At 44.9% G+C, this 57,671-nt stretch carries 54 protein-coding genes (1 of these 54 running past the window's edge); 18 read left to right on the forward strand and 36 right to left on the reverse strand.

The window, feature by feature from the left end:
• The 4 genes in view from P402_RS0112775 to P402_RS0112790 are tightly spaced (at most 15 nt apart) and all read left to right on the forward strand, a layout consistent with a single transcriptional unit that may run on beyond the window.
• Positions 1–186, forward strand: the 3' end of a protein-coding gene (locus tag P402_RS0112775) for a carotenoid biosynthesis protein (protein ID WP_152538836.1). Its footprint begins 573 nt before the window's first position; only the last 186 of its 759 coding nucleotides appear in the window; the start codon falls outside the window, past its left edge; the stop codon is at positions 184–186.
• Positions 155–853, forward strand: a complete 699-nt coding sequence (locus P402_RS0112780) for a lysophospholipid acyltransferase family protein (RefSeq protein WP_026829053.1) — start codon at positions 155–157, stop codon at positions 851–853. The genes P402_RS0112775 and P402_RS0112780 overlap by 32 nt, the downstream gene beginning before the upstream one ends.
• Complete coding sequence (locus P402_RS0112785; RefSeq protein ID WP_026829054.1) at positions 850–1,926, forward strand: glycosyltransferase; 1,077 nt, start codon at positions 850–852, stop codon at positions 1,924–1,926. The genes P402_RS0112780 and P402_RS0112785 overlap by 4 nt, the downstream gene beginning before the upstream one ends.
• A gap of 15 nt (positions 1,927–1,941) precedes the next feature.
• Positions 1,942–3,414: a phytoene desaturase family protein gene (locus tag P402_RS0112790; protein ID WP_026829055.1), complete on the forward strand. Its 1,473-nt coding sequence runs from the start codon at positions 1,942–1,944 to the stop codon at positions 3,412–3,414.
• Between the two features lie 429 nt (positions 3,415–3,843).
• Here P402_RS0112790 and P402_RS0112795 read toward each other — a convergent pair whose 3' ends face one another.
• The 9 genes from P402_RS0112795 to addB all read right to left on the reverse strand — a co-directional run bounded on the left by P402_RS0112795 (position 3,844) and on the right by addB (position 19,345).
• Positions 3,844–4,671, reverse strand: coding sequence for a phytoene/squalene synthase family protein (locus tag P402_RS0112795; protein WP_051525162.1), 828 nt, complete (start codon positions 4,669–4,671; stop codon positions 3,844–3,846).
• Complete coding sequence (locus P402_RS0112800) at positions 4,637–6,109, reverse strand: phytoene desaturase family protein (protein ID WP_026829057.1); 1,473 nt, start codon at positions 6,107–6,109, stop codon at positions 4,637–4,639. The genes P402_RS0112795 and P402_RS0112800 overlap by 35 nt, the downstream gene beginning before the upstream one ends.
• Positions 6,106–7,596, reverse strand: a complete 1,491-nt coding sequence (locus tag P402_RS0112805) for a phytoene desaturase family protein (RefSeq protein ID WP_026829058.1) — start codon at positions 7,594–7,596, stop codon at positions 6,106–6,108. Before P402_RS0112805 ends, P402_RS0112800 begins: the two co-directional genes overlap by 4 nt.
• A 105-nt stretch (positions 7,597–7,701) precedes the next feature.
• Positions 7,702–8,700, reverse strand: coding sequence for a class I SAM-dependent methyltransferase (locus P402_RS0112810; RefSeq protein ID WP_026829059.1), 999 nt, complete (start codon positions 8,698–8,700; stop codon positions 7,702–7,704).
• Between the two features lie 151 nt (positions 8,701–8,851).
• Positions 8,852–9,232, reverse strand: coding sequence for a DUF1516 family protein (locus P402_RS0112815; protein WP_026829060.1), 381 nt, complete (start codon positions 9,230–9,232; stop codon positions 8,852–8,854).
• A 62-nt stretch (positions 9,233–9,294) separates the two neighbouring features.
• Positions 9,295–11,859 carry a HAMP domain-containing sensor histidine kinase gene (locus tag P402_RS0112820; protein ID WP_026829061.1) on the reverse strand — a complete coding sequence of 855 codons (2,565 nt, stop codon included), beginning with the start codon at positions 11,857–11,859 and terminating at the stop codon, positions 9,295–9,297.
• The gene (locus tag P402_RS0112825) at positions 11,840–12,217 is read right to left on the reverse strand and encodes a response regulator (protein ID WP_012369636.1); all 378 of its coding nucleotides are present in this window, start codon (positions 12,215–12,217) and stop codon (positions 11,840–11,842) included. The genes P402_RS0112820 and P402_RS0112825 overlap by 20 nt, the downstream gene beginning before the upstream one ends.
• A gap of 148 nt (positions 12,218–12,365) precedes the next feature.
• Positions 12,366–15,917 carry a helicase-exonuclease AddAB subunit AddA gene (gene addA / locus P402_RS0112830; protein ID WP_026829062.1) on the reverse strand — a complete coding sequence of 1,184 codons (3,552 nt, stop codon included), beginning with the start codon at positions 15,915–15,917 and terminating at the stop codon, positions 12,366–12,368.
• Positions 15,914–19,345 (reverse strand): helicase-exonuclease AddAB subunit AddB, encoded by a 3,432-nt coding sequence (addB, locus tag P402_RS0112835; RefSeq protein WP_026829063.1) that lies wholly within the window; start codon positions 19,343–19,345, stop codon positions 15,914–15,916. Before addB ends, addA begins: the two co-directional genes overlap by 4 nt.
• Positions 19,346–19,684: 339 nt before the next feature.
• Here addB and P402_RS0112840 point away from each other — a divergent pair, with 339 nt between their 5' ends.
• Together P402_RS0112840 and P402_RS0112845 are read left to right on the forward strand one after the other, a co-directional pair.
• A complete protein-coding gene (locus P402_RS0112840) occupies positions 19,685–20,065 on the forward strand; it encodes a truncated hemoglobin (RefSeq protein WP_026829064.1) in 381 nt (126 codons plus the stop codon).
• A gap of 59 nt (positions 20,066–20,124) precedes the next feature.
• Entirely contained in the window at positions 20,125–20,466 is a 342-nt protein-coding gene (locus P402_RS0112845) for a hypothetical protein (protein WP_014969716.1), read from the forward strand.
• Between the two features lie 97 nt (positions 20,467–20,563).
• On the opposite strand, the gene P402_RS0112850 is transcribed toward P402_RS0112845, so the two are convergent.
• From P402_RS0112850 to P402_RS0112915, 14 genes are all read right to left on the reverse strand, one after another.
• Complete coding sequence (locus P402_RS0112850; protein WP_026829065.1) at positions 20,564–20,974, reverse strand: hypothetical protein; 411 nt, start codon at positions 20,972–20,974, stop codon at positions 20,564–20,566.
• A gap of 103 nt (positions 20,975–21,077) precedes the next feature.
• Positions 21,078–21,563: a competence protein ComK gene (locus P402_RS0112855; protein ID WP_026829066.1), complete on the reverse strand. Its 486-nt coding sequence runs from the start codon at positions 21,561–21,563 to the stop codon at positions 21,078–21,080.
• A gap of 119 nt (positions 21,564–21,682) precedes the next feature.
• Positions 21,683–23,056 carry a HAMP domain-containing sensor histidine kinase gene (locus P402_RS0112860; protein ID WP_026829067.1) on the reverse strand — a complete coding sequence of 458 codons (1,374 nt, stop codon included), beginning with the start codon at positions 23,054–23,056 and terminating at the stop codon, positions 21,683–21,685.
• Positions 23,053–23,718 carry a response regulator transcription factor gene (locus tag P402_RS0112865; RefSeq protein ID WP_034769999.1) on the reverse strand — a complete coding sequence of 222 codons (666 nt, stop codon included), beginning with the start codon at positions 23,716–23,718 and terminating at the stop codon, positions 23,053–23,055. Before P402_RS0112865 ends, P402_RS0112860 begins: the two co-directional genes overlap by 4 nt.
• A gap of 126 nt (positions 23,719–23,844) precedes the next feature.
• Positions 23,845–24,000, reverse strand: coding sequence for a hypothetical protein (locus P402_RS17080; RefSeq protein WP_188005206.1), 156 nt, complete (start codon positions 23,998–24,000; stop codon positions 23,845–23,847).
• Between the two features lie 97 nt (positions 24,001–24,097).
• A complete protein-coding gene (gene mgsA / locus P402_RS0112875; RefSeq protein WP_026829069.1) occupies positions 24,098–24,532 on the reverse strand; it encodes a methylglyoxal synthase in 435 nt (144 codons plus the stop codon).
• Between the two features lie 75 nt (positions 24,533–24,607).
• The gene (locus P402_RS0112880; RefSeq protein ID WP_026829070.1) at positions 24,608–26,152 is read right to left on the reverse strand and encodes a fatty acid--CoA ligase family protein; all 1,545 of its coding nucleotides are present in this window, start codon (positions 26,150–26,152) and stop codon (positions 24,608–24,610) included.
• 125 nt (positions 26,153–26,277) lie between these two features.
• Positions 26,278–27,165, reverse strand: a complete 888-nt coding sequence (locus P402_RS0112885) for an SDR family oxidoreductase (RefSeq protein WP_034770001.1) — start codon at positions 27,163–27,165, stop codon at positions 26,278–26,280.
• A 51-nt stretch (positions 27,166–27,216) separates the two neighbouring features.
• A complete protein-coding gene (locus P402_RS0112890; RefSeq protein WP_026829072.1) occupies positions 27,217–28,206 on the reverse strand; it encodes a lipoate--protein ligase in 990 nt (329 codons plus the stop codon).
• Between the two features lie 30 nt (positions 28,207–28,236).
• Positions 28,237–28,920 carry a DsbA family oxidoreductase gene (locus P402_RS0112895; protein ID WP_026829073.1) on the reverse strand — a complete coding sequence of 228 codons (684 nt, stop codon included), beginning with the start codon at positions 28,918–28,920 and terminating at the stop codon, positions 28,237–28,239.
• Positions 28,921–29,057: 137 nt separating this feature from the next.
• Positions 29,058–30,713, reverse strand: a complete 1,656-nt coding sequence (locus P402_RS0112900) for a glycerol-3-phosphate dehydrogenase/oxidase (protein WP_026829074.1) — start codon at positions 30,711–30,713, stop codon at positions 29,058–29,060.
• A 133-nt stretch (positions 30,714–30,846) separates the two neighbouring features.
• Positions 30,847–32,337, reverse strand: coding sequence for a glycerol kinase GlpK (gene glpK / locus P402_RS0112905; RefSeq protein ID WP_026829075.1), 1,491 nt, complete (start codon positions 32,335–32,337; stop codon positions 30,847–30,849).
• 34 nt (positions 32,338–32,371) lie between these two features.
• A complete protein-coding gene (locus tag P402_RS0112910; protein ID WP_012369619.1) occupies positions 32,372–33,196 on the reverse strand; it encodes an MIP/aquaporin family protein in 825 nt (274 codons plus the stop codon).
• Between the two features lie 189 nt (positions 33,197–33,385).
• Entirely contained in the window at positions 33,386–33,949 is a 564-nt protein-coding gene (locus tag P402_RS0112915; RefSeq protein ID WP_026829076.1) for a glycerol-3-phosphate responsive antiterminator, read from the reverse strand.
• Positions 33,950–34,123: 174 nt separating this feature from the next.
• On the opposite strand from P402_RS0112915, the gene P402_RS0112920 reads away from it, so the two are divergent.
• A complete protein-coding gene (locus P402_RS0112920; protein WP_012369617.1) occupies positions 34,124–34,750 on the forward strand; it encodes a YczE/YyaS/YitT family protein in 627 nt (208 codons plus the stop codon).
• Between the two features lie 63 nt (positions 34,751–34,813).
• Here P402_RS0112920 and P402_RS0112925 read toward each other — a convergent pair whose 3' ends face one another.
• Positions 34,814–35,557: an ABC transporter permease gene (locus P402_RS0112925; protein ID WP_026829077.1), complete on the reverse strand. Its 744-nt coding sequence runs from the start codon at positions 35,555–35,557 to the stop codon at positions 34,814–34,816.
• Positions 35,535–36,452, reverse strand: coding sequence for an ABC transporter ATP-binding protein (locus tag P402_RS0112930; protein ID WP_026829078.1), 918 nt, complete (start codon positions 36,450–36,452; stop codon positions 35,535–35,537). The genes P402_RS0112925 and P402_RS0112930 overlap by 23 nt, the downstream gene beginning before the upstream one ends.
• Positions 36,453–36,600: 148 nt before the next feature.
• Between P402_RS0112930 and P402_RS0112935 the strand changes: the two genes are divergently transcribed.
• The 3 genes from P402_RS0112935 to P402_RS16545 all read left to right on the forward strand — a co-directional run bounded on the left by P402_RS0112935 (position 36,601) and on the right by P402_RS16545 (position 40,282).
• Positions 36,601–37,086, forward strand: coding sequence for a GNAT family N-acetyltransferase (locus tag P402_RS0112935; RefSeq protein WP_026829079.1), 486 nt, complete (start codon positions 36,601–36,603; stop codon positions 37,084–37,086).
• A 46-nt stretch (positions 37,087–37,132) separates the two neighbouring features.
• A complete protein-coding gene (locus tag P402_RS0112940; RefSeq protein WP_026829080.1) occupies positions 37,133–38,731 on the forward strand; it encodes a sensor domain-containing diguanylate cyclase in 1,599 nt (532 codons plus the stop codon).
• A gap of 90 nt (positions 38,732–38,821) precedes the next feature.
• Positions 38,822–40,282 (forward strand): glycoside hydrolase family 32 protein, encoded by a 1,461-nt coding sequence (locus tag P402_RS16545; protein WP_034770004.1) that lies wholly within the window; start codon positions 38,822–38,824, stop codon positions 40,280–40,282.
• A 67-nt stretch (positions 40,283–40,349) separates the two neighbouring features.
• Here the strand turns inward: P402_RS16545 and P402_RS0112950 are convergent, their stop codons facing one another.
• Positions 40,350–40,823: a GNAT family N-acetyltransferase gene (locus P402_RS0112950; protein WP_235188880.1), complete on the reverse strand. Its 474-nt coding sequence runs from the start codon at positions 40,821–40,823 to the stop codon at positions 40,350–40,352.
• Between the two features lie 234 nt (positions 40,824–41,057).
• Between P402_RS0112950 and P402_RS0112955 the strand changes: the two genes are divergently transcribed.
• Positions 41,058–43,244 (forward strand): ATP-dependent helicase, encoded by a 2,187-nt coding sequence (locus tag P402_RS0112955; RefSeq protein ID WP_235188881.1) that lies wholly within the window; start codon positions 41,058–41,060, stop codon positions 43,242–43,244.
• A gap of 55 nt (positions 43,245–43,299) precedes the next feature.
• On the opposite strand, the gene mscL is transcribed toward P402_RS0112955, so the two are convergent.
• The 7 genes from mscL to P402_RS0112990 form a co-directional block, all read right to left on the reverse strand.
• Positions 43,300–43,689, reverse strand: coding sequence for a large-conductance mechanosensitive channel protein MscL (gene mscL, locus P402_RS0112960; protein WP_026829083.1), 390 nt, complete (start codon positions 43,687–43,689; stop codon positions 43,300–43,302).
• Between the two features lie 20 nt (positions 43,690–43,709).
• A complete protein-coding gene (locus P402_RS0112965) occupies positions 43,710–44,603 on the reverse strand; it encodes a Cof-type HAD-IIB family hydrolase (RefSeq protein ID WP_440287196.1) in 894 nt (297 codons plus the stop codon).
• Between the two features lie 91 nt (positions 44,604–44,694).
• A complete protein-coding gene (cls, locus tag P402_RS0112970; RefSeq protein ID WP_235188882.1) occupies positions 44,695–46,155 on the reverse strand; it encodes a cardiolipin synthase in 1,461 nt (486 codons plus the stop codon).
• A gap of 129 nt (positions 46,156–46,284) precedes the next feature.
• Positions 46,285–47,709, reverse strand: coding sequence for a protoporphyrinogen oxidase (hemG, locus tag P402_RS0112975; protein WP_026829086.1), 1,425 nt, complete (start codon positions 47,707–47,709; stop codon positions 46,285–46,287).
• Entirely contained in the window at positions 47,699–48,631 is a 933-nt protein-coding gene (gene hemH, locus P402_RS0112980) for a ferrochelatase (RefSeq protein WP_026829087.1), read from the reverse strand. Before hemH ends, hemG begins: the two co-directional genes overlap by 11 nt.
• Positions 48,628–49,674, reverse strand: a complete 1,047-nt coding sequence (gene hemE / locus P402_RS0112985) for a uroporphyrinogen decarboxylase (RefSeq protein WP_026829088.1) — start codon at positions 49,672–49,674, stop codon at positions 48,628–48,630. The genes hemH and hemE overlap by 4 nt, the downstream gene beginning before the upstream one ends.
• Positions 49,675–49,817: 143 nt before the next feature.
• Positions 49,818–50,120, reverse strand: a complete 303-nt coding sequence (locus tag P402_RS0112990; RefSeq protein WP_012369603.1) for a MerR family transcriptional regulator — start codon at positions 50,118–50,120, stop codon at positions 49,818–49,820.
• Between the two features lie 117 nt (positions 50,121–50,237).
• Here P402_RS0112990 and P402_RS0112995 point away from each other — a divergent pair, with 117 nt between their 5' ends.
• Positions 50,238–51,536: an ammonium transporter gene (locus tag P402_RS0112995; protein WP_026829089.1), complete on the forward strand. Its 1,299-nt coding sequence runs from the start codon at positions 50,238–50,240 to the stop codon at positions 51,534–51,536.
• A 64-nt stretch (positions 51,537–51,600) separates the two neighbouring features.
• Here P402_RS0112995 and P402_RS0113000 read toward each other — a convergent pair whose 3' ends face one another.
• Together P402_RS0113000 and P402_RS0113005 are read right to left on the reverse strand one after the other, a co-directional pair.
• Positions 51,601–52,740 (reverse strand): ABC transporter permease, encoded by a 1,140-nt coding sequence (locus P402_RS0113000; protein WP_026829090.1) that lies wholly within the window; start codon positions 52,738–52,740, stop codon positions 51,601–51,603.
• Positions 52,737–53,477 (reverse strand): ABC transporter ATP-binding protein, encoded by a 741-nt coding sequence (locus tag P402_RS0113005; RefSeq protein WP_026829091.1) that lies wholly within the window; start codon positions 53,475–53,477, stop codon positions 52,737–52,739. The genes P402_RS0113000 and P402_RS0113005 overlap by 4 nt, the downstream gene beginning before the upstream one ends.
• Positions 53,478–53,808: 331 nt before the next feature.
• On the opposite strand from P402_RS0113005, the gene P402_RS0113010 reads away from it, so the two are divergent.
• Genes P402_RS0113010 through P402_RS0113020 form a run of 3 tightly spaced genes read left to right on the forward strand, consistent with a single transcriptional unit; the run spans position 53,809 to position 54,649 of the window.
• Complete coding sequence (locus P402_RS0113010) at positions 53,809–54,060, forward strand: GlsB/YeaQ/YmgE family stress response membrane protein (RefSeq protein WP_026829092.1); 252 nt, start codon at positions 53,809–53,811, stop codon at positions 54,058–54,060.
• A gap of 52 nt (positions 54,061–54,112) precedes the next feature.
• Positions 54,113–54,364 (forward strand): GlsB/YeaQ/YmgE family stress response membrane protein, encoded by a 252-nt coding sequence (locus tag P402_RS0113015; RefSeq protein WP_026829093.1) that lies wholly within the window; start codon positions 54,113–54,115, stop codon positions 54,362–54,364.
• A gap of 33 nt (positions 54,365–54,397) precedes the next feature.
• Positions 54,398–54,649, forward strand: a complete 252-nt coding sequence (locus tag P402_RS0113020; protein ID WP_012369597.1) for a GlsB/YeaQ/YmgE family stress response membrane protein — start codon at positions 54,398–54,400, stop codon at positions 54,647–54,649.
• A 71-nt stretch (positions 54,650–54,720) separates the two neighbouring features.
• Here the strand turns inward: P402_RS0113020 and P402_RS0113025 are convergent, their stop codons facing one another.
• Positions 54,721–55,791, reverse strand: coding sequence for a TcaA second domain-containing protein (locus P402_RS0113025; RefSeq protein WP_026829094.1), 1,071 nt, complete (start codon positions 55,789–55,791; stop codon positions 54,721–54,723).
• A 130-nt stretch (positions 55,792–55,921) separates the two neighbouring features.
• On the opposite strand from P402_RS0113025, the gene P402_RS0113030 reads away from it, so the two are divergent.
• The 3 genes from P402_RS0113030 (at position 55,922) to P402_RS0113040 (ending at position 57,465) form a co-directional block, all read left to right on the forward strand.
• A complete protein-coding gene (locus tag P402_RS0113030) occupies positions 55,922–56,347 on the forward strand; it encodes an HIT family protein (RefSeq protein WP_026829095.1) in 426 nt (141 codons plus the stop codon).
• A 122-nt stretch (positions 56,348–56,469) separates the two neighbouring features.
• Positions 56,470–56,811: a hypothetical protein gene (locus P402_RS0113035; RefSeq protein WP_026829096.1), complete on the forward strand. Its 342-nt coding sequence runs from the start codon at positions 56,470–56,472 to the stop codon at positions 56,809–56,811.
• A gap of 84 nt (positions 56,812–56,895) precedes the next feature.
• Positions 56,896–57,465, forward strand: a complete 570-nt coding sequence (locus P402_RS0113040; protein ID WP_012369593.1) for an HTH-type transcriptional regulator Hpr — start codon at positions 56,896–56,898, stop codon at positions 57,463–57,465.
• Positions 57,466–57,671 lie beyond the last annotated feature (206 nt).

Here is a 57,671-nt window from a genome sequence, read left to right on the forward strand (position 1 = left end):
ACAATCACAGCCCTTGAACGAAACAATCAGTATCTGTTTTTAATGCTCCATGCGTTGTTTGGTCTGACAGCAGGTGTCGCGGGTCTTTACGGCGTCACGTCGATCAGCCTTCTCGCAGGTCTTACCTATTGGCTCACACAAGGAGGCGTTCCTCTTGCAAAAAGCAAACAAAAACAAATGGGCTGAACGAACCTTTCATTTATACTTGAAAGAACGTTTAATTCGAAAACAATTCCACCGGATTCTATACCGGGCCGATGATTTACCGACCCCCGGATTGATGCTCGCAACACACGGATCGTGGTGGGACGGCATGATTTTGTTTCATTTGGATCAAACGATCTTGCATCACGATCCTTACGTCATGATTGACAGGCAGGGACTGGAGCGGTTTCCTTTTTTCACACGCCTCGGCGGCTTTTCCATCGACCGGAGTTCGTTTGCGGAAATCAAACAAAGCCTACAGTATGCAAAAGATCAATTGGCGAATGGAAGCAGTGTCTGGATGTTCCCTCAAGGGGAAGAACGGCATCAAGAAGAACGTCCGCTTCAGCTCAGCAGCGGAGCGACACATCTGGCAAAAGCAGCCCGCTCCATTTCCTTGTTTTCGTTTTATTACTCATTTGGTCATGAACAACAGCCGGATGTCTACATCCGGACCCGGACGATTCAATTACCTGAAGGACGTAGTTCAGAGCAGTTACGTTACTTAACGAACGCGATGACCCAGCTGTATGATGATGTCCGGACTGATGCGATCGAAGAACGGATTGAATCGTATCGTGTGTTGACTACGAGAAAGGAACCGCTCCCCGTTAAAACGGAACAGTGGTTACAGGCGATCCGTTCATGATGGTCGTACTGTTCGTCATTGCAACTTTTGTTTGTCTCTATACGTTCATCAACTTGTCATTCTTACCGAAATTAAGCGAACCTGTTCTTCCGCCAAGTCTTGCAATCTGTATTCCACTTCGAAACGAAGAACGGAATGTCGAGAAACTGATTCGTTCGTTACGACAAGCGCTTCATCCGAATATGCATGTCTATTTATATGAAGACCGCTCGACTGATCAGACACGTGATTTGTTAGTCCGCCTTGTCGGCGGAGAGGATCAGTTCACAATCATCGATGGTCTTGATTTACCATCTGGCTGGGCTGGAAAAGTCCATGCTTGTCATCAACTCGCGAGTGCGACGCATGAAGAGTACCTGTTGTTCTTAGACGCTGATATTACTTTGGCAGCAGATACGATTCCCCGGCTCTATGCGACGTTGCAAAAAGAACAGGCGGTCTTCTTGTCAGGCTTCCCGTCATTCCCCGTTCCGACCTTTCTCGGAAAGTGCCTGATTCCGATGCAGCACGTCTTAATCGCCCAACATCTGCCGATTGCATTTCGGAAGGTCAAACACCCTGCCTTTGCAGCGGCAAACGGTATGGTCGTTCTCGTCGAACGTAAAGCTTACGAACACGTTGGTGGACATCAAACCATTCAAATGGCACTCGTCGACGATTTGGAGCTATGTCGGGCTTTTAAACAAAACGGTTTTACGACGACACTTGTTCATGTGTCTCCCTATGTCAGCTGTGACATGTATGCGACTAACCGTGATGTGTGGCAAGGTTTCCTGAAAAACGTTTTCCGCGGTATGAACGATTCTTATGCAGTAGGCAGCTATTTCCTGTTGTTTTACCTTGTTCAAGCTGCCGCTTTACCGCTCGTGTTCATATTCCCGTCGATTTGGACACTCGGAGCTTTTCTTTTGATCATGATTGCCCGTTACCGCATTGACCGGAAGGCAATGATTTTTCATGCCTGGTTTTGGCATCCACTTGCGGTCATTCTTTATGTCGTCCTGCTAGCGACGGCGATGATTCGAAGATTCAATAAAAGGGAAATCAGTTGGAAAGGTCGGACATATTCTTAAGGAGGCTTTATTGTTATGAAACATATCGCAGTCATCGGAGCGGGGCTTGGCGGTTTGAGTGCCGCCATCTCACTGGCTTCAAAAGGGTTTAAAGTTACTGTCATTGAACGCAACGAACACATCGGTGGAAAGATGATGCCCATTACGTCTGAGGGACACCGGTTTGACTTCGGTCCCAATACCATCACGATGCCTGAAATCTTTCAATCCGTCATTTTAGAGTCAGGAGCAGATCCAGATGACTACTTTACGTTTGAGAAATTGACACGTCATACCGTCAATCACTTTCCGGATGGACGTTCGTTGACATTCGCCAGTGGTCGTGAGGCGATGCGGACTGAAGTCGACCGTTTCACGAATGGTCAGCTTGCTAAAAATGATATTACTGGTTATCAGGACGAGGTTAAGGAACTGTACAATATCGCTAAACAACAATTTTTCATCAATATCGACTCTTATTTCAATTTTTCCTTATTGCGCGACATGATCAAGGTTCATCCTTTAAAAACACTGCATGGACTACACAAAAAATATTTTAAGGACCCCCAGTTGATTCAAGCACTTGACCGTTATGCAACCTACATTGGAAGCAGCCCGTTTCAAGCACCCGCTACATTCGGTTTGATTGCCCATCTCGAGTTAAATGACGGTGTTTATTTCACACGTGGCGGAAATACGACCATCGCCGAAGGGTTTGCCCGTCGCGCCCGCGAACTTGGCGTTATTTTCCGGTTAGGAGACGAAGTGACGCAGATTGAAGTGACGAATCAGTTGGCAACAGAAATTGAACTCAATCACGTCGATTACCTGTCTGTTGATTTCATCGTTTTAAACGGTGACTTGCTGACACAATATCCACGATTGATTTCAGAAACCGTACGGCCTGACTTCAAAAATCCAACACCTTCACAAATGGAGCCGTCGATTTCTGCTTATGTCCGGTGTATCGGACTTGGACGCCGTATTGATGGACTCGCGCATCACAATGTCTTTTTCTCTTCTGATTATGAAGCTGAGTTCGAAGCTTTGTTTAATCAACATCGTTATGCAGAAGAACCGACCATTTACATCTCGAACTCTTCGGTCACTGCACCGGAAATGGGAGAAGCCGGCGACAACCTGTTTGTTCTTGTAAATGCTCCGGCTACTCATAAAGGGTCTGCTATTGATTTTGATACGTATGATAAAATTATCAATCAACGTCTGCAACAGTTCGGAATCGATATCACGTCTGACGTTTTATTCGAACAGCGGATTACTCCGCAAGACATTGAACAAAAATTTTCAGCGTATCATGGTTCGCTGTATGGTCTTTCTTCAAACGGCACACGTGGCGCTTTCATGCGTCCAAGCAACCGTTCAAAGAATGTTCACAATTTGTTTTTTGCCGGTGGATCGACGCATCCTGGTGGCGGTAGTCCAATGGTGACGCTTTCAGGAAAACTGGCAAGCGAACGAATCGTGTCCGCTGTCGCCTCTACCCTGTGAACGTTATGTGAATTGCATATCAATTACTTGTACGGACAACTTAGATTTGATACGATTACTTCGAGTTCAAGAGGTAGTGATTGACCCCACATCCTCAATCAAGCGCATGGTGACTTCCCCGAGTCAAAAGCGTTTAGGAACTTAACATATCTGTTTTGTCTTAATCGTTTGTTCAAGACCCACTTGTTCAACGGATACACCACCGTAAACTGTTTGGCATGACTTACGACGTTCCCCCTTAGATCGTCTCATCCCAATCAGTTTACAGACGGCTCAATCATCAACTGATCCATCCCCGTGGATCGCGACCCGTCTTGTTGGAAATATGTATCTGATTTTGTACAAACAGATTTCAGTTTAGACTCCCCGGTCTAAACTCCATAAAAAAGACCTTGGTCCCCGCCAAGGTCTTTTTTTTATGGAGTTTTTTTAAATCGTGGCGAGTAACTTCATCTTTTGCCAACGGCTGACATAGGCACGTTTTGTGAACACATCGTATTGATTATCACGTGCCGCGTCCAGAATTCCCCGGTAAAGTAAGGCCGCCACTTTCAGCGCACGGCGACTTTCTTTCGGGTAGCGATCAAACGAAGGCGTTGCTGCATCATATAAATGCTCTGCTCTTAAAGCCAATGCCTCCCATAATCCAGCAAAGTCTCCAGAAGGGGTTCCTGTTAATAACGATTCTGTCGTCACATCATACTGGTCCATCCAATCTTTCGGTAAATAAACACGTCCTCGTTTTGCATCCTCGCCTACATCCCGGAGGATGTTCGTCAATTGCATCGCGATTCCGAGTTGAATGGCCGACTCCCGTAAATCATTTTGTTTGGGTGCAAGAATCGGTAACAACATCAAACCAACCGTACTCGCGACGTAATAACTATATTTTTCCGTCTCTTCCAGTGACTGATACCGGTTTTTCTCGATATCCCACCGCATACCTTCTGCCAGTTCTAAAAACGGCGTTTCATCCATCTCATATCTTTTAAAGACATCTGCGAGTGCAATCCATAGTGGTTTATTAATCGAGTGACCCGATCGGAACAAACGAAACTCTTCTAAAAATTCTGCTAAACTTTCTTTTGGAGTGGCGGATTCATCTACTGTATCGTCGAGAAACCGACAAAATGTGTAAATGGCATACACCGCCATCCGATCTTGCTTCGGTAATAAGGAAAAGGCTTTATAAAACGTTTTAGATCCGCTTTGAATCGTCTGTTCACATATCACGTACGCGTTCGTCACTGTATCCACTTTTCCACCTCATCTCTTGTTCCATTCGATTGACAAGTAATGTCGCTCCCATCATGACGATCGGAACGCCTCCACATGGATGGACAGATGCGCCGACTGCATATAATCGTTCAATATCAGCGTATGGTTTTGCTTGTGTCTTCAAGGCAGCGGATTGGCGAATCGTTGGTGCGATTCCAAAACTTCCGCCCTCATACAATCCAAATTCTTTTGCATCTTGAGGTGTTCGAACCTGCATTTCCATGACCTGCTGTTCGAATCCAGGTATATGCTGCTCGATTTTGGCTAAAATCCGATCGATGAATCCATGAGCCTCGTACCGGTCCCGGTCAAAACCGCGTGGTGATGGAACCAGTGCATACACGACACTGTCATCCGCTTCCGTTAATGTATCATCCACCTTACTCGGATTAAACAGATACACCGCCGGATGCTCCGGTAACTCATCTTTTTTGAAAATCGATGTCATCAAAGGTTGAAGATCGCTTGGCATCAGGAAACGATGCACCGGTAGATCCACTTTTCCTTTTATCTTAAAGTACAATAACAGTGTACCGCCTGATGGAACATATTTTTTAGGTTGCTTGCCTTCCACCAGATATTCCATCAGCGGGAACTCACCATTCAACACGACGCTGTCATACAGATGTTCTTGTCCGTTGACAAACACTCCTTTAGCTTGTCCTTCTCTAATCATTACACGTTCGACCGGCTGGTTAAACTCGAACCGCACCCCCCGTCGAACAAGTTCCTCGTACATCCGCTCCGCTAGGGAAAAATAACCGCCTTTGACATACCAGACGCCTTCTTCCTGTTCCCGGTAAGGGATCAGTCCATAAATCGAAGGTGTCGTATACGGATTGCCTCCAATATAAAAGGTCGGAAAGCTGTAAGCCATTCGCAAGTGTTTACTTTTAAAGAAACGTTTTAAGTGGTCATGTGCCGTTTCCATCGCATGCATCTTCACTAAAGGCGCTAACATATCCGGATGTAATAAATCACGTTTACGGAAATAGGTCCGCTCTAAAAATTTCGATACGCTGACGTCATAATCCTTTGCTTTTTGTTGCATAAATTCTTGGAACCCGCGACCTTCTCCAAATTGACGCTCAATCGCAACCGTTTGATCGACCACATCCGCTTGTTTTGTCACAACGGTTCCGTCATCAAAATGCAGATCATACAACGGGTCAATCCGTTCCAACTCGACACCTTCAAGACCGGCTTCTCTCAGTTGTTCCTGGAGTTTCCCAGGCATCAAGACGATCGTCGGTCCCTGGTCAATTCTTCCGCCTGTCTCGAAATCGACAGAGGCGAGCCGACCGCCTGCACGTGACTCTTTTTCAAAAATTGTGATTTCCACTTCCGGATAACGTTTTGTTAACAATAAAGCTGCGTGCAAGGTTCCGACTCCTGCTCCAACAAATCCAATCTTCATTTCAAAGCACCTACTTTACTTGTCAATAAATCGGCTGTGATCCGGGCAGATTCAAAAATCGTCGGCAATCCGCTTCCTGGGTGCGTTCCCCCGCCTACTAAATAGACATGGTCTAATTCCTCAAAACGGTTATGTGGTCTGAAGTACATCATCTGTGTCAATTGATGGCCCAGGTTAAAGGTTGCCCCTTGGTGGACGCCCATTGCTTCCCAATCATCCGGTGTAAACATCTCTTCCACTTCAATTGCCGCTTCGACACCTTTATAAGGAGAACGGTGTTCGAGTGCATCGAGAACACGACGGCGCAGTTTAGGTCCTTCAATCGCCCAGTCAAGTTCGGAATAATTATTCGGAACTGGTACTAAGACATACAAAGATGATTTTCCTTCCGGTGCAAGTGTCCCGTCGATAATTGATGGATTTTGGACATAAAATGAAAAGTCATCTGATAATTCCAATGTCTGAGTCATCTCCCGGACATTTTTTTCATAATCATCAGCAAAGTAAATCGTATGGTGCGGGGCGTCAAAGGATTTATTGACACCTAAGTACAGCATGAACGTCGAACAAGAGAACTTTTTACGATCAATTTTCGGACGCGACCATTTCTTTAAGACGCCTTCAGGCACAAGATGATTCATCGCATGAGCAAAGTCTGCTCCGACAACGACATCATCGTATAGAACATGTTCACCCGACTCGAGAATGACTCCTGTCGCGGTCGTCCCTTCCAAAATCAATTGACTGATCCCTGTATTAAGATGGACGGTTCCCCCGAGTTCTTCCACTGCCCGTTTCATTGCTTCTGGAATTTGATTCATTCCACCAATTGGGTGATGGACACCGTAAGCATGTTCCATGTAAGACAAGATAGAAAAACCGCCTGGACATTCCCATGCTGACATGCCTAGATACTTAGCTTGGAAAGTAAAGGCATATTTCAACTCTTCACTCGTAAAATAATCGGACAGGACATCGTATAAAGAACGCCCGAGAGAAAGACGCGGTAGCGCCGTGATGACGCGTGGAGATAGATAATCCGTTAATTTATCGTGTTTCGTCTGCAAAATCGGCATTAGCTTTGCCAGCTTCAGGGCTTGTTCTGCCATGAAACGATCATAACCTTCTCCATTTCCAGGAAAATGTTGCTCAATCGTCTGTTTCATCCGATCACGATCCGTCGTCATCGTAAAATGATCTTTGCCCCCGTTAAAATACAGGGTGTACATCGGATCCAACGCTTTCAAATCCAAATAATCCTTCATCTCTAGGCCGATACTCGTAAATAGATTCTCTAAAATATGCGGCATGTTTAAAAAGGTAGGACCACGATCAAATTGATACTCTCCGACCTGAACGCGAGATGTTCGTCCCCCGACTATCGGTTGTTTTTCATATACGGTGACATCTATTCCTCTACCTGCAAGCAACATCGCACAAGCGAGCCCTCCAGGTCCTGCTCCAATAACGGCTACACGCTGCTTCACACGAATCTCTCCTTTTTCTCTACTCGTTTTAACTATTATACTAATCACATACTACTCCCCACAAATTTGAACTGCCCTGAAAGTGTAAAAAACGCCAGGCTCCCTTTAGGAAGTGGCGTTTGCAGTCACAATATACCAAGCTCCTTCTTTTAAAAATGGTGAAATTGACACATTTTTAAAACCGGCAGCATGAAGTTGTTCTGTTAATTCTTCTTTCCCCGGCAACGGATAAAGATTTTCATGTAAAGTCATGAAAGCATTGAATGCAGCAGAGAATGGTGCACCATGTTCACTGTCACGTAATGGTGTGACCAGAATGACTGTGCCGTCATCTTTGACAAAACGTCGGACACCTTCCAGAAGGCGAAGACGCTCTTCTTTCGGGAAATAATACAAAATGTTGTTCATCATGACCCCGTCATATGTTTCTTTGACGTCAAATGTTTTGATATCCCCGACGGCAAAGTCAATTTCACCGGTCGTATCCCGGCGTTTGGCTTCCGCGATGACCGATTCCTCGATATCAATTCCCGCCAGTCGTAGTTCAGGCAAGGCTTCATGAATTTTACGTAAGTAACCCCCGTAGGCACAGCCGATATCTAGTAATGATGTCACGTTTTGACTACGGATAATATGACGGACAGCAGGAAATGCAACAGTTTCCACTAATGCAGATGTTTCTGCTACGATGTCGCCGTGCTCTTCGCCATCAAATGTTTTTTGATGACCATGTTCCAAAAATTGTGGATAAGAGAATAAAGCAGGCAAATGAAGTTCCATTAACTCGGATAACATAAATCCAATACTTCTCTCATCTGTTTTTGATAGTTCGGGTAAGACATGACGTGTCGCTGTATAGCGTAAATCTTTCTTTTTTAAATGTCCTACTGCCAATCCGACTTCAAACCAACGGGATAAAGCTTCTGTTGTCAGCGATTGTTTGAGGCGGACTTGTGCTTCGGCTTGTGTCGCCCCTGATCCTAAGACATCAAACAGACCATATTTATACCCAATATAACCGTGCCATAATGGTAAAATCGGTTCTGCTCGCTTCATCCACTTTCTTGCCCGGAAAACTTTTGTCCATTCTTTCAACTGTGCCACAAGCGTTCCCCTCTCGACTGCGTAATATATCCCTTTTCCCAAATAACAACAGATTGTAAACACAAAAAAACACACGTCCCTCTCCATTATGAGAAACGTGTGTATGAATGAAGCAAAATGATTATCTTTTGTTGTTCTGATTAAAATCGATTTAGAAGAACTGCATGCCGTAAGGTAACGAGTAACCAAGGAAAATCGTTACGAGAACAAGCACTCCAAACCCAAGTAAGAAACCAGAATAAGATTTTCCTTTTTTCAAACGAACGAGTGTCAATTCACCCAAAATCAGGACGAGGAGACCTGCTGTAATTTTTGCATGGTATAAACCATCTGGATTAGCGGACAGACCCATGATCGTGATGTAAAGATAAAGTCCCGTTGCAAACGTCAAGAGCAACAAGAGACGAAACGCCATATGAACGCCTTTGGCAGCACTTTTTCCATTTTTGTACATCGAGAATGCAACAAAAAACGTAACAAGCAGTAAAACCCATAATAAAACGTGTGTGTGTACAAATGCAGTAATCGGCATTTGAATTCCCCCTTTATTCATTCTTCATTCATCGTATCTGATTTCCCGCTTCAGATATAGTGTTATTTTCCTGACATATCAATCACGTCAGAAATAACGGTGTAATCCGAGACGTGTTGCGGTAGCTTCACGGTAAACGTACTTCCCTGCTTTTCAATCGACTCGACCGTAATCTCTCCGTCATGTCCTTCGACGATTTCCTTACAAATCGCAAGACCAAGACCTGTCCCGCCAATTTTCCGGCTGTCTGAATTATCGACCCGATAAAATTTGTCGAATAATTTCGCTAAAGCAGATTTTGGAATTCCGATTCCTTCGTCTCGTACGGCAAATTGGACATGATGCCGATTTGCTTCTAATACAACTTCGATTTTACCGCCTAATGGAGAGTACTTGACAGCATTGTTCAGTAAATTATTCATCAGTTGCTTCATTTTTTCCTCATCAGCTTCAATCAGCGGACAAACGTCTGTTAAGGAACGGAACGTGATCGTATGATTTGTTGTCGACGCCGCATAGAATTGAGTCGTTTCTTCTAAAAGCGGTTGTAAGTCAAGTAACCCTTTTTGATAAGATTGAATTCTCGCTTCCATCCGTTGGACATCAAGAAAATCATTGACGAGATTCGACAAACGTTCCGTTTCTGAATGGATGGTTTTTAAATACTTGTCTTGTTTTGAGAGATCCATCTTCCGATTCAACATCAGTTCCGTGAAGCCATAGATGGAGGATAACGGAGTCCTTAACTCATGCGAGACCGTCGAGACCAACTCCGATTTCAGTCGGTCCATTTCTGTTTCCTTCGTCACATCACGCAAGACAAGCATCGTCCCTTTTCGAATTCCTTCGACTTCAATCGTTTCCACATAAAACTGAATAAAGACGACTTGTTGATGGATGGAAAACTGGAGACTGTCTTTCGGGACTTCACCTCGTAGAATTCCTTCCATGTAGCGTGCAAATACTTCCGGTTCATCGACAACTGCACGAATTGTATCGAGGCATCCATGAAGCGTTTCGTTTTTTGTCGTTCCATACTGAAGCTCTGGAAATAAATCATACAACGGACGATTGACGAATACTTCGTCTTTTCCCGGTTCGATATAGATGACCGCTTCACGGATTGAGTCCAAAATACGTTCTGTTTTTGTCTTTTCACGGTTCATTTCATCAAATAACCGCATTCGTAACAAGGATAGAGACAGCTGACGTGAAAATGACATGATGTCACGCATCTGTTCATTCGTAAACTGATCCCGGTAACGAACAAGGTAAATGAACGCAATCGCTTCTTCCGACGCCGGATCGAGAATCGGAACTGCTGTCTCATACATATAGTATGGATACGGTAACGGATGATCACTTGCGACCTGTTTAGAGGAATGAACGGCTTTTTTCAATGACTCAGCCCGTTTCAATAAAGAAAGATCGCTTCCTAACAGCCGCTCTGAAAGTTCTTCAGTCATGCCGTGTGTCACAATCGAATACGCAGATCCTTCATCGACGAAGACAAGGGCTCCGATTTCGGAATCCGTGATGGCAATTAACTTTTCAATGATTTCCGGATAAGCCGTCAACGCTTCCCGTGCTGCCAACGTTTCAGTCAAATCATTACGATATTGCAGGTGTTGTTCATTTCGCATTGTCAATTCGAGTGCTTCCTCGAGTTCCTGTTGCTGTGCCTGCAATTCTTCCTGTTGTGCCTGCAGTTCTTCCTGTTGTGCCTGCAGTTCTTCGTTTTTGGCTAAAAGATGCTGTTTGTTTTCAGAAATCGAGCTCGCCATTTGATTGAAGGACAAGGCTAGAATTCCGATTTCATCTTTCCGTCCAGAAACTTTGACATGTTTGATGTCTTCGCCACTGGCTAGACGCTGGCTATTTTTGACGAGTGATAATAACTCTGCTGTAATTTTACGAATGAACGGATAGACGAAAAAGATCAATACACCAACTAATACGATGATATTCGACAGCCAAATCAGTTGCGTCGTTTGAATTTCCCGCTCCAACTGCCCACTGGTTTTTTCTGACCAGTCCTCTAAAAAGTCTCGATATCCGCCAAGCGCCAACTCACTTTTATTGATTTCCGACAAGACATCAATGTTTCCAGAAGTATCTAGCTTGATTCGTCCACTCGCCAGTAACTCTTTGCCGAGCGGCAAGGACGTTAATGTTTTACCTTCCAAAAAGGACTCCGTGACCGTTCCAGATTCCTTCGCTTCAACATACGATTGAATCAACGGTAAAATCGCTTCGAAGTAGTAGGCATACAATTCACGTGAAGAACGCGCATAATCTTTTCCTTGTTGATAAATTGCATTTTCTTCAAACCAACGTGTTTGTTCATCAATGGTTTTCCGTTGATTGACCATCTTCTGATAAATGTCTTGATCACCAATCAGCGCATAGCCCCGCATGTTGAACTGCAAATCCTGCCATTCTTCCCACAGTGCGCCGGCCCGTGCACTGCGCTCTCTGATGTCTTCCAGTTTCAATCGGGTTTCTTGCAATTTCGTGTCGGTATAATTGTAGACAATCAGTGAAGAAATCATAAGTGTCGTTAAAACGATATAAAAGGAGGCCATCAACTGGCGTCCGATTTTTCGATTAATCCACTGGATGATCACTCAATATTCCTCCTACGACATCAATCAATTCGAGTGGACTAAACGGTTTAGAAAAGAAATAATTCGCTCCAATCTCTTCTGCCCGTTCCCGGTCAGATTGTTGGCTTTTCGCTGTCAACATCATGATTTTCAAATTTTGTTTATCTGGATGACGTCGCACCTTTTCGATGACTTCAATTCCCGTCATGCCAGGCATCATATAATCGAGCAGAACGAGATCATAATGCTGACTCATGATTTTCTGATAGGCTTCATCACCATCTGTCGCTTCATCAATCGTATACCCTTCATCTTCTAATGTATCGAGCACCAACATGCGTAACACATCTTCGTCTTCCGCTAATAAAATACGTGCCATCTATAAAACCTCCTACGGTATCTGGTTATTCTTTTTACATACCTTTTCATTTTACACAGTTCTTTCATATTTAGAAATGAAAATCGTCTAACGAATTCGTTCTGTTCACTGAATAGGTGACAGAATCGATTCGTCAGACGTAAGGTAATCAGTAAATTTCGATCACTTCTTGGAGTGCGAACGCATAAATTAATTTCCGACTAATCTTAATGTGTAAGATCGCTTCTAGCGCTTCTTGATATAAATTCAACTGTGTTGCATAACGTGTTCGCAACACCTCTGCTTGATTCTGACCGTCAATCGTTTCAAAGACTTGGTCCGATTTATAATCGAGCAGAATATATGTGTCTTCGTCGCGAATCAGACAGTCGACAATCCCTTGCATGACGGCTTGGTCACTTGGACCGTGCCAATCGGACCGGAATCGGGTCGAATCAATCTTATAGGTGAAGGGCAGTTCGCGGTAGACATCTCCTGTCACAAGACGCTGTTCAAACAATCGCCCGATTTCCGAAGCAAAGAACATCGTCAATTCAGGCATAGCTTCCCGCATCGTCTGGGCCTCTAAGTCTGAAATACGTTCCGCTTGTTCCCACTCAAGAATCTGATCTTCGAGTGGACGACCGGACTCGTATAACTGCATCGCTAAATGCAAGACTGTTCCACGTTCAGCACCCGTTAATGTCGGACCTAAAAATTGCGGTGTCCGATAATAGGTCGATTGCCGGTAGGTCGATTCAAAAGCGGCCCGTTCCAATTGTTCTGTCCTCTTCAACTCTGTAACGGTTTGTTTCGCAGCGGTATCCGTTGCGACTTGATACGGATATTGATACGCAAAAGCAGATTCAATCTGAGTATTCAGCGTCTCGTCACCCTCATGATCAATTTTCTCAAGGACACGGACGTGTTCGAGTTGCTCGACCATCTTGGTCAGTTCTTGATAAGGGGCAATCTCGTCCTGTGCAACGATCCGAAATGCCCATCTCTGTTCCTGTTCGCTCAATAAGAAATTACGCAGGACAGCCGGTGCCACCCAGTCCGCATAGGTCTTAGCATTTCGACGATCGAGTTCCGGCAACAAGAGCTCATCGATCGGTTGATCCTGCCATTTGATCAGTTGATCTTCCAGGCCTTTGATTGCCCCTACAAGAATCAGCTTTTCTTTCGCCCGTGTCATCGCGACGTAAAGGACACGCATCTCTTCCGCTTTCATTTCGCGGTCCATTTCCCGACGGATGACCTCTTTAAGAAGTGTTCCGGAACGCAGGCGTTTAATGGGATCAATCGCATCCAGGGCGATACCATAGGTCTTATGCAGTTGAATCGCTTGGATTTGATCCTGTTTATTAAACTGCTTGCCTAACTGGCTGACAATCGTCACCGGGAATTCCAGTCCTTTCGATTGGTGGATGGTCATGATCCGGACGACATCTTCGTCTTCCCCTAACGAACGGGCCTCTGAAAAATCTTCCCCGCGTTCGACTAAACGATGAATCAAACGTAAAAAGCGATACAATCCCCGATAACCGGAGGCCTCATATTGGTGAGCTCGTTCATACAGGGCATTTAAATTCGCTTGTCGGCTCCGTCCGCCGTTTAAACAACCGACGTATTCAAAGTAACCGGTTTGATCAAACAAGGAACGGATCAAGCTCGCAAGCGATTTCCCTCGAGCTTCCGTGCGCCAGTTTTGCAACTGATTAAGCGCTTCGTCGACACGCAAACCGAGCGGGGTCTGTTCTTTCGCCACAAGAGTAGCTGCTTCGTAGAACGATCCGTCTTTTGATTTAGCACGAATCCGTCCTAAATCCCGATCCGTCAATCCAAAAATCGGTGACCGCAAGACACTGGCAAACGGGATATCCTGCAATGGATTATCAATCGTCTTCAAGAGCGCCATCATGATTTGAATCTCGGTTGCTTGAAAATAGCCGCCCGTCGTATCCGCATAGACAGGAAGTTCATATTGTTCAAAGACATCGACGAGTGCCTGGACCCGTTTTCCTCTCGAACGTACGAGAACGACGATATCACGGTATTCACATTTACGGAATCGTTTTTGTTTTGCATCAAATACGAGATACGGATTTTCATCGTTCACCATCTCGATGATACGTGTCGCTATGACTTGAGCTTCCAATTCTTCTTTATTCGTGTCTGTCTGGTCCACTAACAGCAATTCAGGATCGACTTGGGTTGATTCGACGTACCCGAGGTTCCCTAGCCGCAGATAAGCTGCTTCGTCATAATCAATTTCTCCGACGGCTTCGTCCATGACTTGACGGAAAATATGATTGGTTCCATCCAAGACCTCTAAACGGCTTCGGAAATTTTTCGTCAAATCAATTCGTGTCCCGACTTCTGTTTGTTGGAATCGTTTAAACTTATTCAAAAATAATCCGGGTTCGGCATGACGGAATTTATAAATCGATTGTTTCACGTCACCAACCATAAACAGATTTCCTGTCGCTTCATCTGATTTCGAGACAAGCCGCAGAATCCGTTCCTGCACTTCGTTTGTATCCTGATATTCATCCACTAAAACTTCGATGAAACGTTCTTGTAGCAATCGAGCGACGTCCGTTGCCTCTCCGTCCTGTTCCAAGATGGCTAATGCAAAATGCTCAAGATCGGAAAAATCAACGATGCCCCGCTGCTGCTTCGCTTCAAGATAGGCTGCCGAGAAACTTCGAACGAGCGTAACGATCATCTGGACATGTCCCAGTTGCGAACGTAAATCTTCCAGGTAATCGACCCCGTCCTTCTCAACAAACAAATCACGCATCTTTTTGAGGTCACTGACAAGACGTGTCCGTTCGGTCTGGAATTTCTTCATTTCCTCGTCTCCGCGGATTCCTTTCCAACGCCCGAATTCGACGGCCTGAAAAGCAAGGGCGACGGTCGTCCAGCGGTCCTGTTCCGGATTAATCCGCCGGATCGGTGCGACGTCCTGCACCAACATGTCCGCCATCTCGTCGTATCCGGCTTGTCGCAGACGATACGATAATTCCATATACCGATTGATGACCGGTGCGACACGTTCCCATTCGAGTTCAAATAATCGTGTCAGCAAACTGGATTCATCCGGATCGATCGGTTGATCATACTGCGCGATCAAATGGTCATAAAATGCCTCCGGATCCGGGAGCGAACGAGAAAATCGATATAAGTTCGAGATTAACGTCAACATCGCTTGATCGTCCCGGTCCGACGTATAACTATCAATCAATTCATAAAACGCCGGATCTGCCAAACCATAAAAGTTCTCAAACACTTCTTCCAAGACATCATCCTGCAGTAACAACAGCTCGGCTTCTTCCGCAATACGAAACGCGGGATCAAGACCAATCCGATAATAGTTTTCTCGTAAAATCGATAAACAAAAAGAATGGATCGTCGTGATTTGCGCCCGGTTCATCATTTGCCGTTGTTTTTTTAAATAAAGATCATCTGGAGCGTCTTTAATTTTCGCTTCGATTGCCTCGATGACACGTGTCTTCATCTCTTTAGCTGCTGCATTCGTAAACGTCGCGACAAGAATCCGGTCGGCTGTCAACGGATCTTCCTGATCAATGACACGTTGCGTCAGCCGTTCCACTAAGACTGCTGTTTTCCCTGAACCGGCGGCGGCGGACACTAAAATATGTCCACCCCTTGCATCGATTGCCCGTTGTTGTTCACCCGTCCACTGCACACTCATTCCGTCTCCTCCTTCAACCGTTCCAAGACTTCTTTTTCCGACAATGGATTTAATTGCCGGTAGTCGTTTCCGAGAGATTGATCAAACTGACAGACGGAACGGTACTCACAAAATGTACAGGGGGTCCGTTCTTGATAATCAAACGGATCAATCGCAATATCCCCTGCATACATCGATTGACTACTCGTCTTCAATTCATCCCAGGCGTGGTCCATCAGAGCCGTCAACTCTTCTTCTTTGACGACACCTTTCGTATGGGACTTATGAAGACCGGTTTTCGTAAACGTCACTTTAACGAGCGGTGACTTTTTACGTTCATCGTACGCAATCTGATCCATTGCCCGTAATACTTCATCATTTTCAACGATGACGCCTTGCATTTGATACGATTCGAGCAATAACCGGTTCCGTTCGATTTCATCCGCCGACAAATCTCCACGCATCATTGGGTTTTTGACGTGGAAATACAGGGCTCCGGCCGGTTTTGCCTGCTGATTAAATAGAACTTCCGACTGTTCAACGACTGTTTTTAGATACAACAGCATTTGAATCGCCAAACCATAATAGATTTCTGCAAAATCCAACTCTTTGGCACTCGATTTATAATCTATGACCCGGACGTATAGTTGATCGCCAATCGTCGCCTGATCCACCCGGTCAATTCGACCGGTGAATTCAATTTCGGTACCATCCGGTAATGTGAATCGAAGTGGCGGAAACATGGCGTTACCAAAACTGATTTCAAATAAATCAGGTTCGAACTCAGAGCGTTCCGCTTGTTTGACGAGCATTTTTGCGGTTTGTTCGACGACGTCCGTTAATTTTTTCTTGATGTATCCAAAACGGTTCGAACTCATCAAAATCGCATTTTGAATTTCCGGTGTCACCTTCTCGACAGCTTCTTTCGCGAAATCACTACACGATTGGTCATCCAGTTCACGCCAGCGTTTTCCTGAAGCTTTGATGTTCACCGACAAATCATTGAGTGCCCCGTGGAACAGGTTCCCGATGTCCGGCGCTTCGAATTTATATAATTTCCGTTCTTTCAACCGCAATCCATACCGGGCAAAGTGTTTATAGGAACATGCATTGTAGGTCTCGAACCGGGAGACGCTAGCTTTGATGGTGTCACCATACAGATTACGAGCCAGATCATCCGGCAACGGTTCTGCGTGATTTTGATAAAACAAAGCATTGGAGAACAGCGCCATTCGTTCGCGGCCCCGACCGTTTTCGAGCAAACGATTGTACACATCAAACCAAGATTGTTGAATCGGATAACGACGTTGCAGTCGTCTCAATTCGATTGCCGCTGCCGCTGCCGCCCGTTCTGGACTCGTCACGAACTGAAGTTGATCATCAGGCGCATGATCCCCGGCTTCTGCAAAATATGTTTTTACCGGACGATCTTGCAGCAGTTGATGTTTGATCTGCTTAACGATCGATGCCGGCTGAAGTGCTTTTCCATCCTCGTCAACAAGCGCATAACTGATATGCAAAGATTCACTTGGCGCCGTCACCCCTTGATAGAGGTAATACAATTCGTCGTCAAATACGTCCAGAGATGCTTTACCTACCGGAATGCCTTGATCGTGGAGGAAGTCATGATCTCCCTCTGACAGCAATTTAGACTGATCTTCTACGAGTGGAATCAATCCGTCATTGGCCCCGAGTAAAAAGACCACTTTCACCTGTTGTAAACGTCCCCGGACGTAATCCGTCGCAATCACTTGATCGAGCGAAGGCGGGACCAGGGAGAAGCGGAGACTTTCAAGTCCTGTCTCGACCATCTGGACGAATAGTTCTGTCGTCAATGTAGCTTCCGGTGCAGCAGCTTCCAACTGTTCAAAGAGATGCAGTACCGCTTCGTACACCTGGTCATGTTCTCGTGCTTGGTTGAGTTCATTGACTTCAAGTGCTTGTTGCTTCCAAACCGTTAACCGGTCTGTCAAGTGATGTTCTTCCAAGAAACGGTATAACGCCCGTGTGTATTCACTCATCGTCTTAGAGGCTTTAAATCGCTTCTCCAGTGGTTCGATTGCTTCGACCAGGAATTGACGCCATTCGTTCAGTTCCTGTTCTTCTTGTAACTCAGCATCCGTTAAACTGATTTCATCAGCTAGACGCCGTTTCAATTGCCAAGGTTTTTTCCACATCGAACCTTTGATTCCCCGCTCCAGGACAAATGTTTCCAGACGATCAAGTGCTAATCGTGAATCCTCTGCCGGAAGTGGAATCAGCTCTGTTTTCAGCAGACGAAAAACAGATTCTTCCCGGTATCCCGTCATGACGATTTCAAGGACGGCATGGACTAATTCGACAATCGGATGATGGACCATCGATTCCCGTTGATCCAAGAAGTACGGAATTTCATACAGTTGAAAAGCACGTTCCAAATGATCGGCGTACGGTTCCAGGTGGCGGACAAGAAACGCGATGTCCTTGAAACGATATCCTTCATGACGTACAAGTTGAATCGCCTTTCTGACAGCAGCTTCCGTCTCAACTTGACGATTAACTGCGGCAGAAAGCGTCAACCCGTTCACTTCGTCATCCGTCGCCGGGTATCCGGGTGACAGTAACGCTTGTTCAAGCATCTGTAATCCTGTCGTCTGAAATTTAACGGTCTGTTCATAATAAATGTCTTCATGCGCAATCTGTCGTTCTTTCATCTGTTCGATCAACTGCATATAGCAGCGTTGTGACACACCAAACTCAGACTGTTTCGTATAGACGTCTTCGACATCCAGTGTAAAGCTAAGGTGCATCTCTTTCGTCAATTCCATCAATCGCAGTAAGACCTGTTGTTCCTGCAACGAAAATTCATAAAAGCCATCAACGAAGACCGCAACATCACTTAAATCAACTTTCGGTAACAGCTCAATCAATGTCGTGAAATAATCGTCCGCATGAAGCGCCTTATTTGAGATTCGTTCAGTAAAGCGCTCGTAAATCAGTGCTAAATCATTTAATTTCGGTGAGCGTTCGGGAGATGCACTGCTGATTTGACGCAACATATCCGGGTTGACTAAAGATCGTTTAAACGAGGCAATCAATTCGTCCAATCCTTTATAAAAACCGGGCATATTTTTTGTCCGTTTAAAAATCTTCAATTCTTCTTCCGCTTCTTCAACAACTTGACGCAGTAATAACTGTGTCCCGGTCTCGTCTAAAAAGGGAATCGCCTGGTTTCCATGATCCCGGATGATATGGAAAGCAAACCGGCGTAAACTCATGACTTCCATCCGGACAAGACCCGACAGCCGTGGATCCGTCGCGATACGTCGTTCCATCTCAAAAGACATCTGATCCGGTACGATGAAATAGATGGATGGACCAAGCGGTTGCTCAGCTAACCGGTCAATTACCTGCTCAATTAATGTTGTGGTCTTGCCTGTACCGGCACGACCTAAATGCATGTAATTCATTGTGTCAGATCAGCGGACACCTGTGGTTGTAACATCAGGTGGGCCGACCTTCACCTCCTTTAATTAATATCGAGGAGCTTTATGCCGCTTTTGTCCTCTCATATGAAATGAGTGCTGAAAATAACAGACAGGACCTCTCCTCCTAGACGTTATCATATGTATCATTATCTCATAAATACGAACAAACGTCCGTTTTAAATCAAAAATACATTTTTCTTTCCTTCCTCTTCCTGTCCAGTTCAGATGATATGTCGATTGATTCGTGTGGAGTTGCAAAAAGTGGGTAAAGATTGAGATAATAGGTGTCTTCATCAGATTTGAACGGAAAGAGGGACAGTCATGCTCTACGAAGACCTTGGTCAAAAAGACGTACTCGAACAGCTTGTCACACGATTCTACAATCGTGTGTATACAGATGATGTTCTCCGTCCGTTATTCCCACCGGACCGCCAACGTGTCGAACGAGCTCAAGTCCGATTTTTGATTCACCTTACAGGTGGTCCAAAACAATATGATGTGTATGATGAACGGATGAATCTGTCCATGATTCACCGTCTTTTGCCCATCAAAGAAATACATGCTATCCGATGGATTGAATTGATGACACTGACCATCGAGGACACTATCGAGAATGCAGAGGCAGCGACGCGTTTAATCGAACGCTTACGAATCGGTGCCTTCAATGTTCTTCGAATTTGTGATGCTCATCAGAACGGATGAGGGATTTTTCTTTCTCATCGGTACATTTCAATGTAAAATAAGAATTGGAGGCGATAACTATGACTGAAGAACAAGATAAAAAGAGTGAATTGGTAAAAAGCGCACTCGAACAGGCTGAAGCAGCTAAAACGACAGAAGAACCTGTTGAAGAAGAAAAGTCAGATGAACAAAAACGTTTAGAACATATTCGGGCACTTGTGACGCTTGAACGTGGATCTGATTATTACCGGGTTGTCTTCTACGATGATCATAAACATTTGATTTTCAAAGAACTCGATTATGATCGAGTCGAATTCGTTGGTCGATTCTATAATGACAGTTTCGATCCAACCAACCAAAAAGAACTAGAAGAAATTTCTGAAAAGGCTCTTGCGACATCGATTCGTAAACGTTTTTTATAAGAAACTGCAGTCTTCATCACATAAAAGCCGTGCTACCCTCATTCATGGGGAGAGCACGGCTTTTACTGTATCCAGACGATTCGTCATCTGCTTTAGATTATAACTGTTCTTTTGTATTTCGTTTTTTCCGACGCATGACGTAGGCCAATACTCCACCGGCAACTGCCAAACCTGTTGCTGCTAGTACAGGTAATAGCACTTTTTTCGACGTCAATTTTTGTTTCACTTGCTCCAAACGAGATTCCGTGACCTCTTTCTGAGCAACCGATGCACGACGGTTGATTGTCATGTGTTTTGCGGCATCCGTTACGACGATTCGTTTCGTCACCCAACGTCGATTACCTGACTCGTCGACAACAAGTTGACGGGCGCGCTTGACACCTTTGACTCGTTTCCCCGGCGTATTTTCCGGACGAACGATACGTGAACTGATAAAACGACGTCCGCCGTTCACACCAAATCCAGGTTGTAATTTTCTGCGGTTTAACCATTCATATGATTCATTCATCGTGTAGCGGTCTTTCGACCGCTTCACCTCCCTTTAATTCTCTCTCTCGCACTTTACTGTCTATTCGCTGCATTAAGTAGTGATTCCTGTTAGATTGTTCCACTTATCGTGCTTTATTAAACGTCATCGGCCGTTCTTCTTGAAATCTCCGTTGCATTTCGTAAGCCAATTCCAGTGTTTTGATCCGTTGCCGTTCGATGCTGTAAGCCGAGGCATCCGTATCAATCCGTTGTCCTGTTTGAAATTCCACTTGAACGGTATCACCCTTTTTTTGAACGGTTTTCATCTGCTTAAAATTAATCCAAATACATTCTGCCTTCTCCTTCGCAGTCGTCGGGAAGAAAATCGTTTGGGCCTTCCAATCAATTAAAACCGGTGTCTTTCGGTTCGGTCCCAGGATATGTCGAGCCGCTTCAATTCTTCCGCGCATCGAGGATCCAAAATACAAGCAAGATTCTTCAATCAACTTGATTGGATGGCCTTCTAACACGATTTCTGACTGTTCCTGAATAAGTAAAGTTTGTGGTTCACCGTATGGACCATATTTTGGTACAAGGGCTAATGTTTCTTCCGTAATTTTATGTCGCATTCTGATTTCTCCCTTCTTGTATTAGTATGGTTATATCAAATTCAAAACGACTTCGTCTGAAGGACCTCGTTATTTCCCAAAATAAAAAACGAGATATGGCTATCTCGTTTTTTAAGATCTTATTTTTTTCCGGCTGTTTCTTCCTCAAAATGTCTTGGAAAATTAAATTTTACGCAAACTTTATTTTCTTCATTTCCCGCAATCAGATTATCAATTGTCACTTCTCCTTCATGCCGTTCGACAATCCGTTTAACAATGTATAACCCAAGACCAAACTTGCCTTCTTTTCCACGCGAAAATTGATGGAACAGCGGAGAGGACGTTTCTAACGGCGGACCGTCATTAAGGATTTCGACTGTCGCAGACTGCCTTGTACCGGACAGACGAATCTCAATCGTAGACTCCGCATAACGAATCGCATTATCCAATACATTTTCCAATGCTACACGTAACTGTTCCCCTTCACCTAACACGATACCCGCTTCGCCGGAAATTTTCCACGTCAATGCTTTCGTGCCAACAAACCGTTTTTGAAGCAAGTGAACCATCCGGTCCAAATCCACATGATCCCATGTTGAACGATCCAGTTCAAAATAATCAAGTTTCGTTACATACAACAAAGCTGCGACTTTTTTCTCCAATCGTTCCGCTTCTTCTTCGATGACGGAAACAGAACCTGTCAAATCACCATCCGGATAAATTCCATCCGAAATCGACTGGGCATAACTACGAATGACCATGATCGGTGTTTTCAAATCATGTGAGATATTTTGAAGTAAGGATTTTTGCGCTTTATCCTGTTTTTCTAAATCCATTCGCATCGCATCGACTGACCGGGCCAATCGTCCAATTTCATCGCCTCTGTCTAGAGGTAGTGGTGTATCCCACTTCTGGGCCGCAATCTTACCGACCGCCCGCTCAATCTCGATTAAGGGATGGGTCAGTCGTCTTGCGAGCCAAAAGGCAATGAACAAAGTCAAGATACTGACAATCGCAACAACCCAACCAATCTTTGAAAACAGCTGGGTGATCAGTTCTTGACGATAGGCATCCCAGACGTACGAAACACGGTAATAGGTTTCCCCTTTAATCTCCATCTTTAAAATACTGTAATAGACATCTTCTTTATCCAGACGAGTCGTGTATTTTTGCATTTCTTTTTCTTGATCAATGGCATCACGATACATTTGATTGACCAGCTGTTGCGGTGCCCCGCCATAATACAACTTTCCATTTTTCGATAACAATAAGACATTGACCGAGCGTGACTCCTGTTTCCGTCGATCGAATTCAATCGGATTGTCTTGTAACATCTCGATGACAGAGGCATCTTCCGAAAAAAAGACTTCACTGTTTTCTAACGTCGCATAGACCTGCTCATCGATGAAGTTACCAATCGACGACCGCATGACGACTAATATGACAATGGAGAGTGTTGCAATGACCAACAGGAACATCGCCCAGATTTGAAAACCCAGACTCCGATTTTTCATGCAGCCACCAGACGGTATCCGATCCCATAAATCGTCTCGAGCTCAAGCTTTGATAACTTTTTCCGGACTCGCCGCACCAAGTCATCGACGACACGGTCTGATCCGAAATAATCGTCGCCCCATACGCTCACTAAAATTTGTTCCCGGGACATCGGTGTTCCGATTTGTGTGGCAAACAGAATCAATAAATCATATTCTTTTGAGGTCAAATCAATCTCTTGACCATTTTCTTCAATAACTCGCTTTTCCGGATAAATCGTGTAGTCTCCGTACCGGATAAGACCGGTTTTAGGCATCGCATACGCACGTGCTAAAATTTTCTTTACACGAATAACCAGTTCCCGCGGCAAAAACGGTTTAGCGATGTAATCGTCCGATCCCATCTCCAGTCCAATGATTTTATCAATGTCTTCATCCCGGGCCGAAATAAAGATGACCGGTGTCGTTTCGTCGTGCGCTTTAATCCGTTTGATCAACTGAAAACCGTCCAAATCCGGCAACATGATGTCAAGTATCCACAAATCAGGTTTTTCAATGATGGCAGATGCTGCCGCTTCCCCTGATGTAAACGATTTTACTTGCCAACCTTCCTGCTCCAAATACTTGACCAAGACGCGGTTCAAGTTCACCTCATCGTCAACTAAATAAATCGTATGCATCATCATCACTCCTGCTTAAGTTCTTTTTTTTCAGTGTAACAAAGGATTTCCGCAGAATTATGGGAGAATCTAAAATTATACAAAAAAACGCTCTTTTCTGAAGAAAAGAGCGGCGTACATTAGAACTAATTATTTTACAAGGCGCAACGATGGATATGTCGCACGTTCTACATGTGTTTTTGTGTTTGCCGATACATGACGGCGTTCCGTTTTCACTACGTGTGTCAGGAACGTGGCACCGCCACCAAGTAAGACGGTTACACCAGCCATTAAAATAATCTCCATTGTTTTCGCCACCCTTTTCTATCGCAATTGATAATCAGTATCATCCTCAAGATGACTATATCATGCTTGATAGAAAATGAGAAGCATTCTCAGATAATTAATCGGTTAAAAATTTCCGTTGTTCTTCTTCATGACGTTTCCGAATGATATCACGCCATTGAAACGCTCCCTGTTCCAACCCATTAATCAAGATTTCGGCGGTTCCGACATTTGTCGCAAGTGGTAAATCATAGACGTCACACAATCGGATCAAAGCCGATACGTCCGGTTCATGCGGTTGGGCCGTCAGAGGATCCCGCAGAAAAATGACGATATCAATTTCTCCCCGAGCGACCATCGCTCCGATTTCCTGATCTCCTCCAAGCGGTCCCGATTTACAGCGGTGGACCGTTAATCCTGTTGCCTCCATGATTCGTTGTCCTGTCGTACCTGTGGCATATAAAGTATTTTTGTCAAAATAAGCTTCATACGCCCGTGTAAACATCATCATCTCGTCTTTTTTTTCATCATGTGCAATTAAAGCAATATTCATTTCCTCTCCCCCTCCTTACCTATATGCACGCAAAAAGAACTTCAGAAACCTGAAGTTCTTTTTGCTATATTTAAATTATGAATTGGTTGGTTGTTTTTTTAATACAGTCCGTAAAATCTTACCGGTTGTATTCCGTGGCAATTGATCAATGAATTCAATGCGTGTCGGGCACTTATACTTTGCGAGTGAAATGGCACAGAAATCGAGGACTTCCGTTTCGGTCAACGGTTCACGCAAGACAACAAACGCCTTCACTGCTTCGCCCATTTCTTCATCCGGTATACCGATGACAGCTGCTTCGACAATCGATGGATGTTGATATAAGATTTCCTCGACTTCACGGGGATAGACATTATATCCGCCGACGATAATCATATCTTTTTTCCGGTCGACGATATAAAAGTATCCATCCTCGTCTTGTCTTGCTAAATCACCGGTGTAGAGCCATCCTTCTTTTAGCGTCGCTTGTGTTTCTTCAGGCATTTTGTAGTATCCGGTCATGATGTTCGGACCACGCACGATCAATTCTCCGACTTGACCAATCGGAACTTCCTGTCCGAGCTCGTCGACGACCTTGTTTTCAACGTCGATGATCGAAGGTCCGATCGATCCTGGCTTTTGCACACCATCCAAAGGATTGAAACAGGTGACGGGAGAAGCTTCTGACAGACCGTATCCTTCAAGGATATGGCAGTTAAAGGTTTGGTCAAATGCTTGAAGCAACGGCACCGGTAAACTGGCTCCACCTGAAACGAACAACCGGATCGAGTCAAACGCACTTGTATATTCCGGATGCGCTTTTACTGTCTGTAACAGGAAGTTATACATCGTCGGTACACCAGCAAAAATCGTTACCTGTTCTTTTTTCGCCAGTTCAAACGTCTCCTGTGGTGAAAAACGAGAGGCGATGATAACCGTCGCCCCGTGTGCCAGTGACGCATTGACGACGACCGTCAAACAAAAGACATGAAACATCGGTAACACAGCGAGTGTCCGGTCCTGTTCCGAGACATGTAAGTATTCCCCGATGGAACGTGCATTGGAAGTCAGGTTTCGATGTGATAACATCGCTCCTTTTGGTTTCCCTGTCGTCCCGCTCGTATACAGGATGACGGCGGTCTCATCCATTTCATACGTCACTTCTTGAATCGGATGTTCAATCTCTAACCAACGTTCAAGCGTCGTGAACTGAACATTTCCAAGGTGTTCTTCAGGACCGACTTGACCGTTAAACGGAACGGAGACGACGACGGCAAGATGCGGTAAATGAACCAATCGCTCTTTTGCCGCTTCAACGAGAGGTGCGATTCCTAGAATTCCTTTGACATCCCCGTTCATTAAGATGTAACCGAGTTCATCCGGCGTATAGGTCGGATTGATCGGGATGGCAACCGCTCCCTGCTTCATGACAGCATAATAACCAATCAAGAAAGCCGGACTATTCCCAAGTATTAGAGCAACGTGATCCCCTTTTCGAATTCCATGTGACTCGAGTGCTCCGGCGGCCCGGTGAAACTTCTCAACAAATTCACGATAACTGACTGCGACATCTTCAAATACGTAGGCGATGCTATCCGGACGTTGCCGAGCCGTTTCTTCCACCGAATGAATCAATCCCATCATAACTAGCTTCCCCCTTCGAATGAATAACCGTTCATTTTTAATGCAAAAAAAATCCATACATGACGTGTCCGCCTGTATGGATAGTGTAGCATTTTATGGAAACGTTTTCACGTTCTTTCTTTTTAACCGTTAACGATGACGCCACCGTTTAGATGCAGGACTTGACCGGTCATATAACTTGAATCGTTACAAGCTAAGAAGACATAGGCTGAAGCCATTTCTGCCGGTTGTCCAGGACGATCCATAGGTGTATTTTTACCAAATGTTTTTACAGATTCATCAGGGAATGTATCTGTGATCAACGGTGTCCAAATCGGACCCGGTGCAACCGCATTGACACGGATTCCCTGTTTCGCAAGGTTCATCGACAGACTGCGTGTAAAGCTGACGATGGCTCCTTTTGTCGACGAATAATCGATTAACAGTGAGTTTCCTTCATACGCTGTCGAAGAAGTCGTATTGATGATGGCTGAGCCGAGCGTCAAGTGAGGTAAGGCGGCGCGTGCTAAACGCATCATTCCGAAAATATTCGTTTTGAATGTTTTTTCCATGGACTCATCCGTGATGTCGAGCAACGAATCTTCCGGTTTTTGCATACTGGCATTGTTGACGACGATATCAAGACGACCAAAACGGTCGATGGTTTTTTTGACGAGTTCTTCACAATAGGCACCGTCTCCGATGTCTCCTTGCGAAAGTAACACTTCGCCACCGAGTTCTTCGAGACGGGCTTTTGTTTCTTCGGCACCTTCTTTGTCGCCGTAAAACGCGATGACGATTTTAGCACCTTCTAATGTATAAGCAATCGAGATGGCCCGTCCAATTCCTGAATTCCCACCTGTCACGATTGCGACTTTCCCTTTTAATTTTCCGGCAGCACGGTAATCGTCCCGCTCATAATACGGCAACGGCTGTTGATCTTCCGTTTTCGGTAGTCCCTCGGAAACTTTTTCAAAATTGATGAAGTCGTTTAATGTACCCTCTAAAAAGTTATCTTTATTGTAGCCCATGAAAAAAGCTCCCCCTATGCAAGTTGATAGAGAGAGTTTTCCCAAAAAAGCTTATGCTAAAACGTCAAGCACTTCGTCCAGCTCCACGGCACCAAAATATTTCTTTAATTCGTACTGACTCAAGACTTCGCGTAACGAAGACCGGTCATACCGTTTTCCTTCTAATGCCCGGGCGATTTCTGACGCGTCCTCAACCCCGAAGAAGTCTCCGTAAATTTTCGCTTCCTCGATGATTCCTTTTTTCACATTCAACCGGAAATCAATCGTTCCGATCGGGAATCGTTTTTTATGGATCACATCAAACTTCGGTGATTTACCGAAATTCCAATCCCAATTTCCGTAACGTTCCGCTGAAATCGCATGAACTTTTGCCCAATCTTCATCCGTTAAGACGTAACGTTCCATCTCTTTTCCTTCATAAATCGATTCAAGGAGATGTTCGACGAATTCATCCATCGTCAATGGCTCTGTCAAAAATTCCGAAATGTTCGCGACCCGGCTGCGGACCGATTTGATTCCTTTTGAGCGCATTTTTTCTTCACTGACGACCAATGCATTGACGACTTCTTCAATGTTCGAATCAAGCATCAATGTACCATGGCTGAACATCCGGCCTTTTGTCGTAAACTGTGCGTTTCCGCTGATTTTACGGGTTCCGACATGAATGTCATTACGACCGGAAAGCTCTGCTTCGACACCCAATTTGTGCAGTGCTTTTACGACCGGCTCCGTGAATTTTTTATAGTTGTTGAATGAATCTCCATCATCTTTCGTCAGGAAACTGAAGTTCAGATTGCCGAGATCGTGGTAAACGGCACCGCCGCCTGACAGGCGACGAACCACATGAATCCCGTTTTCCTCAACGTATTTTAAGTTGACTTCCTCGTTCGTATTTTGGTTTTTACCGACGATAATCGACGGACCGTTGATGTAGAACAGGAAATAATCTTCTTCGCTGACATTTAAATTATTTAAAATAAAGTCCTCGACAGCAAGATTGATCCGTGCATCGTGGATATCTGGATGGAAAATGAATTTCATAAGTTTCATGTACTCCTTTAACAAGCAAATTTAGTTACAGCCGTCGACTCCGCAGGCATCACCTTCAGCTACGATTTCTACCTTTTGTTCCTGCTGCATCCGGTCCAACACTTGGCTGAAGGCTTCAACAGGCTGTGCTCCTGAAATCGCATACTTCCGGTCGAATACAAAGAACGGTACACCGGTCACACCTAGTTCACGAGCCATGTCTTCTTCTTGACGTACTTCATCAGAAGATTCGTCAGATGCGAGAAATGCCTCGACGGTTGCTGTCTCCAGTCCAGCTTCGGTCGCAATCCGCGTCAAAATCGAATCATCATTTAAATTTTCACCGTTCATGAAATAGGCTTGGAACAATCCTTCTGATACTTCATCCATTTTATCATGTTTTTTAGCGAGTTGAGTCAGGCGGTGAGCTTTAAATGTGTTTGCCGGAATGACACGATCCATTTCGTATGTCAGACCGTCTGTCTTCGCGGAATCAACGACTCCTTGTGACATTGATCGCGCTTGTTCAACGGATGTTCCGTACTTCGCCGCTAAAATTTCATACAGCCCCATCGTCGGTGTTTCAGGTGCTGCCGGGTCAAGCTCAAAACTTTTGAACTCTACCTCGACGTTCGTTGCACCATTTGCCTCAATTGCCTTTTCCAAACGTTTTTTACCGATATAACAAAACGGACATGCGTAATCTGACCAGACTTCTACTTTCATCTTGTTCCATCTCCTTCATATAGATATCATGTACGTTTAGCATAATCGCCCGAACGTTTGCTTGCAATGAATCTGATTTCATATGACAGCAAAAAACTCCTTTGCCGAAAGCAAAGGAGTTTTTGTCGAACAAGTATTTATTCTGTGACGAGTGCGTGAGCCGCATCCTCAATTTCGATATCGAGTTCTTTTGTATACTCTGCTGTTTGCGCAGGTGTCCAGTTCAAGTGACGAGCCATCTCTTTGATGACCGCTTCTTTATACTGACGTGCCCAAGCAATATCAAAGAAGACAGCGCCAGTACGTCGGATGAAGAAATCGATTGGACGTGCCACCATTTCGTGGTTGATTCCGTAATGAAGCTGTGCATAGACATCACGCGGTAATTCTGTTTCAGCCGCATCATACGCTGCCGCATATTCAAGAACGACCGGCACGTTTGAGCCATATCGTTTCGCAAGGAATAACACTTCTTCTGATGTTAATCCGTTTGCTGGTGCTTGTGATTTCAAGAACTTCGCGTATCCAGCTGCCCCTCCGACATGACCGCCTGAAATCGGCATGTTTTTTGTTGCACACCGTGCATAGGCACGGTTTGTTTCTTGTTTTAATAATTTGGCGACAAGGTCAACGACATGCTCACCCATTTTACGATAGCCAGTCAGTTTTCCGCCGGCAATCGTAATCAAACCGGATTCAGACTGCCATACTTCGTCTTTCCGCGAAATTTCAGACGGGTCTTTTCCTTGTTCATAAATCAATGGACGAACACCAGCCCAGCTTGATTCTACATCTTCCGCTGTCACTTTCACTTCAGGGAACATGTAATGAATCGCATCGAGGACATACTCTTGATCTTCGACTGTAAACTTCGGATGTGATGTGTCTTTGTCAAAGAACGTATCTGTTGTTCCAACATAAGCTTTTCCGTCGCGTGGAATGGCAAAAATCATCCGGCCATCCGGTGTATCAAAGTAGACTGCTTGTTTCAGCGGGAATTTTGACTGATCGATGACGACGTGAACCCCTTTTGTCAAACGCAGTTGTTTTCCGACTTTCGAACCGTCTTTTTCACGCAATTCATCGACCCAAGGACCGGTTGCATTCACGACTTTCTTCGCACGAATTTCATGTACGTCTCCTGTCGCGAGATCCGTCACACGCATTCCGACGACTTTTCCGTTTTCATACAGAATTTCTTCCGCTTTCGTGTAGTTGACGACACGTGCTCCGTGAGCAACTGCTTCTTTCATGACTTCGATCGTTAAACGGGCATCATCTGTCCGATACTCAACGTAGTAGCCGCCGCCTTTTAGACCGTCTTGTTTCACAAGCGGCTCTTTTGCCAATGTTTCTTTTGCCGACAACATCGAACGCCACTCTGAACGCTTAACGCCTGCCAAGAAATCATAAACACGTAACCCGATTGACGTACTGAACGGTCCGAACGTACCGCCTTTATGCATCGGTAACAACATCCATTCCGGTGTCGTAACGTGTGGTCCGTTTTCATAAACGATGGCCCGTTCTTTCCCGACTTCGGCAACCATTTGGATTTCGAATTGTTTCAAATAACGTAAACCACCATGAACCAATTTCGTTGAACGGCTTGACGTTCCCGCTGCAAAGTCTTGCATCTCAACGAGTCCAATCTTCATGCCACGTGACGCGGCATCAAGTGCGATCCCAGCTCCCGTGATTCCTCCACCTACGACAAGTAGATCAAGTTCTTCACGCGTTAATCGATTGTAGACCTCTGCACGGTTTTTGCTTGAAAATTGTTGGTTTGCCATGAATAGTTCCTCCTGTATGGGTTCGAAAAAAAAGAGACCACAACAAACAGACTGACGGTGTCAACTGTTGCTGTGGTCTCTCCATATTCTCCGACCGGTTTATTAACTTGTACCTAATATAACATATGTCACATCATTTAAACAACATCGCCGCTTGAACAGCTTTTTTCCATCCAGCGTAAAGATCTTCGCTCTCTGCTTCCGCCATATCCATCTCAAAGCGACGATCCATCTTCCAGTGGGCTGAAATCTGTTTTTGATTCTCAAAGAATCCAACAGCTAGTCCTGCAAGATATGCTGCCCCGAGGGCCGTCGTTTCATTAATTTCCGGACGCTCGACCGGTGCTTGGATGATATCACTCTGGAATTGCATGAGGAAATCATTTTTAACGGCACCACCATCGACACGTAAGGCAGACATTTCGATTCCGGAATCCTGTTCCATCGCTGTCAAGACGTCACGCGTCTGATATGCCAGCGATTCAAGTGTCGCCCGGATGAAGTGTTCTTTTTCCGTTCCCCGCGTCAGACCGAAGACTGCACCACGGACATCACTGTCCCAGTACGGTGTCCCGAGACCGACGAATGCAGGAACGACGTAGACCCCGTCTGAAGACGTCACACGCGTCGCGTAAGCTTCTGTTTCCTTCGCATCGTTAATCAGGCGAAGACCATCTCGTAACCATTGAATCGCTGAACCTGCCACAAAAATACTGCCTTCGAGCGCATACTGGACTTTTCCGTCGATTCCCCACGCAATCGTCGTCAAGAGACCGTGTTCCGATGTCACAGCTTTGTCGCCCGTATTCAGCAACATGAAACATCCTGTTCCGTATGTGTTTTTCGCCATTCCTTTTTCGAAACAAGCTTGACCGAATAAAGCGGCCTGTTGATCTCCGGCAGCTCCGGCAATCGGAACCGATTCACCGAAGAAGTGATAGCCAGCTGTATGCGCATAAACTTCAGAAGACGGACGGACTTCAGGAAGCATGGCTTTTGGAACATCGAGGAGCTGAAGTAATTCGTCATCCCATTTCAGCTCGTGGATGTTATACATCAACGTCCGGCTGGCATTGGAATAATCCGTGACATGGGCTTTACCGCCTGACAACTTCCAAATCAACCAGGTATCAATCGTTCCAAACAACAGTTCACCACGTTCTGCCCGTTCCCGGGAACCTTCAACGTGATCAAGAATCCACTTGACCTTCGTTCCGGAGAAATAGGCATCAATCAACAAACCTGTTTTTGCACGGAACAATTCGGCATGTCCTGCACTCCGTAACTCTTCACAAATTTCAGCTGTTTGTCTCGATTGCCAGACAACTGCATTATGAATCGGTTTTCCAGTCTCTTTCTCCCAGACGACCGCTGTTTCCCGTTGGTTCGTAATGCCGATTCCAGCGATTTGTGTCGCTTTGACGTTGGCTTCCGTTAAACAGGTTGCAACGACCGCAAGGACACTTCCCCAAATTTCATTGGCATTGTGTTCGACCCAACCTGGTTTTGGAAAGTACTGCGTAAACTCACGTTGTGCGGAATGAACGATTTCTCCGGAACGGTTGAATAAAATCGCCCGTGTACTCGTTGTTCCTTGATCTAATGACAAAATGTAGTTCTCCATCTCTTCCCCATCCTTTGTATCTAGTAAGTTAAGCTTAAGCTGACTTCGACTTCACTGACGTTGATTTATTCGGACGAACACCGAATTTATAGCATAAACCTAATATGACGATTGTCACAAGTCCGACAATCACAAATGCCGGTGTATCTTTCCCGGAGAAGACGGATCGGTAAAACAATCCACCAAGACTTCCGCCAAGAACTGGACCGAGCACCGGAATCCATGCATAACCCCAGTTAGAAGAACCTTTTCCTGCAATCGGCAGGATAAAATGCGCAATCCGTGGACCTAAATCACGTGCAGGGTTCATCGCGTATCCCGTCGTCCCCCCAAACGACATCCCGAGACCGACAATCAAGACACCGACGACTAATGGATTCAGACCGTCTGAAAACGTATTGGCTCCAATTGATAAAATCCCAATGACGAGTAAAAACGTCGCAATCAATTCACTCATGACATTCGCAAATGTATGTGGAATCGCAGGCGATGTCGCGAAAACACCCAGTTTTGCCGCCGGGTCTTTCGTTTCTGCCCAGTGTGGCAAGTAGTGAACGAATACGATACTCGCTCCAGCAATCCCGCCTAATATTTGCGCCACGATGTATCCCGGAACATCCGCCCAAGCAAATGATCCGTCAAAAGCAAGACCAAGTGTTACGGCCGGATTCAAGTGTGCGCCACTGAATTGACCGACTGCATAGGCAGAGAGTGCCACCGCAAAACCCCAAGCTAACGTAATGACGATCCAGCCGGCATCTTTCGCGTAGGATTTCGATAATGTGACACCTGCTCCGACACCATTCCCGAACGCCACGAGAAGTGCTGTCCCTAAAAACTCTGCTAATACCGGTGACATATAATTTCCCCCTTTGTATGTGAAAAAAGCAACAAAAAAAGAGATTCGCGCCTCGGCTTTTTGAATGTTCTCAAAAAGCATGAAAGCGTGAATCTCCGATTTCTCCGTCACTTCGTATCAACTTGTTTTCACTATAGCAATCGATGAAAACGCTGTCAAATGATTTACGTGATATTTATCATAGCGTTTTCATTTGTTTGGTTCAAAGTATTTCCACAACTCTTTATTGGATGTCGTAATACTCGATGCTCCAGCTGCGATTGCTTGCTCCACTTCCTCAACGGTATCAATCAGTCCACCGGCGAACACCAGTTTTCCGGTTTTTCGTTTGACCTCTTCAATATACTTCGGCATCAATCCCGGTAATACTTCGATATAATCAGGTTGCGTCCGCTCCATCAGATGATAACTTTTTTCAAGTGAACTCGAATCAAGTAAAAACATCCGTTGCATCGTCTTGACCTTTTTTTGGCGGGCTTTTACGATGACACTTGCCTTCGTCGAGATGACACCATAGGGCTTTAATTCCTGGCAGACATATTCGGTCGCAAATTCATCGTTTTTTAACCCTTGAACTAAATCCATATGCAAAAACATTTTTTTATCATACCGATGTGCCAATTCATAGACGGCCTTTAAGCGCGAGACGTGCATCTCGAGTAGTACACCGTACTCATAAGGACTTTTCAACATTTTTTCAAAGTCTTCTAACTTTCTGACAGACGGCAGAATCTTTTGACCAAAGTACGTCATATAGCGTCCTCATTTCTTTGATTTGTTCTTAGTATGTCGTCTCGGCAATGTTTTTCGCAATCCTCTTTTTATGAAAACAAATGAAAAGAACGATTAAATTAGGGTATAGCTTAACGATACTGATTTGAAATGGAGGTGAGAAGCATAGGGAGAAGCTTTTCCCCTGTGCCTCGCATGAGTCAACAAAAAAGAATCATCATTTATTTATTTTCCATCCTCATCAATGCCCTCGGCAACAGCTTCATGGTCACGGCCGCCATCGGGAGTGCCCCGTGGACATCTGCCAGTGAAGCGTTAGCTCGTATTTCGCCGTTGACCGTCGGACTCGCTATTGTCGTTCTGCATGTTTTTGCACTCATCAGTGCTTTGCTTCTTGGCAGCCGCTTCAGTTGGTGGACGATTTTACTTAGCTTTTCCCTTGTCGTCCTGTTCGGGACAGCGATTGATTTCTTCTTATCGATTCACCAGCTCCTCTATACACCGATCGCCCTGTGGGCACGTATTTTGTATATGGTCATCGGGATGCCGTTGATTTCGCTTGGACTGGCGCTGTATCTGCAGATCGGCTTTGTCCTGATGCCGCCCGATTACTTGATGAAATCATTGATCAGCCGATTCAAAAGTACTTCGATCGGTGCAACGGTCAGCCTGGCGATTCCATTCCTGATTGCGAGTATTTTGTCGCTCGTTGAACACGAATTGATCGGGATTGGTGTCGGAACGTTCGTCTTTCTGTTGTTAAACGGTCCGCTAATTGAATTTTTCCAAAAAACATTCCCCATCACCCGTCGTGTTACCTGACAAAGAAAATCCTGTCTCCACTGTGAATGTCACATCACAGTGGAGACAGGATTTTTTTAAAATTTAAAGATATGATTTTTTTTGGAAAATCAGGATCGATCCGCCGAATAACACCAAGATGTGTGCCAAAACGAAGAGGACGGAAAACGTCAGCGTCGTTCCCATTGCTTCGCCTGTACCGTACGTCAAAGCACCTTTGAAATACATCGACCAGTCCAGGTGCATGAAGACAATCCATTTTGCGATTTCCGGTTTGAAGGCCAGTAACACCGTTCCGGCAATTGACGTAAAGAACTGGGCCAGCACGGTAAAACCGATGATCATACCGACAGAGCGGAAGACCAGCGAGAAGAACAGCGTCATGAAAATCGTGAAGACCGGATTGACGAGTGCAAAGACTGTATCGCGCAACTGGAGGGATTCCCCCGCTTCCGAAAATGCAAACGATGCGGCATACGTAATCAAGGCGATAAAAATGAATTGACCAAGCATGATTAAAATCGAAAACAACAGTTTCGAGAAGTAAATCATCATCCGCGAATACGGACTCATCAACAGGTGTTTCATCGTATCATAACGAACTTCATTCCCGATCGTCTCCGCCGTGAAGACAATCGTGATAATACCGAGCAATCCAAACAAGATGGTCGAAACCCACGTATAATAATCACTTCGGGTAAAGTCAAAATCATTTGTTTTCGCGATAATGACAAGTCCAACCGCGATGGCAACGTATAGCGCCAGGACGATTTTTGATTTTTTCATCGTCCACCATTTCATCCATTCATTTTGTATGAGCGAAAGCATGTGAATCCCCCTCTTTTTTCGTAACTTGCAAGAATTGTTCTTCCAGTGTCATCCGTTTCACAGTCAGTTCGTGTAGATCGGCAATCGGTACGATCAATCGAGCGATGGCCGGCGTCTCACTTTCAGGTGCCGTGATAATGATGTGATCGTTTAAGCGTTCTGCCGGATAGTTGGCAATCCGTAACGCTTCAATGACGTCGCGTACATTGATTTCCGGAACACGAATCATGATTTTGGCTCCCGTCTCATTTCGGACAGACTCGACCGATTTGATGACCCCTTGGTCGATGATCGCATACCGGTCACTGATTTGTTCCATCTCACCTAACATATGGCTGGAAATCAGAATCGCAATATCCTGTTCACGTGCCATTGTACGGAGATATTCGCGCAGTTCGGCAATTCCCGCCGGATCCAGTCCATTTGTCGGTTCATCCAAAATCAAAACCCGCGGATTATGTAACAAAGCACGTGCAATTCCAAGACGTTGCTTCATCCCGAGTGAATATTCACCGACTTTTTTCGACAGTTTCCCTTCAAGACCAACGAGTTTCGCTAATGCGTCATAGTCAACCTGAGTCAGACCCGGAATCAGATTCTTGGCATGAACAAGATTTTGTTTCCCCGTCATGTAGGTGTAGAATGCCGGGTTTTCGACGATAGCACCGATTTGTGTCAATGCTTTTGAGCGTTCATGGACGACGTCAAAACCATTGACGGTGACTGTCCCCTCATCTTGTTCCATTAGTCCTGTAATGATTCGGATGGTCGTTGTTTTTCCTGCCCCGTTTGGTCCAAGAAATCCAAACACTTCTCCTGGCGCCACTTCAAAGCTGACATCCTTTAAAATCTGTTCTTTGCCTAAACGTTTTGATACGTGTTCAATTTTCAGCATCTTTTTTCCTCCTCTTGCTGTTCTTCTTACTTCAGTGTACGTGATTCAACGTAAAAAAGTTCCTATTCTTACAATTATGTAATCCATTTCCAATTCAAAATCGTATACTAAAAGATATTCACTACTCTATTTAACCGGAGGAACCCCGATGCCACTTCAATTCGTTCCTGTGACAAAAAAAGATTTTCCAACCATTCAATCCATCTATGCTGAAAACCCGCACTATGTTCAACTGGAAGGTCGATCACTTCCTTTATCAGAACACGAATTAGAAGAAGAATTTTTTAACTCCGATACGATTAGCCTCCTTTGTCTTGACGGTGAAGATGTACTGGCCCTCATTGATTATTTACCGGAACACCCAACCGATCACTCCAACTGGATAGGGTTGTTTTTAATGCCCGAACGGCTTCATCGCCAGGGCATCGGTTCGATGATTTTCCGTCTTTTCCACGAACAGTATTTACATGATTGTCCTGTCATTCGACTAGCCTTCTTGCCTGCGAATACGTCGGGGCGTCGTTTTTGGGAACATCTCGGTTTTTGCTTCGAACGGCAGGGCGTATCGAGTCATCATCAACCTGTCGAAGTTTTTATCAAAATGAAAACGTCAGATGATCGTATGTTAAAATAATGAGAAGCATCCTGTTTATCTCATTAGTAGAATTGGAGTTTTTTGCATGCAGAAATTTTCTATCCGTTTTGATGCCTTACTCGCCTTATTGATTGCCGGTCTTTTTTTCGTCATGACACTTTCCTTGACATTTTTAATCAGCAATCGCGCAACAGACCGTCTACAGGATGAAGTAGGAACGACGTTGTCCGCCACGGCCTATCAGTTATCCGATAAACTGGATCACTACATGTGGTCCCGTACTGCTGAAGTCAATGTCTTACGGACGTTGCCGACGATTCGTGACGGACAAAATCCGTCTGAAACACGAAATACGCTGGAACAGTTACAACAACAAATCCCTGACTTCTCATGGATTGGTGTGATGAATCCAAATGGTCAAGTCGTTGCTTCAACGGGAAAGATATTAGAAGGTCAATCGATCAAAGCCCGTCCTGTCTTTCAGGAAGCACAAAAAAAGCCGTTTATCGGAGATGTCCATGACGCTGTTTTACTGGCCAAGTTGCTCCCTAATCCGAGCGGCGAACCGTTGCAATTCGTTGATATCAGCACACCGTTGTTCACGAACGGAAAAATGAGTGGTGTCCTTGCCGCACATCTCAGCTTCGAGTGGGCCAAGGAAATCGAACAAAGTTTCCAAAGTTCTACGGCGCAGATTAAAGATGTCGAATTCTTCATCGTCAGTAAACAAAACCGGACTGTTCTCCTCGGTCCGAAGCAGTGGCGCGGGAAAAACTTACCGTCTTCCTGGTTAGCCGGAAATCAAAAAGGATACCGGATCTCCGACTGGGAAAACGACCAAGAATATTTAGCCGGTGTCGCTGGAAGTAAAGGATATAAAAATTACGACGGACTCGGCTGGACGGTTCTCGTTCGTCAACCGAGCCAAATTGCCTTTTCAGATGCAAGTACTTTGAGAAACTACATCCTGATTGCCGGATTGATTGCTTCTTTGCTGACGGCTATCATCGGTTGGTTCGTAGCCAGATTGTTGACTCGTCCCTTAAAAAAAATAACATTGGCAGCAGAAGCTATGCAGCACGATCAATCCAAATCGATTCCGGCACATACCGGCATTCGTGAGATTGAAGTACTGTCCGTCGCCTTACGCGAACTGACGACAAAATTAACTCATACCGAGCAAGAACGGACGACTTACGAGTCACTCGCTCTTCACGATGCTTTGACCGGTCTGCCGAACCGGAATGGTTTATCTGATTACTTAGATGGGCTGTCTCGTAAAACGCATGATCAGATTTACCTGTATCTTGATTTAGATGGCTTCAAAGCCGTCAATGACCAGTATGGTCATGCCATGGGTGATTTATTGTTAATCGAAGTTGCCGACCGTCTTCAAAAGTCCTTACGTTATGAAGGTCTTGCGGCACGACTTGGTGGCGATGAGTTTTTAATTATCCTCAACGAACCGATTTCGACGGAAGATATCGACCGGTACGGAAAAGATATCTTCCACACGCTCTCTTACCCGTATCTTTTGAATCAACAAACTTTATTGATTGGAGCCAGTATTGGCGTCGCCATTCGTTCGGCAGAAGAATCCATCGAACAGGTCATTCACCGGGCAGATATTGCTTTGTACGATTCAAAACACCGGGGTAAAGGATGCTTGACCTTCCATCATTGAAGAGGCGTCATTGACAAGATCACCGCTTCTCCGTAATGTGAACGCATAGAAGAAGCAATCCCCAACTACTTACAACAAGGAGCTGACAACATGAATCAGTGGACACGCGAAGCACGCTATCGCCCGCTTTCCGATCTTGCACCGGAAGTGTATCAACTCATGAAAGAAGAAGTACGCAACTCACCTTGGCGGTTTTCTTTTCACATTCAACCCCCAACCGGTTTGTTGAACGATCCGAACGGATTTGTTTACCACAACGGCACGTATCATCTTTTTTACCAATGGTTCCCACTCGGCCCCGTCCACGGATTGAAATACTGGTACCACATGACTTCGAAGGATTTAGTGCACTGGTTCGATGAGGGGGCAGCCCTTATTCCAAACGACGATCCTGATTCACACGGGGCTTACTCCGGAAGTGGTTTCATCAAAAATGATCAGGTCCATATCATGTACACAGGAAACAAACGGGATGTAGATTGGAAACGACACACAAGTCAAATCGTCGGTCACCTTCGTTCGGACGGTCGGATTGACAAGCATCTGCCTCCTGCCATTCCAACCGTTCCAACAGGTTATACCGAGCACTTCCGTGATCCTAAAGTGTTTCAGCATCACGATACATGGTACTGCATCATCGGGGCTCAACGCGACGATTTGACCGGCTGTACAGTGATGTATCAATCGCAAGATGCGGAAAACTGGACCTTGATGGGAGAACTCGTCACCCGTTACGATCAATTCGGTTACATGTGGGAATGTCCCGATTATTTTGAACTTGATGGAAAAGGGCTATTACTGTTCAGTCCGCAAGGGATTGCTCGCGAGGGAGATCGTTACCAAAACATCTTCCAATCCGGATACTTGATGGGACAACCCCTTTCACTTCCGGAGCTTGCTTTCCAACATGAAGATTTTGTTGAACTGGATTTCGGATTTGATTTTTACGCGCCCCAGACGACACTCGCAGCAGACGGACGCCGGATTCTTGTCGGTTGGATGGGGTTACCTGACATCTCGTATCCAAGTGACCGTTATAACTGGGCGCACGGTTTGACGTTACCCCGAGAACTGACACTCGAAAATCAGCAGTTGCGTCAAAAACCCGTTCAGGAACTGACATCACTCCGTAAAGAAACGTTATACGAACAGGAACTGGAGTTGGTTGATCAATTCCTGCCTGCACAAGCAGAGATTTTCGAGCTCGAACTGTCCCAGTTGCAACTTTCCTCTGATCAATTGGAAGTGAAGCTCCGGGTCAGTGACCAGGAACAAACAGTTCTGCGGTACAATCAACAAACGAAACAATTCACAATTGATCGAGGACAATCAGGTGCAGAGGTGCCAGCCCTCGAATATGGTACGACTCGTTCTATCGTATTGACTGAACCATTGCATACGTTACGGGTCTTCGTCGATCGTTCGTCAATCGAAGTGTTTCTAAATGACGGAGAAGCTGTTGCTTCCGCTCGGATTTTCCCGAAGGCGACAAGTCAAGGTATCGTTTTGACAGGTGATGCGACGGCTCATCTGGCCATTTACAGCCTGTAATCCATTAATTCTTTTTGATTCCCGCAAAAAAGCACATTCCTCACAGCTCAGCTGAGGAATGTGCTTTTCATTGCGGTGATGTTTCTTTTTGAAGATCAAAGGCTAATATGTGTTGCTCGCCAATCGGACCCATGACAGATTGTAGCGTATCCACATAACCTGTTTTGAAGTACAAGGATTTTGCCGCGATATTCTTTTTATTGACCGCTAACGTAATCGCCGTTACTTCCGGAAAATGCTCATTCACGAATGCAGGTAATTGCATCATTGCTTCTTTGGCATAGCCTTGTTGCTGATGTCTTGCATCAATTGAAAAAGCCCGCAACAGGACACTGCGTTCATCTGTCCGGTGTGTTTTCGGTGGATTTAAATGCAGGATGAAAAATCCGACGACTTCCTTTTCTTTTTTAATGACGACAGGAAACTTATCTGGATTGTTTAACGCTTCCGATACGACCTCGGTCGGAAATGTCGTAAATTGGATTTGTTCTTCCGGAAGAATAAACGCATCACATTGTTCATAATGTTCGTTGGTATACATAAACAGCTTCACTTGAGACATACTTTTTCCGCCTTCCATTAGTCAAGGAGACACGACACTCCCCTTACATCTATTTCCATTTTACATGTTCTAGATGTTTTAGCCAATGCTTCAGGAACGTTCCTGTAAAAGATTTTATCTTTACTTATATTCCACTTCTTGTGTAGACTTAATCAATTGTCCGGCTGAAAATGCTAAACTAAGAAAAGAAAATTGAGTTTACAAAGGTAAGAGGTGAATAAACCGATGTCCCCAGACTTTTTTGAACGGATGGAGATGGAAACCGGGACCAAACTAAATGCTGTCCAGCGCCAAGCGATTGAACACGATCGAGGTCCGCTCCTATTACTCGCTTCCCCGGGTTCAGGAAAAACAACAACATTGAATTTTAAAATTGCCTATTTGATTCTCGAGAAAAAGGTGAATCCCCGATCCATTCTCGGATTAACTTTCAGTAAAGCTGCTGCTCATGAGATGGCAGAACGTTTTCACGATTGGTTTCATCATTTAATCGGGACAACGGCTTCCTTCTCGACGATTCACAGTTTTGCTTTTCAAGTCGTCCGTGATTATGCGGCAACACATCGGCTTCAGTATACGATTATCGAAGGAGCCATTGAAAAAACAGCAACACACCGTCCGGAACAGCCGTTGCATAAACGAATGATTCTTCGCCGGATTTTCCAAGAAATTAATCGGAGCGTCATTACGGAAGATCAGATGGATGAATTACTGCGAATGATTTCCTTCGTTAAAAATCGGTTATTGGCAACGAAAGATATTGAAACATTAAAAACGACCATTAAACATTTCCCGGAGATTTACTCCGCTTATGAACAATTCAAATTGCGGGATCCGCTCCACCCACTGATGGACTTTGATGACATGTTGACGTATGCCAATACGATCCTTTCAGAAGATGCGGCACTGCTTAGATCGTACCAACGGCGTTTTGAGTATATTTTAACGGACGAAAGTCAGGATACTTCTCTAGTCCAGCATCAACTTGTCGAAAAACTGGCGTTGCCTCACAATAACCTTTGTGTCGTCGCCGATGATGATCAAACGTTGTACAGCTGGCGTGGCGCGGATGTATCAAAAATTATCCACTTTAAGGATACGTATCCTGATGCGACCGTATTGTATATGGAACAAAACTATCGTTCCTCTAAAGAAATCGTCGAGACCGCCAATCGTTTCATTCAGCGTAATAAGGTCCGTTATCCTAAGAAGATGTATACGGAAAATCCGTCTTCACGTGCCATCACCGTGGAAACTTTGCCCGCTTACGAAGACCAAACGCGGTATGTCATTCGTCAATTACGCGAGGAAACGAATTTTAAAGAAGTGGCGATTTTATATCGCAACAACTCGTCCTCGATCAACATCATGAATGCCCTTGATTTAGCCGGAATCCCTTTTTATATTAAGGACGTTGACCACAAATTCTTTAGCCATTGGGTTTTAAAGGATGTCTTACATTTCATCGAACTGGCAAACGATCCTTCTGATGTTGATGTTTTGGCGCAAATTCATACGAAATTTGCAGGATACATCTCAAAAGTTCAATTACAGCGTCTTTATGAAGTGCGGAACGGAGAAAACGTGTTTGACTTGTTGATTCAACATGTCGAGATGAAGTTTTATCAAAAAAAACAACTGAAAACCATTAAATCCGTTTTTACCGCCATACAAACTGCCCGTCCTGCTGCTGCTTTGGCACTGATTCGCAATGAACTGGGTTATGAAAAAAATCTGAAAAAAATGAGTGACAGTCTTGGATTCAGCATTGATTTTTTACTGGAAATGCTCAATACGATTGAAAATGTCGCAAGTGATCTTCCGACCTCTCTTGCCTTTAAAGAACGGATTTTGCACCTCGAACAATTAATGCGTCAAGCGAAGTCCAATAAACATCAAAATGCCGTCACCTTATCCACTTTTCACAGTGCCAAGGGACTCGAATTCGATCGTGTCTTCATGATTGATTTAATCAACGGTGTCCTTCCGTCTTCAGATAACATCAAATCTTACAAAGACGGACAACTTGAAGAAATGGAAGAAGCGGTCCGCCTGTTTTATGTCGGTATGACACGTGCGCGCCATGATCTTCATCTGTTGTCTTACCGGTATAAGTCAAAACCGGTCGAAGAATCCTTATTTATCGCCAATATCCGACAGATTCTCCATCCGGAGCAAAAGGCACAAAAAAAATCCCGCTATGCTCCACGTTTGAACGACAAACCAGCAGGACCGCTTCTTGCCGTCGAGAAGAACATGCGAATTCGTCATAAATCCTTCGGCGACGGAACGATTGTTCATTTAATGGACGACGTTCTCGAGATTCAGTTTGATAAGGGCATCGATAAACAACTGTCCCTGCAAGTCTGTTCCGAAAATCATCTGTTAACGATTCTTTAAAAAAAGACTCATTTTCCACTGGAACTCGTCCGGTGAAAAATGAGTCTTTTGTTTATCATGTCATGCGTTCATCATTTTGACGGACCAGTGCATCACGGATTTCCGTGAGCAATTTTTCTTCTGTCGTCGGAGCTGCGACTTCTTCCGTCGTCTCCTCTTTTCGGCGAAAGGCATTGATGCCTTTCACAAACAAAAACAAGGCAAATGCAATCAAGATGAACTCGATGCTCGCTTGCAGGAACTGACCGTATAACAAATTGGCATTCCCGACCTCGACGGACAACCCTTTGACATCAATTCCACCGATGATGATACCAATCAATGGCATGAAGATGCTGTTGACTAACGACTTGATGATGCCACTGAAGGCAGCCCCCAGGATAACCCCTACCGCCAAATCAATCACATTCCCGCGAAATGCAAACTCCTTAAACGCTTTGAACAATGCCCGTTACCCCTCTCTTGTTACGTCCATGCCCGATCGGCCAATTGACGAATCGCATATCCGACCCCATTTTCGTCGTTGGTTTTCGTCACTTGATGCGCAATCGCTTTTGCATCGTCATGTCCATTTCCCATCGCAATCGCCATTCCAGCGACTTTAAACATCGGAACATCGTTCAAGTTGTCTCCGATGACGGCGACTTCTTCAATCGCCACCCCAAGGTGCTTCGCCAGTGTTTTGACGGCTGTTCCTTTGTCTGCTCCAAGCGCCATGACTTCGATGTTGTCATGACCGGATGACGTCACATAAATCCCGTCCACTTTTTGTTCGATTTCTTCCCAAATCTTCTTCATCAACTCTTGATCGAATGAGAAAGAAATGAATTTAAAGACTTGTCCGGCCTGGTTCCGAATGAATGAGCGGAAACCATCAATCATCTTGACATCTTCATTGACGTAATAACGATTGTGGAAAAAGTCGAGGACACCCTTCGCCCGGTCGCTTTCCTGACTCATTTCCTTAAGCGAATCATAGGCGGCGTCAATCGTTGATCCTTGTGCCGTGACGAGACCTTGGTCACAAAACATCTCAAAAAATACTTCGTACTGGCTGATGATGCCATAAATCTGCTGGGCTTGCTCCGATGTCAACGTCGTCGCACTTAACTCTTCCCCGTCGACGGTCAAAACGCGTGCACCGTTCGAAGCGATGATGGGACACGTGATTCCTGCCTGATCCGTCAATTCTTTTGCATTTAAGTAATTTCGTCCTGTTGCAATCGCAAAATCAATGCCCTGTTCTTTTGCCGCTTCAATCGCCGCAATCGTTTCCGGTTCTATTTTCTGTTTGCTGGATAATACGGTACCATCCATGTCTGAGATCAATAATTTGATTGCTTTTGCCAAAACGTTCACTCTCCTTTGTCTTTTTCAGTTCCACTATACCATTTCTCTTCTCAGTTTCCTGTTCTCATCCTTGTTCCTTTACCAAATCCTCCTTCTTCCTTTACAAAATCGGAGACAAGAGTCTTGAAATGCTCTCTTTGAATTTAATCATCCGGGAGCGCTCTGCATATTTTTTCGCCGTCAACCGCTCACACACCAGACAATCTTCTTCAAACAGTTGCGCTAATTCAGACGCGACACGTCGATCGTAAACAACCGAATTCATTTCAAAATTTAATCTGAAGCTGCGGGCATCGATATTGGTCGTTCCGACTGAGGCGATTTCCTGATCGACGACAATCGTTTTTGCATGTAGAAATCCAGGTTCATACGTGTAAATTTTTGCCCCGTAATCAATCAGTTCCCCGGCTGCCGCTGTCGTCGCCCAGTAGACAAATGGATGGTCCGGTTTGTTCGGAATCATGATTCGGATCTCGACCCCAGACAGTAATGCCATCTTGCAAGCGTCCATGTAACTGGTATCCGGAATGAAATAAGGTGATTGAATATAAATCGATTGTTTGGCGGATGAGATCATCTTAATCAACAGATTTTTGAGATGTTCCGTTTTTGAATCCGGACCTGAGGTCACAATCTGCATCGGCAACTCCTGTTCAATCGAGTGGGCACCATAATAAAAAGTATTTTTTGCCGTATAGCTGTCACTCGCCTGATTCCAATCTAAGATAAACCGGTCCAGTTGATCATGGACGACCTCTCCTTCTAACCGGAAATGCGTGTCGCGCCAATAACCAAATTTTTCGTCGATTCCTAAATACTCTGTCCCGACGTTAAAGCCGCCGATATAACCGATCTTGCCGTCGACGATACACGATTTCCGATGATTCCGGTTATTGAGACGAAAGTTAATCAAACCGATTGTCGGTGGGAAGAAGGCGAACACTTCCCCGTTGTATTTCATCAATTCCTTAAAGTCGGACCGTTTCAAATCACGGGATCCGACCGCATCATAGAGCAACCGGACTTTGATTCCTTGTTTCGCTTTATTTGTTAGAGCGGCAATTAACGCTTGTCCCAGCGAATCTTTTTGAATAATGTAGTACTGGATGTTAATTTCGTGTTCCGCATTTACGATGTCGGTCATCATCCGATTAAATTTTTGTTCGCCGTCCGATAAAATGACGACCTCATTTTGAAAACTGAGCAAGGCATCGCTCGACACTAAATTCATCCGGATCAGTTGGTCATACCGGACAATAGCAGGATGACGCTGTTGTGTCTCGAATTTATCCAATTCGGTTAATTGAAGCGTCACGCGCCGTGATTGTTCTTGTTGTTCCGTTTGTTCGACGTGATAAAAATTTGTTTTTTTCAAGAGACGTCCAAAAAATAAATAAACCAGAAACCCGATTAACGGAACAAAATACAAAATCAGAACCCATGCCCATGTTGCGCCAATGTCTCGTCGTTCCAAAAAAATGACGGTGACGACCGCCAATAAATTCATGATAATCAAGCCGTAAGCCAATATGACGAGCATCGTACTCAGGACTTCAGGCACTGGATTCTCCTCCTCCGTTTTCCCTATCGTTTCTCAATGTATAAGGTATTCCTTATTTTCAGGACAAATAAAACAAAAAAGTGCAGGAAACTCCTAAAAAAGATGGAGTTTCCTGCACTGGATAAGCTTTTATGATTCATTGAAGGATTCATCCGCGTGGGATTGTTCCAATTCAATCGATTCAATCATTGTTTTTGCACTGGCTACACAATCCGGTAATCCGACCCCGTCATAGGCAAGGCCTGCGAGATAGATACCCGGATACTGTCTCAACACTTCTTCCCGGACCCGCTGAATCCGGTCAGCATGACCGACCGTATACGCAGGAAGACCATCCATCAAACGGCTGATGATAACCTGCTTCGGTTCTAACGCCCGTCCGCAGATCTTTTCTAAGTCCTGCAGCACGGCCTGTTGCAATACCTCATCTGATTCATAAACCAAATGGTCATTACCCGGTCGTCCGACAAATGCCCGAAGGACCGTGTGATCCGGAGCCGAATGATTCCATTTTTGATCAATCGCTGTACATGCGGTGATCGAGTACGGTGCCCGTCGGTTGACGACAAAGCCTGTTCCTTCAATCGGTAACGACTCTTGTTGATCAAAAATCATCGTAATCGTCGCCGTTGAATGCGTCGTCAACTGTTCAAGCTCCGGCAAGTGAGCATCCGGCAACAACTGGACGACTTGAGAATGCGGAATCGTCAAGAGCACATAATCCGCGTACTCCGGACCATGGTCCGTTTTCAAGCGGTATCGTCCGTCTTCACGTGAAATCTCAAGTAACGGCGTTTCAAGACGGACTTCCGAACGTTCGAGCATCTCTTCCAACCGTTCAATCAATGATTCAAGTCCTGTTTCGAGCGATAAAAACTGTCCGGTCGCTTTGATCGTTGTTTGCGGACCTTGCGGCATTTGATCGAGCGGACGCATTAAACGCATCCCTTCAAACAATGAACCGGCTTTTTGTTCATTCGCGACGAACTGCGGATACGTCGCAAACGTACTCATCTGATCGATGTTACCGGCATAGATACCGGACAGCAACGGTTCAATCAATTTTTCTACTAATGCATCCCCGAGTCGCGGACGTAAATACTCTCCAAGCGGAATGTCCTGTTCCGGAATCCTTAACTCATCAGACGGATGCAACAACAAGTCAGCGACTTCCTGTTTTTCCTGTTCTGTCAGTAACGTCGTTTCCCGGAACAATTCAAGATCCGTCGGAATCCCCATGACAGCACCTTTTGGAATCGGGTGAAGGCCACCCGTATCCAAAATAAATGCTTGGGACGTGTTATTTCGGACCAGTTTTTCACCCAGTCCGATTGCTTCAATCAAATCCGTCAAGATGTGTTTTCGGGCGACGTAAGAATCCGGTCCACGTTCAATCGTAAAACCATCTTCTCGATACGTCGCGACCTTCCCACCAAGACGTTCTCCAGCTTCAAGCAATGTGATGTTCAAATCGGGAAAAGTACGTTCTGCGTAATAGGCAGCGGCAAGACCAGTAATACCACCGCCGACGATGACGAGACGTTTACTTGACATAACTGCCGACCTGTTTCGAAACAGCCTCGGTGACTGCTTTCATGAAGGCAGGATCTGCGTTCGGCATGACCGGACGCGCGTAATGAATGCCCAGTTCGTCACAGACGACTTTACACTCGTAATCATTATCAAATAGGACTTCCAAGTGATCGGCGACGAATCCGACAGGAACGTAGACGAATGCTTCGTATCCTTCCGCCTCATAGACGTCACGCGTCAAATCTTGCACATCTGGTCCGAGCCAAGGTTCTGGCGTTTGTCCGGCTGACTGCCAGCCTGTAATCATATGTTTAACCCCGGCACGTGCCGCAATCAAGTCTGCAGTTTCTTTTAATTGTTCCGGGTACGGATCACCATTCGCGATGATTTTTTCCGGTAAACTGTGTGCTGATACGACCAAGACCGCTTTTTCTTCTGGTACCGGTAATGCATCAAACGTTTTCCGGATTTCTTTGCCCCACCAGTCGATGAACGCTTCTTCTTTGTACCATGACTCAACAGAAGCCAAATGAATGCCGTGTTTATCTGCCACTTCTTTCGCCCGACCGTTGTATGAACGAATACTGAACGTCGAATAGTGCGGTGCGAGTACAACCGTGACTGCTTCTGTGATACCGTCTTTTGCCATTTGCTCCACAGCATCTTCGACGAATGGTTCAATATGCTTCAGACCCAAATACAGTTTGAATTCAATTTCGCCCGCATATTTTTCCGACAATTGGCGGTGTAATTCTTCCGCTTGATCAATCGTGACTTGCGCCAGTGGTGAAACACCACCGATTGCTTCATACCGTTCTGTCAGTTCAGCCAATGCTTCTGGAGACGGTTTGCGTCCACGACGGATGTGTGTGTAATAGCGTTCGATGTCTTCCGGTTTATACGGCGTACCATACGCCATGACGAGTAATCCTAATGTTTTCATTTCGCTACCTCCATTTTTTCTTTCGAGTAATCATGGATATATGCAGTGAGACGTTTTAAGACTTCCGGATCCACTTCCGGGAAAATACCATGTCCCAAGTTAAAGATGAAACCGGGACGTTTCATTCCCATATCAAGGATTTCTTTTGTTTTTGCTTCGAGAATCTCCCATGGGGCAAGTAGGTAAGATGGATCAAGATTTCCCTGTAAGGTTTTCGTCAGTCCGCGTTCACGTGCTGCATCTACCGACAGCCGCCAGTCGAGTCCGACGACATCAAGCGGCAAATCATGCCATTCTTCCGCCAAGTGACTTGCTCCGACACCAAACATGATCATCGGAACGCCTGTTTCTTTCAATTCCGTGAAAATACGCTCCATTGTCGGTTTGATATACAGAACATAATCATTCCGGCTCGTCGTACCGACCCACGAATCGAAGATTTGGAATGCCTGGATGCCGGCATCGACTTGTGCTTTGATATAATCAATGACCATATCTCCGAGTTTCTCCATTAAAGCATGCCATACATCAGGATGACCATACATCAATGCTTTCGTTTTGTGGTAGCCTTTTGACGGACCGCCCTCGATCATGTAACTGGCTAGCGTAAATGGTGCTCCTGAAAAGCCGATTAACGGAACTTCGAGACGTTCACGCAACAGTTTAATCGTCTCGAAAATGTAGGGAATATCTTCTTTTTTGAACGGTTGGAGCGCTTGAACATCGTCCATTGTCCGAATCGGATTTGCGATAACGGGACCAATGCCGCTTTTAATCTCGACGTCGACACCCATCGAAGGCAATGGCGTCATAATATCTTTATAGAGAATGGCTGCGTCGACTCCCAACTGCTTGACTGGTAGTTCTGTGACATAGGCGCACAACTCAGGGTCATGGGTAATCTCAAACAATGTCCGTGTCTTTTTAATTTCACGATACTCTGCTTGATACCGACCTGCTTGCCGCATATACCAGACCGGTACATGGCTTACTTCTTCGCCACGAATGGCCCGCAAAAATGTATCATTAAAGTTTTTCATCATAACTACCCCTTTATACTCGTTCTAACGCCCCAAAATAACGCACGATAAGTTTGTGAACACAGAAACATTATATCTGAAATTCAGAACGGTGTGCCAATAAATCGTTTACAAAATTACAGTTCTGTTACCCGTTCATCAAATGTTCACCGTTTCTTATACAGACCAAACGCAGCATTCAACTGTCCGCGAATTAAATCCGAACGTTGTTGTTCCGTTACTTTCCGTTCCTTTTCACGGATTTCATGTGTCCGCCACCCATCTTCGATCTTTTCCGCGACTTCTACCAATCGTTCGATATCTGTAAACGAGTATTTTCTTGTTTTTCCGTTCGTCCGTTCCGGAAAAATCAATTTCCGTTCTTCATAGTAACGAATTTGACGTTCCGATAAACCGGTCAATTCGCAGACAATCCCAATCGTCATCACCTTCTTCTCCCGGTAGTTCATCTTCGTCACTCCTTTCCTTCAAAATACCATGTCAGATTTTCTGACACAAGTCGTTTCTTGGAAAGGATTTCCGTCTAAAGTAAACACATACTTTAAATTGATAAAGGAGGAACGACGATGAACTTAGAAGAAATGTTAGTCTCAGTCGATACGTTTTATGTCTTATTCGCTACCTTACTCGTCTTTACGATGCAGATTGGATTTTTACTACTCGAAACAGGAATGTTACGGGCTAAAAATGCCGGGCACGTTGCAGTTAAACAATTAATCAGCTTCTCCGTTGCTGCCCTTGCCTTTTGGGCAATTGGCTTCGGACTGACGTTCGGGGATGGACCCGGCTTGATTGGAACAGAAGGATTTTTCCTTCAAGGAGGGTTTTCTAGTCTTGACTGGTCAAATGTAACAATCGATGTCAAGTTCCTCTTCCAACTGTCATTTGTCGCCGTATCCCTCGCCATCGCCTGGGGTGGTTTTGCGGAACGAGCAAAACTCTCTGTTTACTTGCTGTTCGGGACGTTCTTCGTAGCCATCATCTATCCGATTATCGCCCGTTCAGTCTGGGCAGGCGGTTTTCTGGGTTCACTCGGGATGCAGGATTTTGCCGGTTCGACCGTTGTCCATTTACAAGGTGGAATCGCCGCTCTCGTCGCCGCTCTGATTTTGAAAAAACGGATTGGTGCGGAAAAAACACCGTTACTTGGTCATAATGTCATCTACTCCGTCGTCGGTGCTTTCATTCTGTGGTTATGTTGGTTTGGATTCAATGCCGGCTCGACATTAACGATTACTGACGGGTTCTTCAGTTATGTTGCCTTGACGACATTACTTGCAACAGCCGCTGGTGCCCTCGGAGCACTCGCCATTTCTTTTTGGCACCGTCGGGTTGCAGATATCCCGTCGATCATCAACGGCGTCTTAGCCGCCCTCGTCGCCATCACAGCCGCTTGTGCCTTCGTCGAACCGTGGGGAGCCGTTGTCATTGGTTTCCTGGCCGGTGTCATCACGTATGGAACAAGTATCCTGCTTGCCCGTCGTGTCGATGATCCATTGTGTGCTTTCTCTGTTCATGGTATTGCCGGGATTTGGGGTACACTCGCTACCGGATTCTTCGCTTCACCGAGACTGGTTGAAATCACTGGAATCGGAAAAGCTGGACTGTTTTACGGCGGTGGTTTTACACAACTTGGGGTTCAGGCTCTTGGTGTCGTCTTCGCAGTCGTCGTCGTCAGTGTTTTAAGTTACGCTTTCCTCAAGTTACTCGACGTAACGATTGGTCTCCGGATTACACGGGAAGATGAACTGCGTGGACTGGATGTCGCCGAGCACGGACAAGCGTCTTACGACCTCCCTGCGCCGGTCAGCAAAGAATTGCATCCTGATTATCAACAGGAAGAGTCGACTGAAAAAGTCAACTGAACAGTATCGTCAAATACCCCTTTGCCATCTGTGGCAAAGGGGTATTTTGCGTTTGATTCTACGGTTACTTTTTCCTAGCGTAATATTCAGCGACAACGAGTGCCAAAATAGCTCCTGCGACCACAGTCAGAAAACCGCTGATCAGATATCCGGCTGCCGTTAAAACCAACACTTGTAAAAATGAAGTGATTCGAAGCACTTTTCGTTTTGAAGCCGTCGCATTTCCAAACGGGAGCAAGCGGGTCAACAAATGTGAATCGATCGCCCGTGTGAATGGAGCCAATTGAAAGCTCGTTAGTCCGCTAAATGCGGGTACAGCAAGGACAACCAACCACTCATTGTCTTTCCCGAGCCACATGAACACGGCTCCGATCAGCGTCAGACGAACAATCAAACCAATCCCATCCGTACTTCGAATGAATTGTTTCATGTACAGATAATCAAACGTCCGGTTTCGGTCAAATCCGATCTTTTCCACCAAAACACTTAAGAGACGTCGGCGTTTATACGTCGTCGATAATCGCGGTACATCGACAAACCAGTTCGCGATTCGGTAAAAACGGTCACGTGATTCCTGTTCCAGCGCGATCCAGTCCATCAACGGCAGCTGGTCTTGTTTTTTCAAATGAAGCGTCAGCAACAATAAACTCGTGACCACAATGCTGAACGCTCCCATCCCGAGCATGACAAGAATCCCGGCACCGGTCGCGTATAAGAGGACAATCCGATGACCGACCCCTTCGAGTTTCGATAAGTTAGCCGCGGCACCGATCATGCTCAAGGCTGCAAACAGAATAAACAATCCGATTGGTGAGGTCTCTTCTGTCCGAACATATAATACAGCGACAGCGAGAAACGGGATGACGGCACGAATCATGCCATAAAAAGCATTGTAGAGTCGAATCCGCTTCATGTAACCTGCAAGGTGTGGCAGACTCGGAAGCAAAAAGACTTGGTCCGCTTCAGTTAAAAAGGTTCGTGTTGATCGATAAAAGGCCAACAGAATGAACAGGCTGCCCATGACCAGGTTCCCGGGGAACGACGGGTCCAGTTGATCTAAAAATCGACCGTACACCACAAGACCATACAAGACAACGAAATAGACGGTAAACAGCAAACCGCCGTTCGCCATGTACCGGGTATACTTCGTCATTTCTGCCATAGCGGCCTGGTACCGTGTGCGCCATAAAGCGGAACTTGTCATCGTTCTGCCTCCTCGATGGCCGCGACATAGATATCATCAAGGGAACCGTCCTTCAAGTCATAGCGATTTCGAAGTTCCCCCGTCGTTCCTTCTGCAGCGATTTGCCCTTCATGCAATAAGATGAAACGATTGCAATGACGTTCTGCCGTCTCTAAAATATGTGTCGACATCAGGATTCCTTTACCGTCCGCTTTTAATTCACTGAAAATCGTCAACAGTTCCCGAATAGCAAGCGGATCGAGTCCGACGAACGGTTCATCGACAATCAACAACTCGCTTCCTGTCACCAAAGCACAGAGAATCATCGCTTTTTGTTTCATTCCTTTGGAAAAAACACTCGGAAACCATTCCAGCTGTTTTGTCATTCGAAGCCTGACTGCGTAATGATTGATTCGTTCCTGAGCTTGTTTTTCCTCAACTGCATACCCTTGCGCCATCAAACGCAAATGTTCACGTAAAGTCAATTGTTCATATAACATCGGTTGCTCTGGAATGTAGGCGACTTGTTTTCGGTATGTCTGTTCATCCTGTTCTAAACTGACCCCGTTGATTAAAATTTCACCTGACTTGACCGGTAACAAACCGAGTATATGTTTAATCGTCGTCGATTTCCCAGCACCGTTTAAACCAATTAATCCAACAAGTTCCCCTTGGTTTACCGATATATTAATGTCGTGGAGGACTTTTTTGGCTCCATATCCTCCTGATAAATCATTTATTTTTAATAACACACTCATCGACTCCCTTCATTAACCATCCTAGACAATTCATTCTGACTTTTCTAGTTTGAGTCATTTTTTTATTAAGAAAAGGTTTGAATACATCTTTTTACGGTAATTACTCTAAGTGTAATCGTTACATCAATATATGAAAACGACTTACAAAAATTGAAAGTAGCATTTTAAATACGAGTTTCACTAAGAGGTAACTGGTACAATCGTCTAGCCATTTTAATTTTAACGTTTTTACCTCACTGGTTGAAATGATTATTTAAAGGCTTTCATCTTTCAATGTGTTTACAACTGCCTGAAAACAGGTAAATCTAAAGTAAGAAAAGGAGGGTTCCAAATGGGATTCTTATGGGCTTTAATCGTCGGTGGATTAATCGGTTGGGTAGCTAGTCTCATCATCGGAAAAGACGTACCAGGTGGTATCATCGGTAACATCGTTGCTGGGTTTGTCGGAGCAATGATCGGTCAAGCAATCTTCGGTACAATGGGACCGGATATCGCTGGTTTCGCTATTATTCCAGCTATCTTAGGTGCTATCATCTTAATCTTCATCGTGTCATTGATTCTTCGTTCAGTACGTCGTAAATGATTTATTGAAATAATGATCAGTACGTAAATTTTATTAAAGGAGTGTTTTTTAAATGGGATTCTTATGGGCTTTAATCGTCGGTGGATTAATTGGATGGGTAGCTAGTCTCATCATCGGAAAAGACGTACCAGGCGGCATCATCGGTAACATCATCGCAGGTTTTGTTGGTTCAATGATAGGACAAGCTATTTTCGGTTCAATGGGACCTACTATCGGCGGATTCGCAATCATTCCAGCTATCTTAGGTGCAATCATCTTAATCTTCATCGTATCGTTGATTCTTCGTTCAGTACGTCGCAAATAATTTAAACTACTAAAACTAAAAGGAGTGTTTTAAATGGGATTCTTATGGGCTTTAATCGTTGGTGGTATTATTGGTTGGTTAGCAAGTCTTATTCTCGGTAAAGATGTACCAGGTGGCGTTATCGGTAACATCATCGCAGGTTTTGTCGGTTCAATGATCGGACAAGCTCTTTTCGGAAGTTGGGGACCATCAGTTGCCGGTTTCGCAATCGTACCAGCTATCCTTGGTGCAATCATCTTAATCTTAATCGTTTCGTTCATCCTTCGTGCGGTCAACAAACGATAATCTAATTTACTACAACAAACCACTAAAGACGTCATGTCTCTAGTGGTTTTTTTGTTTGGACTGCGGATTTTTTAGTTACGTAACTCCAGCCACATTTTCCCTGATCGTTCGATGACACGTTTTTCCGACTTGATATTCAGCCACCCTAACAAGTCGTCAAAAAAACTTGATGGATATTTCCAAACCGTCCCGACTGATTCCGCTGATTTAGATTCCGGCTTGCCGGCGACTGCTTCCAGCTCAGATGTCGTTTTATTCAAATCAATTAAGATACTTCTGACCTCTTGGTTCTCATATGCTACTTCAAATCCGTCATATGTCGTCTTATTGGCAATTTGGCTTGTTGGAGGACCAAATGTTTTTTCGAATTTAGATTGACTTTGACCAATATAATCCGTCATCTGCCCAACACTTTTCCCTGTTCTCGCCTTTACTTCCGCTTCCAGTAATTTTTCGATATCGACACCGTATTGTTCCTTTTGATCCGGCGCAACTTGTTGCGCGAGTTTAAATGCTACCGTCGTCTTTCTTTGATCCCCCAACTGAACGGTCTCAGTCGCCTGTCCCGTCTTCCCATTCGCTTTCACGCGTGCTGACACATCATACTCGCCCGGAAAACGTTCGATTGTTAACGGAGCTTGTCGATCCGCGTTACCCGCTGGCGCATTATCGACTGAAATGGCCGCCGTTTCCGTATCAACCCTCACTTCCAGTGTCTGTTTGTTTAAATGAAGGATGTACGTATCAAACCAAAATCGGCCCGACTGTTTTTTCAGCGAAAATAAATCTTGCTGCTTTGTCCGTTTTGTTGCTTTCGGATAATTGTTTTGATCAGATTTAATTTCAGCTACAGCCCTCGCAAGCCGTTCCGGGTCCGCCTTAAACCATTTCATGAGCTGATTCGTTTCCGCAAGCTTTAACGGTTTGTTGTTGAGGTAAACTAATTGTTGAAACGTTTCCCGATCTTGTTCCTGCAATGCCTTTTGAAAGACTTGGTCTGTCTGTTGCCGATCTGCAGCCGGTTTGATTTGACTCCAACCGATCCAAGTCATCAGACAAGCAAGTGTAATGATACCCACGATGAGTCCGATTCGCTGATTTCGTTTTTTCTTTTTTTCATATACAGTGATGCGAGACGGCATCTTCGTTTCCCCTACCTTCTTATTTTAGGATTTCCTTTAGTTTAGAAACCCTTCATATCCTTGTCAATCGCCCGCAAGACCGATTCAGTCGAGTATACTAAAGCTATATCCATCTGAAGGAGTGAGTCCATTGCAAAAAGAAAACTGTATTTTCTGTAAGATTGCTAATCACGACATCCCAAGCCATAAAGTTTTTGAAAATGAAGAAGTTTTAGCTTTTCTCGATCTATCACAAGTAACGAAAGGTCATACGCTTGTCATTCCAAAACAGCACGCTGATAACGTCTACGATTTATCTGCAGAAAGTGCACGGGCTGTTTTTGCGACCATTCCGGAAATCAGTCGTGCTTTACAACAGGAGACGGGTGCTGCCGGAATGAACATTTTATCGAACACCGGGAAGGTTGCCGGACAGTCTGTTTCCCACTTTCATCTCCATCTCATTCCACGCCATGATAAACACGATGGCTTTGGTGCGAAATGGGAAGTACACAATGAAGATTATACGGCTGAGGAATTAGCAACAATCGCCGAATCCATCAAAAACCGTCTCTGACGACTTCAAAAACCGGTCAATTACTGACTCATTTTAGAAATATTGCCGAAATAGGTTTCTAATATCGAATTTTCGGTAAAATAATATGAAACAAATATTTTAATATCGAAAGGAGGTAAACTATGTCGAAGCGTCCCCATCGTAATTGGGTCGCTTTTGGTGCTACGCTGTCGCTTGTGACTTTTTACGGTTTGAAGGCGCTTCGCCAAGGTACTAAAAGTGACTCTTCGAATGGTAAACAACGTCGAAATTCTTATTCTACAATCGTAACGAACATGCAGGATTTAACACAGGAGGGAAAGAATCTAATAGAGACAGCCAAACTTTCTGGCATGACCTTTAAAGAAGAAGTAACAAAAGATGTCTCTCAGTACCAGTCAGAGGTTCAAGAATCACTCGCTCGTCTTCAAAAATTTGCTGATGAGGCAAAACAAGACGTCGATCATCTCACTCCCCAACAGTAACGATCCGCTGCTTCGATTTGTTTTTGTATAGTTTGCATTTTGCGCGTTTGAGCCATTGTCACCTTTCGAAAGGATGAGTCAGATATGGAACACGAAAAATTATATCCTGGACAAGAAGCACTGTTATACAGTCATAAAATTGTCCAATTGAGCAAAGCACTATGGAAAACGGTAGAAAAAGATTGGCAAAATTGGATCAAACCATTTGATTTAAATATTAATGAACATCATATTTTATGGATTTCCCATGCACTGGGTGGTGCTTCGATTTCTGAAATCGCCAAATACGGTGTGATGCACGTCTCGACTGCATTCAACTTCTCTAAAAAATTAGAAGACCGTGGACTTTTGACATTTTCGAAAAAAGAGACGGATAAACGAAATACCTATGTCCAACTGACCCCGGAAGGTGAAAGTCTATTGCTTGAGACGATTCAAGCGTTCCGTCCAGAAGAAAATGGTGTTTTCCGTGCTTCGTTGCCACTCCAGGAGCTTTACGGTAAATTCCCAGAGCTGACAGACATATCAGCAATCGTTCGTCGTCTCTATGGCGACAGCTTTATGGACATTTTTGCAGAGACATCAAAAATGATTACAGAAGAAGCGGACCGGCGTCCACAAGACCCGGTTATCGACTCGATCAAAAAAGCATGACCTTTGCACGAATTCTTGGAGTTAACGTTCTAAGCCTTGTGGCCTAGGACGTTTTTTTGTGATTTTTGAAAGTAACGTTCCCTTTACCGTTCTGTCTCAAAACGTTGCGATGCCTCACAATTTCCCACAAAAATAGTCCTCTCCTCTTGTACTTGATGTGATAGCATGGGGTAAGAGCAAATCACTTTCGATTTTGCGGAAAGCTG

The sequence above is a fragment of the Exiguobacterium sibiricum 7-3 genome (genome assembly GCF_000620865.1).
Lineage (GTDB): Bacteria > Bacillota > Bacilli > Exiguobacteriales > Exiguobacteriaceae > Exiguobacterium_A > Exiguobacterium_A sibiricum_A.

Excerpts from the sequence above, each read along its gene's own strand:
- P402_RS0112950 (WP_235188880.1), bottom strand. The coding sequence starts at position 40,823 with ATGTATACCAACGAACATTATGAACAATGTGATGCGTTTATTCTTCCG.
- P402_RS0112895 (WP_026829073.1), bottom strand. The coding sequence starts at position 28,920 with ATGAAAGTAGAAGTCTGGTCAGATTACGCATGTCCGTTTTGTTATATC.
- P402_RS0112865 (WP_034769999.1), bottom strand. The coding sequence starts at position 23,718 with ATGATGCATACGATTTATTTAGTTGACGATGAGGTGAACTTGAACCGC.
- mgsA (WP_026829069.1), bottom strand. The coding sequence starts at position 24,532 with ATGAATATTGCTTTAATTGCACATGATGAAAAAAAAGACGAGATGATG.
- P402_RS0113015 (WP_026829093.1), top strand. The coding sequence starts at position 54,113 with ATGGGATTCTTATGGGCTTTAATCGTCGGTGGATTAATTGGATGGGTA.
- P402_RS0112800 (WP_026829057.1), bottom strand. The coding sequence starts at position 6,109 with ATGAAGATTGGATTTGTTGGAGCAGGAGTCGGAACCTTGCACGCAGCT.
- P402_RS0113005 (WP_026829091.1), bottom strand. The coding sequence starts at position 53,477 with ATGAGTGTGTTATTAAAAATAAATGATTTATCAGGAGGATATGGAGCC.
- P402_RS0112790 (WP_026829055.1), top strand. The coding sequence starts at position 1,942 with ATGAAACATATCGCAGTCATCGGAGCGGGGCTTGGCGGTTTGAGTGCC.
- hemH (WP_026829087.1), bottom strand. The coding sequence starts at position 48,631 with ATGAAAACATTAGGATTACTCGTCATGGCGTATGGTACGCCGTATAAA.
- P402_RS0112840 (WP_026829064.1), top strand. The coding sequence starts at position 19,685 with ATGCTCTACGAAGACCTTGGTCAAAAAGACGTACTCGAACAGCTTGTC.
- P402_RS0113040 (WP_012369593.1), top strand. The coding sequence starts at position 56,896 with ATGGAACACGAAAAATTATATCCTGGACAAGAAGCACTGTTATACAGT.
- P402_RS0112915 (WP_026829076.1), bottom strand. The coding sequence starts at position 33,949 with ATGACGTACTTTGGTCAAAAGATTCTGCCGTCTGTCAGAAAGTTAGAA.
- P402_RS0112990 (WP_012369603.1), bottom strand. The coding sequence starts at position 50,120 with ATGAACTACCGGGAGAAGAAGGTGATGACGATTGGGATTGTCTGCGAA.
- P402_RS0113035 (WP_026829096.1), top strand. The coding sequence starts at position 56,470 with ATGTCGAAGCGTCCCCATCGTAATTGGGTCGCTTTTGGTGCTACGCTG.
- hemE (WP_026829088.1), bottom strand. The coding sequence starts at position 49,674 with ATGATGAAAAACTTTAATGATACATTTTTGCGGGCCATTCGTGGCGAA.
- P402_RS0113025 (WP_026829094.1), bottom strand. The coding sequence starts at position 55,791 with ATGCCGTCTCGCATCACTGTATATGAAAAAAAGAAAAAACGAAATCAG.
- P402_RS0112900 (WP_026829074.1), bottom strand. The coding sequence starts at position 30,713 with ATGGCAAACCAACAATTTTCAAGCAAAAACCGTGCAGAGGTCTACAAT.
- P402_RS0112845 (WP_014969716.1), top strand. The coding sequence starts at position 20,125 with ATGACTGAAGAACAAGATAAAAAGAGTGAATTGGTAAAAAGCGCACTC.
- P402_RS16545 (WP_034770004.1), top strand. The coding sequence starts at position 38,822 with ATGAATCAGTGGACACGCGAAGCACGCTATCGCCCGCTTTCCGATCTT.
- P402_RS0112925 (WP_026829077.1), bottom strand. The coding sequence starts at position 35,557 with ATGCTTTCGCTCATACAAAATGAATGGATGAAATGGTGGACGATGAAA.
- P402_RS0112930 (WP_026829078.1), bottom strand. The coding sequence starts at position 36,452 with ATGCTGAAAATTGAACACGTATCAAAACGTTTAGGCAAAGAACAGATT.
- glpK (WP_026829075.1), bottom strand. The coding sequence starts at position 32,337 with ATGGAGAACTACATTTTGTCATTAGATCAAGGAACAACGAGTACACGG.
- P402_RS0112880 (WP_026829070.1), bottom strand. The coding sequence starts at position 26,152 with ATGGGATTGATTCATTCGGTGGAAGAAACGGCTCGGCAACGTCCGGAT.
- P402_RS0112890 (WP_026829072.1), bottom strand. The coding sequence starts at position 28,206 with ATGAAATTCATTTTCCATCCAGATATCCACGATGCACGGATCAATCTT.
- addA (WP_026829062.1), bottom strand. The coding sequence starts at position 15,917 with ATGAGTGTGCAGTGGACGGGTGAACAACAACGGGCAATCGATGCAAGG.
- P402_RS17080 (WP_188005206.1), bottom strand. The coding sequence starts at position 24,000 with ATGGAGATTATTTTAATGGCTGGTGTAACCGTCTTACTTGGTGGCGGT.
- addB (WP_026829063.1), bottom strand. The coding sequence starts at position 19,345 with ATGAATTACATGCATTTAGGTCGTGCCGGTACAGGCAAGACCACAACA.
- P402_RS0112995 (WP_026829089.1), top strand. The coding sequence starts at position 50,238 with ATGAACTTAGAAGAAATGTTAGTCTCAGTCGATACGTTTTATGTCTTA.
- P402_RS0113010 (WP_026829092.1), top strand. The coding sequence starts at position 53,809 with ATGGGATTCTTATGGGCTTTAATCGTCGGTGGATTAATCGGTTGGGTA.
- P402_RS0113000 (WP_026829090.1), bottom strand. The coding sequence starts at position 52,740 with ATGACAAGTTCCGCTTTATGGCGCACACGGTACCAGGCCGCTATGGCA.
- P402_RS0112860 (WP_026829067.1), bottom strand. The coding sequence starts at position 23,056 with ATGAAAAATCGGAGTCTGGGTTTTCAAATCTGGGCGATGTTCCTGTTG.
- P402_RS0112815 (WP_026829060.1), bottom strand. The coding sequence starts at position 9,232 with ATGCCGATTACTGCATTTGTACACACACACGTTTTATTATGGGTTTTA.
- P402_RS0112935 (WP_026829079.1), top strand. The coding sequence starts at position 36,601 with ATGCCACTTCAATTCGTTCCTGTGACAAAAAAAGATTTTCCAACCATT.
- P402_RS0112855 (WP_026829066.1), bottom strand. The coding sequence starts at position 21,563 with ATGCGACATAAAATTACGGAAGAAACATTAGCCCTTGTACCAAAATAT.
- P402_RS0112940 (WP_026829080.1), top strand. The coding sequence starts at position 37,133 with ATGCAGAAATTTTCTATCCGTTTTGATGCCTTACTCGCCTTATTGATT.
- P402_RS0112910 (WP_012369619.1), bottom strand. The coding sequence starts at position 33,196 with ATGTCACCGGTATTAGCAGAGTTTTTAGGGACAGCACTTCTCGTGGCG.
- P402_RS0112850 (WP_026829065.1), bottom strand. The coding sequence starts at position 20,974 with ATGAATGAATCATATGAATGGTTAAACCGCAGAAAATTACAACCTGGA.
- P402_RS0112920 (WP_012369617.1), top strand. The coding sequence starts at position 34,124 with ATGAGTCAACAAAAAAGAATCATCATTTATTTATTTTCCATCCTCATC.
- P402_RS0112785 (WP_026829054.1), top strand. The coding sequence starts at position 850 with ATGATGGTCGTACTGTTCGTCATTGCAACTTTTGTTTGTCTCTATACG.
- P402_RS0112825 (WP_012369636.1), bottom strand. The coding sequence starts at position 12,217 with ATGGCACGTATTTTATTAGCGGAAGACGAAGATGTGTTACGCATGTTG.
- hemG (WP_026829086.1), bottom strand. The coding sequence starts at position 47,709 with ATGTCAAGTAAACGTCTCGTCATCGTCGGCGGTGGTATTACTGGTCTT.
- P402_RS0112885 (WP_034770001.1), bottom strand. The coding sequence starts at position 27,165 with ATGGGCTACAATAAAGATAACTTTTTAGAGGGTACATTAAACGACTTC.
- P402_RS0113020 (WP_012369597.1), top strand. The coding sequence starts at position 54,398 with ATGGGATTCTTATGGGCTTTAATCGTTGGTGGTATTATTGGTTGGTTA.